This window comes from Halopseudomonas sabulinigri, assembly GCF_900105255.1.
Taxonomy (GTDB): domain Bacteria; phylum Pseudomonadota; class Gammaproteobacteria; order Pseudomonadales; family Pseudomonadaceae; genus Halopseudomonas; species Halopseudomonas sabulinigri.
In genome coordinates, this window is record NZ_LT629763.1 from 3,641,182 (window position 1) to 3,698,291 (window position 57,110).

The following is a 57,110-nucleotide window of genomic DNA, read 5'->3' on the forward strand; positions in this document are numbered from 1 at the left end:
CAAAACAGCTTTATACCGCCACCAAAAGCCTTTCTGCGCCCCCGCAGCAGCACATCCGCAATGGCCAGAAACTTGGGCAGAAACAGCAGGGTGAGGGTGATGCTGACCATCCACACCGCACGCTGCGGATGCCATTCCGGCCACAGTGGGAACAACTGGTTCTGCTCGGGAAAATAGTTGATCGGCCAGAGAATCAGACGGGCGACTTCAATGGTCGTCAGCACCAGAAAGGTGAACCACAGGGGTGAGGCTACATAGCCCATGATGCCGTTGAGGAAGGCCATGCGATGGGCCAGCTTCAGGCGGCGGCTGAACAGCATCAGCCACAGATGCTGCAGGTTGCCCTTGGCCCAGCGGCGGTCGCGGGTGAGTTCATCCGACAGGGTGGGGGGCGATTCTTCGTAGCTTTGCGCCAGCTCCGGTTCCAGCCAGACCTCAAGACCGGCGCGGCCCATGTAGGCAGCCTCGGCAAAGTCGTGGCTGAGCACCGGGCCCTTGAACAGACCCCAGCCGGGCAGCTTGCGCAAGCCGCAATGCTGCATGAACGGGCGCACGCGCAGTATCGCGTTGTGGCCCCAGAATGCGGCATGGCCCAGTTGTATGGCGGCCAAGCCGGTGGTAAATAGCGGGCCGTACAGCTGATTGGAGAACTGCTGCAGGCGGGCGAACAGCGAGCGCCCGTTGAGCAGGCTGGGGCTGGATTGCAAGATGCCTACCTGCGGGTGGCGCTGCATCAGTTGCACCATGCGTACCAGCGTCTCGCCGGCCATCAGGCTGTCGGCATCCAGCACCACCATGTAGTCGTAGGCTTTGCCCCAGCGGCGCAGAAAGTCGCCGATGTTGCCACTCTTGTAATTCAGGTTAAGCGGACGGCGACGGTAAAACAGCTGGTCCTCTAATCCCAGCTCCTCACGCAGCGCATGCCAGGCTGCCTGCTCGGCCAGCCAGACATCGGGGTCGCGGCTGTCGGATAGGATGAAAAAATCGAAATCGGCCAGTTTGCCGGTGCGTTGCAGGCTGAGAATCACGCTTTTCAGCCCCTGGAGGCTACGGCCAACCGGCTCGTGATAGATCGGCATGACCACGGCGGTGCGGCCCAGCGGCGTGCCGCGTAGCGTGGCTTCGTCCTGCTGGCGTAGCAAACTGCGGGGATCACCGCCGAAGCGACGCAGGCAGAAACCGATCAGGCCAATCCAGAAGCCGACGCTGATCCAGGCAAATAGCAGGGAGAACACCAGCGCCATGCTGGCCTCGACCAGATTGCCGCCGTGGTAGGGCAGCACGGACAGCATGAAGTAGGTTGCGATCAACGTTTGCGCCAAGACCGCCAGTGCCAGCAAGCCTCGACGCACGGTCGCGGCCAGCCGCCAGCGCGGACGCTGCTGCATTATTTCCGGGGGCAGTTCGGCCGGGTGGTTCATCAGTAGGCACCGTAGCGCATACTGCCACGGCGCAGTGGCGGGTAGGCGTTAGCGAGTTCAGGGCTCGGCGGCATGGCCGCCTGCAGCGTTCGCAGACAAAAGCTCAGACGCTCCTCGGCGGGTTCTTGCAGGGCCTGCGTGACGATGACCAGTGCTCGCTGCTGGGCGGCGGCGTCTATGGTCACGCCGCTCCAGGCCCAGTAGGCGAGAATGCGCTGTAACAGAAGTTCGCTGATCGGCTGGGTCATGGTCACACTTCTATTTGCCGCGGCCAAGCAGCCGGTTGTTGGCGGGCAACTCGTACTGCCAGGTTTCGGTCAGAGCCTGCTCCTCGTCTTTCAGAAAGGCGCGCAAGCTGAGCGGACGGTCGGGCGCAGGGCGTGCCAGAATCGACAAGCGCCAGCGCTTGAGCGGCTCCACGTATTCGACGAAATGCTCAATCAATTCGCCGTCCTGTTGCACGCTGACATCACCCAGCACCGGCGCGCCGGCTTTGAGCTTGTCCAGTGGGCCGCCGGCAAAGTCGATGATCAGGCGCACAGCGCCCTTTTCGCTGCCGCCGCCGATCCGCATGCCGTCACCGAGAAAGCTTTGCTGGGTGCGGCCCAACGGCGATCGGGTAATATCGGGGCCGCCGAAGTGCACGTTGTAATCGTATTTCAGTGCCTGACCTTGCTCGACCTGCGCTTCGGGTTTCCAGAAGGCGACAATGTTGTCATTGGTTTCATCCGGGGTGGGGATCTGCACCAACACTACATTGCCCTTGCCCCAGTCCCCCTTGGGCGCAACCCAGGCGCTGGGGCGGCCGTCGTAACGGGCTTCCAGATCCATGTAGTTGTGGAAATCGGTATCGCGTTGCAACAGGCCAAAGCCGCGCAGGTTCTGAGTTGCGAAGTAGTCCATCTGCAGTGCTTCGGGGTTGCGCAATGGGCGCCACAGCCACTCATCGGAGGGGCCATCGTGAATCAGCAGGCCATCGGAGTCATGCACCTGCGGGCGCCATTCGCCCTCCGGGCGGAACGTGTTCTCGCCGTAAAAGAACATGCTGGTCAGCGGTGCAACGCCCAGCAGTTCAACCGACTGCCGCGGGAACAGTATCGATTGCACCTCGAGCACGGTTTCATCGCCAGGGATGACGGTAAAGCGATACGCGCCGGCCAGGCTTTCGCCGTTGAGCAGGCCGTAAAAGGTCAGGCGGTCGGCGTCGGGTTTGGGGCGCTCCAGCCAGAACTCGACAAAGTCGGGAAACTCCTCGCCGCCGGGCAATCCGGTATTGAGCGCCAGGCCACGGCCGGAGATACCAAAGTTGTTATCGCGGCCCACGGCGCGGAAATAGCTCGCGCCGGCAAATACCAGAAACTGGTTTTGCACGTCATCGCCCTTCAGCGGAAAGGTCAGCTTGAAGCCGGCGTAGCCCAAATCAGCCGGCACCAGGCGTTCAACCTCGGTATTCGGATAGCTGAACTGACTTTTATCAAACTTGAGCGGGTGCACACCCTCGGCATCAATCACGTGCACCTGAACCGGGTGCTTGTAGAACAGCCCCGGGGGAACCGGCATGACCTGGAAGGCGGAATTGCTTTCATGCCACAGGCTGTTCTCCGGCTTGAAGCGGATGCCCTGATAATCGTCGAAGCTGAGTTCCTGAAGAAACTGCGGAACCGGTTTGGGAGCCTGGTAAGGTTCAGCGGCGAGCGCTTTGGCCTTATCAACAACATCGGAAAATTCGAAGTTTGCAGCACTGGCGTGCAGGGGTAACCACAAGCCGAGCAAGCCGGCAAATAGTGAAATCCCTTTGGTCATTATCGGGCTCCTTGCGAGGTGGGCGGGCCGACCGAGGGTTATCACGGTCTGCTATCAATGTCTGCCTGTTTAGGCCGCAAATCGCGGCGACAGTTCCCAGCGCGGAGCCCATATGGGCAGCGCCCCAGCCACTAGTAACGAAACCACCTACAGTGGCCGGGGCGAATGCGGTGCTTACTCGACCGTGATGGTGATTTTTTCAGAGGTGACCGAGGGTTGCAGTGGCACGTGGTTCTGGTCGCCCATGATCAGTTGCAGCGTGTGTTCGCCTGGCGGCAAGTCCAGGCTGACCTGGGTCTGGCCACCACCAAAATGTTTGTGATTGTCGTCGGTGGGAATCGGCTGGCCGGCAGCGGGCAGGCTCTTGGCGTCAACCAGCAGGTGGTGATGGCCGGTGCCAGCGCGCTCGACGCCGGCGGGGGCGACGCCCATGCCACTGAGGCCAAATTGCACGGTAACCGGGGAACTCACCGTCGCGCCGTCAGCTGGGCTGATGATAAAGGCGCTTGGGGTTTCAGCGTTACTGTCGGCCAGGGCCAGAGTGCTGAGCGAGCCTAGTAGCAGGGCGCTCAGGGTACGAGTGAGAGTCTTTGGCATGGAATACTCCTTGTGATTGAGGCGGCCTGAGGTCTGACGTGAGTCAGGGGCGCCGCCGATTCGCACGGGTTTGCTATGACCGTCGCTGCCTTGGCCATCCTGCATCTGACTGCGGAAAGTGTATTGGGTTCGCTGCCGTTTGGCGGTTTGCTTCCGTCGCCAAATCTGCCTAGTCTGGAAGGGTATCAAGTTCAGTTGTCCGCGTTGGCGGACCCGCTCTGCGCTGCTGTGATAGCGCCCTGTTGATCAATTTGGAGGCAAGCCCGTTTGCGTTGCGCTCTGGCCAGACGCTGCTCCTTGCCTCCTGCTAATGACTGTTTTGAGGAGTTCGTCCATGTCTGTATCTCGCCTGAAAACCGCACGTCTTTTCCGTCAGCAGTGTTACGTGGGAGGCCAGTGGGTAGGCGCCAGTGATGGCAGCAGCATTGACGTGGATAACCCGGCCAATGGCGAGATTCTGGGTACCGTGCCGGTGCTGAGTGAAGCCGAACTGCAAGATGCCATCAAGCAGGCCGATGCCGGTTACAAGCTATGGCGCAAAAAGACCGCGCAGGAGCGCGCCGACCTGCTGTTGCGCTGGCATGACCTGATGCTGGAGCACAAGGACGACATTGCCAGCCTGATGACCCTGGAGCAGGGCAAGCCGCTGACCGAATCGCGGGGCGAGGTTGATTACGCGGCCTCGTTCATTCGCTGGTTTGCCGAAGAGGCGCGCCGGGTGTATGGCGAAACCATTCCCGGCGCCAAGCCCGGCCAGCATATTGTGGTGACCAAGCAACCGATTGGCGTTACGGCCGCCATTACGCCCTGGAATTTCCCCGCCGCGATGATCACCCGCAAGGCGGGCGCCGCGCTGGCAGCCGGTTGTTCGATGATCGTCAAGCCGGCCAGTGCGACCCCTTACACCGCGCTGGCGCTCGCTGAACTGGCGGATGAAGCCGGCATCCCCGCCGGGGTGTTCAACGTGGTGACGGGCAAGGCGTCGGTCATCAGCGATGTGCTGACCGGTAGTTCAACGGTGCGCAAGCTGAGCTTTACCGGCTCCACCAGTGTCGGCAGTCAGCTGATGGCACAGTGCGCCGAGCACATTCAAAAGGTCTCGTTGGAGCTGGGCGGCAACGCGCCTTTTATCGTCTTTGATGATGCCGATGTCGAGCGTGCAGTTGAAGGCGCAATGATCTGCAAGTTCCGCAACACTGGGCAAACCTGCGTCTGTGCCAACCGCTTCCTGGTGCAGGCCGGCATTCACGACCGCTTTGTCGAGAAGCTGGCCGAGGCCATGGGCAAACTCAAGCTGGGCGACGGCTTTGAAGAGGGCGTTACCCAGTCGGCGCTGATCAATCGCGCGGCGGTGAAGAAGGTGCAGGAGCATTTCAACGACGCGCTGAGCAAGGGCGCCCAACATGTGGCTGGCGCGGCGCCGGAAGGTAACAATGGCAACTTCGTCGAGCCGGTGCTGATCACTGGCGTGACCCGCGACATGCAGCTGTGCGAAGACGAGACCTTTGGGCCCTTGGCTGCCGTGATCAAGTTCGAAACCGAAGAACAGGCCATCGAGATTGCCAACGACACGCCCTTCGGTTTGGCGGCTTACTTCTACAGCACCAACATCCACCGCGTCTGGCGCGTAGCTGATGAATTGGAAGCCGGCATCATCGGCGTCAACGAAGGTGCCGTTTCCAACGCCGCAGCGCCCTTTGGCGGGGTCAAGGAGTCAGGTCTGGGGCGTGAGGGTTCCAGCCACGGCATCGAAGAATACATGGAGATCAAATATCTCTGCATGGGCGCGGAGTAAACCGATGGCTGAACAGGCCGCAATCAAGAAAATCGCGCTGATGCCCGGCGACGGCATTGGCCATGAAGTCATGGCGGCGGCGGAGGCGGTGCTACTGGCGCTGCACGCAAGCGAGCCGTTGCCGCTGGAATGGGAAACCCTGGCATGGCCGAGCACCGGCTGGCATCAGCAACACGCTGAAATGATGCCAGCCGATGCGCTCGAGCAGGTGCAGCGTTACGACGCGCTGCTGCTCGGTGCACTAGGCGATCCGGGCCCTGCCAGCGACCCGCAGCGTTACCGGCTGCCCGACAGTATCTCGCTGGCGCCGCTGCTGACCTTCCGCAAGGGCCTGCAACTCTGGGCTTGTGAGCGCCCGGCGCGCTTGCTGCCGGGGGCGCCGCAGTATCTGGCCGACCCGCGCGCGGCGGAGGTCGACATGCTGGTGATTCGCGAGAACAGCGAGGGTGAGTACGTCAATCAGGGAGGGCGGCTGAACCGCGGTACGCCGCAGGAGGTTGCCACCCAGTTGGAAGTGTTTACCCGCCACGGCACCGAACGGCTGATTCGCCATGCTTTCCGCCGCGCCCAAGCCCGACTGGATGCTCGCCCGCGAGGCAGCAAAGCGTTTTTCTGCGCCGAGAAGGGCACTGCTGGTGCACAGGTTTGCTTGATCACCAAACGCAACGCGCAGCCTTTCTGGGGTGATATGTACACCGAAGTCTTTGCCGAGGTGGCCAGCGAGTTCCCTGAAATTGGCGTGCACCATGAACTGGTCGATGCCGCCTGTATGAAATTTGTACAGTCGCCCTGGGCCTTCGACGTGGTGGTGGCGAGCAACTTGCATGGTGACATATTGACGGATCTAGCCGCGGTACTCTCGGGTGGGCTTGGGCTGGCGCCGTCTTGCAATATCAATCCAGACAGCCGGGATATGCCCGCACTGTTTGAACCGACACATGGCAGCGCACCGGATATCGCCGGTCAGGGGAAAGCCAATCCTGCTGCCATGCTGCTCACCACAGCCATGATGTTGGACTGGGTGGGCTGCGCACAAGCCGCCGAGCGCCTGCGCATGGCCGTTGCCAAGGATCTGGTGACGGCTGCAGGGGCCCAGCGAACTTGTCAGGAAGTTACCGCTGGCGTGATTGCCGGGCTGTAACGTCCTTCCAGAGTGTCAGGGCTCGCGCATGTGGTTTTGACGAGTAGCGAGCCACTGACCTATCACATTTTTCCGCACGGACGGGCGCGACGCTCGCTGAAAAGGAAAGGAGACAGGTTATGAGTCATTTGTCACCGCTGCTGAAACAGGCCAGCAAGGTATTGGTAGAACGCGGCGAAGGCAGCTGGTTGTTTGATGTCGACGGCAAGCGTTATCTGGACTTCACCTCGGGTATTGGTGTCACCAGTACCGGTCACTGTCACCCCACTGTGGTTGCAGCGGCGCGCGAGCAGGTCGGCAAGATCGTGCATGCGCAGTACACCACCGTTGCCCACCAACCGATGCTGGATCTGTCGGATCAACTCGCCGAGCGCATGCCCGGCCCCATCGACTCCGTGGCCTTTGCCAACTCCGGCTCAGAAGCAGTAGAAACGGCGCTGCGCCTGGCCCGGCATGCGACCAGCCGTGCCAATATCATCGTCTTCGATGGTGGCTTTCATGGCCGCACCATGGCGGCCGCCTCGCTTACCACCTCGGGCACCAAGGTGCGCACCGGCTTTCATCCGATGATGGCCGGGGTGGTGGTGTCGCCGTTCCCGCACGCCTACCGCTATGGCTGGTCGGAAGAACAGGCGACTGACTTTGCCCTGCGCGAACTGGACCATATCTTCAAAACCCAATCTGCCCCCAGCGATACCGCGGCGATGATCATCGAGCCAGTGCAGGGCGAATTTGGCTATTACCCGGCCAACACCGCTTTCATGCAGGGGTTGGCCGAGCGCTGCAAGCAGCACGGCATTCTGCTCATTTGTGACGAGATTCAGGCCGGTTACGGGCGCACCGGCAAGTTCTGGGCGCACGACCATTTTGCCGTGCAGCCCGATGTAGTGATTACCGCCAAGGGCCTGGCCAGCGGTTTCCCGCTCTCGGCCATTGCCGCCTCGGCTGACCTCATGAGCAAGGGTATGCCGGGTTCGCAGGGCGGCACCTACGGCGCCAACGCCGTGGCCTGCGCTGCGGCACTGGCAACGCTCAAGGTGATTGATGACGAGCAATTGGTTGCCAATGCGGCGCGGCAGGGTGAGCGCCTGCTCAGCCAGTTGACCGAGCTGCAGCAGCGTTACAGCTGCATCGACACCCTTCGCGGCAAGGGCCTGATGCTGGGTATGGAGATCGCCGATGACTACCGCACCCCGCGCGCCGACCTCGCCGGTGATCTGAGCGCAGCTGCCGAAGCGCAGGGTCTGTTGCTGCTGCGCTGCGGTACCGATGGCCAGATTGTGCGCTGGCTGCCGCCGCTCACCGTCTCTGCCGAGGAGGTCGACGACGCGGTTGCCCGTTTCGCCAAGGCGCTACAGCAGGTGGCCGCATGACGCGTGTGCTGGTGCTGGTGGCACCTGGCGAGCCACCGCTGCCGGGGTTGGAGCCTCTGCCAGACCGCGTCGAGCTGACCACTGTCAGCGCCGAAACCGAGTTGCGTGAGCAGTTGCCGAACACCGACATTCTGGTGGTGACCGATTTTCGTACCGGTTTGCTGGAACGCTGCTGGCCGGCAAAGCACCGCATCAAGTGGGTCCACGCCACCAGCGCTGGCGTGGATGCATTGCTGTTTCCGGCACTGGCAAACAGCAACGTGTTGCTGACCAACGCCCGCGGCGTATTCGATCTGGGCATTGCCGAGTATGTGCTCGGCGCAGTGCTGCTGTTTGCCAAGGATACCCTCGGCAACCTGCGGCACCAGCGTGCGCACCAATGGCAACACCGCGAGACCGAACTGATCAGGGGCAAGCAGGCGTTGATTATCGGCGCTGGCTCAATCGGCGGTGAGGTTGCGCGCTTGCTTGGCGCTTTGGGGCTGGAGGTGACCGGGGTTGCCCGCAGCGCGCGTGAAGCGCCGAATTTCCAGCAGGTGGTTGCCAACGATGACCTCGACATGTACCTGCCGAGAGCCGATTACGTGGTGATAACCGCGCCGCTGACAGCGGCCACCGAAGGGCTGATCAACCGCCGCAGACTGGCGCTGTTGCAGCCCCACGCGGTGCTGATCAATGTTGGGCGTGGGGCTGTGGTGGTGACCGAGGACCTGGTCGAGGCGCTACAGCAGCAAACCATTGCCGGCGCTGCGCTGGATGTAGTCGAGCCCGAACCCCTGCCGGAGCAGCACGCACTGTGGGAGATGCCCAACGTGATGCTGTCGGCGCACATGTCCGGTGATTTCGTTGGCTGGCGCCGCGCACTGGGCGAGCAGTTCAAGGCCAATCTTGCGCGTTGGCTGGCTGGAGAAGACCTGTTCAATCAGGTTGATAAAGGCAAGGCCTGAGCGCGCAGTAGCAGAAGGCGCTCGGTTTATACGATTTGTTTTCCACCTGAGGAGGCGGATATGTCCCAGGACATTCTTAAGATGACAGCAGTACAACTTCGGGAACAGTTTGCCGACAAGCAGTTGTCCCCGGTTGAAGTCGCCAGTGCGATGCTGGATCAGATTGAAAAGGTGGATAAACAAACCAACGGCTTCTGTCTGGTCGACCGGGAAACTTCTTTGGATTTTGCCCGTGAGTCAGAGCAGCGCTATCAACGTGGTGAGGCCAATGGCCTGCTGGATGGCGTGCCCGTGGCGGTCAAGGATGTATTTCTGACCCCCATGTGGCCCACCATCAAGGGCTCGCACACGGTCGACCCGCAAAGCACAATGGGTAAGTCCGCGCCCTGTACCGCCGCGCTGGCGCGCCACGGTTATGTGCCGATCGGCAAAACCACCACGCCGGAACTGGGCTGGAAAGGCGTGACCGACAACCCGGTAACCGGGGTGACTAATAACCCCTGGAACCCCGATACCACCTCCGGTGGCTCCAGCGGGGGCAGTGGCGTGGCGGTTGCCTTGGGCATGGCGCCCATCGCGCTGGGTACCGATGCCGGTGGTTCAATCCGCATTCCGGCGGCCTTCTGCGGCATTGTTGGCCTCAAGCCATCGTTTGGTGAAGTGCCGCACTGGCCCTCCAGCCCCTTCGGCACTTTGGCTCACGCCGGGCCGATGACCTGGACGGTGGAAGACTGCGCGCTGATGATGAACGTGCTGTGTGAGGCCGACCACCGCGACACCAACGCCGTGCCGCGGCGCAACATCGATTATCTGGCGAAGCTGAAAAACGGCGTGAAAGGCCTGAAGATCGCCTACAGCCCCAACCTGGGTTACGTCGACGTGGATAAGGAAGTAGAGGCGGCGGTAGCGGAGGCAGCGCGGGTATTCGAGTCGCTGGGAGCCGAAGTAGTGCGCGTCGATCCCGGTTTCAGTGATCCGCTGGCTGCGTTCGGCCATCTGTTCTACGGCGGCGCGGCCAATGCCATCCGCGATCTGGGCGCCAAGAAGCGCGCGGTCATGGATCCCGAGTTGGTCAAGGTCGCTGAGAAGGCGTCACGCTTGAGCATGCTCGATTACATGGGCGCGGTGAACGAGTCGATGGCGCTGCGCGAGCGCATGGCCGGCTTTCACCAGAAGTACGATCTGCTGCTCACGCCCACGTTGCCGATCACTGCCTTCAAGACCGGCCGCGAGGTGCCGGAAGACTGGCCCAGCACGCGCTGGCCTACGTGGACGCCCTTCACCTACCCCTTCAACATGACCGGCCAGCCGGGCCTCTCGGTGCCCTGCGGTTTCGACAGCAAGGGCCTGCCAATTGGCTTGCAGCTGGTTGGCGCGCGCTTCAACGATGCCCTGGTGTTACAGGCCGGTTATGCCTACCAGCAGGCCGCTCCTTTGACCGACCGTCGTCCACAGCTGTTTGGCGCCTGAGCAGGGGAGATTGTTATGGCACTTGGCACAAGCGATGTTGATCTGTACGAATCCGAGGACCCGATCTGGAACCCGGCGCTGCTGACCATCCCGATCCCCGGTATCCGCAAGATGGTCAACCTGGCCTCCAGCCTGGAGGATGTAATTCATCTGTCGATCGGGCAGCCTGACCTGCCGGCCCCGAAGAATGTGGTGGATGCGGCGGTAGAGGCGCTGCAGGCAGGGCAAACCGGTTACACCATGGATGCCGGGCTGCCGGAGCTGCTGGAATCGCTGGCGACCTATTACGGTGATCGTTATCAGCGCACTTTGACGGCGGATAATATTCTGATTACCACCGGCGCGACCGAGGCGATTTATTTGGCGCTCACCGCCGTGGCGGCGCCAGGCCGGCACTTCATCGTACCGGACCCGGCGTTCATGCTGTATGCGCCGCTGATTCGCATGAACGGCGGCGAGGTGACCGAGATTGCGACGCGGGCGGAAAATAACCACCAGCTCGACCCGCAGGAAGTGATAGACGCGATCGAGCCGCACACCCACGCCATCGTCCTCAACTCACCCAGTAACCCGACCGGGACGTTGTATCCCAAGGAAACCCTGGAGGCGATTCTGGAGGAGGCGGCCTATCGCGGCATTCACGTGATCAGCGATGAGGTCTACGACCACCTGATCTACGACGGTAAGGAATATCCTTCGGTGCTGTCGTGCTGCAGCGATCTGGATCACGTGATGGTAGTCAGTAGCTTCTCCAAGACCTACAGCATGGCGGGCATGCGCATCGGTTGGCTGATCGCCAGTCAGGCGGCGATCAAGAAGCTGCGGCGTTATCACATGTTCACCACCACGGTAGCCAATACCCCGTTTCAGTGGGCCGGGGTCGCTGCGCTGCGGGGCGGTACCGAGTTTACCGATCATATGCTGGCCGAATACACGCGGCGCCGCGATCGCCTGGTGGAGCTGGTAGAGCAGACGCCGCACCTCACCGGGTATAAGCCCGAAGGCGCCTTCTACCTGTTCCCGTCGCTACCCGAAGGCGTCAATGGTACCAATGTGGCGCTGCGTCTGCTGAAGGAGACCGGGGTGTGCACCATACCCGGCGAGACCTTCGGCAATAGCTGTAACAATGCGCTGCGCCTGAGTTATTCAACGTCGCTGGCGAATATCGAGGAGGCGTTCGAACGCATTATTCCGTGGATGGCTAAGCAGGACTTTGGCTAATGGTGTCGGTATTTATATTCGATTTGTGAGCTGGTTAACAAAAGGGCGGATGCAAACCAATCTTTTGCTCTGATGGGTGTCTTTCAAGATAGGCCGCTGTGGTTAACGCCATGGCGGTTCTATACACCCAAAGGAGAAAACCTGATGAATAGGATTATTTATATCGTTGGTGCCGTTGTGATCGTGTTGGCTATCCTGTCATTTCTCGGCTTTCGTTAGTACCTCGTCCCGCCGGGTATTAACTATCCCGGGATAGATGGAACAAGCGGTTCGTCGTGCTTTGTCGGCGTGACCGCTTTGCCAATCAAAAATTTGCCCAATGGCAGTGGTATCTACGCCCTCCTCGCTGCCCCCCCGGTTCAACGTTTAACCTGCGATTGCCAAAATATCTAGCTTGCAGCTTGCAGCTTGCAGCTTGCAGCTGGAGCCTCATATCACCCCTTCTTTGCGCAAACGCTGCACATCCTCACGGCTATAACCCAGCTGCTTCAGCAGCGCGTCGGTATGCTCGCCCAACGCCGGGCCAGTCCACTGCACGCTGCCAGGCGTCGCGGTCAGCTTGGGGATGATGCCCGGCATCTTGAACGCCTTGCCGTCAGGCAGGGTGGCGTTTAGAAACATCTCGCGGGCCAGATACTGCGGGTCGGCGAACATATCGGCGGCCGAGTAGATCTTGCTGGCCGGTACCTCGGCGCGATTCAGTATCTCCAGCACCTCGGCCTGGGTGCGCCGTGCGGCCCAGCTGTCGATCAAGGCGTAGAGTTCGTCGCGCCGCGCATCGCGTCCGGCGTTATCCGCCAGGCTGGGGTCCTCGGCCAGGTCATCGCGGCCCATGGCGCGCATGCAGCGCTGAAAGATGGCGTCGCCGTTAGCGCCAATCTGTACGGCCTTGCCGTCGTTACAGGTGTGAATAGAGGAGGGCGTGATGCCCGGCATGATGTTGCCACTGCGCTCACGCACAAACCCCATCACGTCAAACTCGGGCACCATGCTCTCCATCATGGCGAAAACGGCTTCGTACAGTGCAACATCCACCACTTGTCCCTTGCCCTGATTGACTTCGCGGTGACGCAGCGCCATGAGGGCGCCTATCACACCCCAAAGCGCAGCAATGGAATCGCCGATGGATATGCCGGTACGGACCGGTGGGCGGTCAGTAAAACCGGTGATGTATCGCAGGCCGCCGACCGATTCGCCCACGGCGCCAAAGCCGGGCTGATCCTTATAGGGGCCGGTCTGACCAAAGCCGGACAGCCGCACCATGACCAGACCCGGATTCAACGCGTGTAGCACGTCCCAGCCCAGGCCGAGCTTTTCCAGAGTGCCAGGGCGAAAGTTCTCGATCAGGATGTCGGCATCGCGCAGCAGTTGCTTGAGTATCGCCAGGCCTTCGGGCGCTTTCAGGTTAAGCGTCAGCGACTGCTTGTTGCGCGCCTGAACAAACCACCACAATGAGGTGCCTTCATACAGCTTGCGCCATTTGCGCAGCGGATCGCCGCCGTTGGGGGACTCAACCTTGATGACTTCCGCACCGAACTCGGCGCAGATGCGCGCGGCAAAGGGGCCGGCGATCAGAGTGCCCAGCTCAACGACCTTGAGTCCAGCCAGTGGTTTGGCGGCGTCCATGCAATCTCCTGTTCATTAGCGTGCGGGCTGAACAGTGTAGGTGATTGCAGGCAGCGGGAAAATCCGCTTCAGGCCGCTTTCTGCAGGGCTTTTACCAGCTCGGCCTTGCGCATGCTGGAACGACCGGAAATAGCCTTGGCGCGTGCCATGCGCCGCAGCTCGGCGACGGTTTCTTCCTGCAGTGACTGCTTGCGCGGCACACCACGCCGGCTGGCGGCAGCGCGGCGGGCGGAGCCTTCGCGCGACTGCTGCTTTGCCTTTGCGCTTTTTTGCTTGCCGGAACCGCCGCTGCGGTTGCCGCCGCCAGACTGCTTGTTGACGGTAGCCCAGGCGCGGGCCTCGGCCTCATGTTCCGGAACGCCAGCCTCACGGTAGCTGTCTTCAATGTGTTCGGCCTTGCGTTTCTGCTTGTCGGTGTACTTGTCTTTGCTGCCTCGGCTCATGGGGGCCTCCACTCGTTACTCGTTCGGGACCGCGGATTTGCCAGTCCGAAGTGTCAACACGTTGGATGCCGCGTGACCAGAGGGGTTCCGCACTTTCTATCGCTGGCACAGGCGGGCTGGGTGCGTCAGGGTCTCAATCCTGAATGGCGTCGGCGAACTGGCCGATGGCATCGACTACGCGCTGGGCCTCGTCGCGAATATCGAGCATGACTTCACCAGCCTTGTTGGCAGACGCGACGCCTTGTTCAGCCTTTTCCTGGCTGCCACTCATGCCGTTGACCGCTTGCTGGGCCAGGTCCATGTTCTGCTGCACCACATCATTGATTTCTACCGTCGCCTGGCTGGTGCGGGCGGCCAAATTGCGCACCTCGTCCGCCACTACGGCGAAGCCGCGGCCCTGCTCGCCGGCGCGAGCGGCCTCGATGGCGGCGTTCAATGCCAGCAGGTTGGTCTGCTCTGCGATGCCACGAATGACCTGCACGATGCTATTGATGCGCTCGGATTGAGTGCTGAGTGCGCTGATGTGCGTGGCTACCGAGTCGAGATCGCTGGCAATGCCACGGACCACCTCGACCGTCTGCTCGACCGCGCCGGCGCCCTTGCGCGCGCTCTCGTCGGTTTCGGCGGCGATTTCAAACGCCAGCTTGGCCGCGGCCGATTCGGCAAGCCGGCTTTCTACCTGGGCAGTGATGTCGCTGGCGAACTTGACCACGCCGTAGAGTTTGCCGGTCGCGTCGTAGAGGGGGTTGTAGGTGGCGCGTAACCAGACTTCCTGTCCATCCTTGCTGATGCGTTTGAAGCGATCGGAAATGAACTCGCCGCTATTCAGACGTTGCCAGAAGCGTCGATAGGCCTCGCTGCCGGCCTCAACCGGATCGCAGAACAGGCGGTGGTGCTTGCCGCGAATCTCTTCCAGACGGTAACCCATGGTGTGCAAAAAATTGCCGTTGGCGGTGACGATTTCACCGTCGGCGTTGAACTCGATGACCGCCATGGAGCGATCAATCGCGTTGAGCAAGCTTTGGTGTTCCTGCTCGGCCTCAACCTGCTTGGTTATGTCGGTGGCCAGTTTGATCACCCGAACCACCTGTCCGTCAACATCCTTTACCGGCAGATAACTGGCTTCAAGCCAGACGTGTCTGCCGCCTTTGGCCAGCCGCATGAAACGGTCGCTGAAACTGTCGCCGTTGGCCAGCCGCTGCCAGAAACGACTGTATTCGGCGCTGGCCAGTAGATCGGGTGGGCAGAACAGGCGGTGGTGCTGGCCGCGTATTTCGTCCAGTTGATAGCCCATGCAGCTGAGGAAAGATGGGTTGGCGTCGAGCACCTCGCCGGTGGGAGTGAACTCGATCATTGCAAGGTTCTGCCGGATCGCGGCGAGGATCTGCTCATGCATGTGCAGCGCCGATTTGCATTCATCCAGTTCGTGACGCAGACCTGATCCGAACATACGTGACCTCATACGCAGCTTGTTGGAATAACGAGCGCAATCCTGTGCTCTTAAGGAGTAGATCGGCGTTACAGATTGTTTCTTGAGTGAACAATTGCTCAGTTTAGCAGGGCGCGGCGGATGCGCGCGGCGCGCAAACTGCGCATACTGTCGGGCGAACCGGCTTGACCGACTTTGCCCATGTGAACAAGGAGTGCCCCCGTGGCTACCAGTCTGCTCGTACTGATTGACGATATTGCGTCGCTACTGGATGACGTGTCGCTGATGACCAAAGTAGCGGCTAAAAAAACCGCCGGTGTGCTCGGTGATGACCTGGCCCTGAATGCCCAGCAGGTCACTGGGGTCAAGGCCGACCGTGAGTTGCCGGTAGTCTGGGCGGTGGCCAAGGGCTCGTTTCGCAACAAGCTGATTCTGGTGCCAGCGGCCTTGCTGATCAGCGCGGTGGCGCCCTGGCTGATTACCCCTATTCTCATGTTGGGCGGCGCCTTCCTCTGCTACGAAGGCGCCGAGAAGCTGGCCCACAAGTTTCTGCATGACACCAAGGCTGAGCATGCGCAAACGGTGCAGAACCTGTCGCACGAGCCCAAGGATGTGGTGGCCAGAGAAAAGGCCAAGATTGCCGGCGCCGTGCGCACCGACCTCATACTCTCTGCTGAAATTATTGCCATCACGCTGGGCACCGTGGCGCAAGCCGAGTTCATGCAGCAGGTCATCGTGGTGTCGGGCATTGCGCTGGTGATGACGGCAGGAGTGTATGGGCTGGTCGCGGGTATCGTCAAACTGGACGATGCCGGGCTGGCGCTGGCGCAGAAAAGCAGCGCCGCGGCGCAGAAATTGGGCGCCGGGATTCTCTGGTTCGCACCCTGGCTGATGCGCACGCTCTCGGTTGTGGGAACGGCGGCCATGTTCATGGTCGGCGGTGGCATTCTGACCCACGGCGTGGGTGTGGTACATCATTGGATTGAGCACAGTGCGGCCTCGGCCACCGAACTGCCCTTTGTCGGGACTGTGCTGGGCGGCTTGTTGCCGACCCTGTTGAACGCCGGGATCGGCATTGTCGCCGGGGCGGTGATTCTGGGCGTGATTACTCTGATTGGCCGCCTGCGGCGCGGCTGACCTCGGGCGTGGGGGCATGGGCGTGGGTGGTCAGGTCGCTAGCCAGGCGGTACTGGTTGTTGCCACTGCGCTTGGCAGCGTACATGGCCAGATCGGCCGCATGAATCAGTTTGTCCAGGGTCAGCGCGTGATCCGGGAACACCGCAACGCCCAGACTGGCGCCGATGCGGTGCTGTCTGCCGTCGAGTAATACGGGTGTGGCCAGCTCGGTAAACAGTTTTTCGCAGATGGCATGGGCTTCGTCATTGAGGCGATGCTGCTGCGACAGGCCCTCCATCAGCACCACAAACTCGTCGCCGCCCAGGCGTGCCACCATATCACTGGTGCGCAGTGCATTGCGCAGGCGCTCGGCAACGGCAACCAGCACCTGATCGCCGGTAGCATGGCCATGCTGGTCATTGATGTACTTGAAGTTGTTCAGGTCGATGAAGACCAAGGCGACGCGGCTGTCTTGCCGGCGCGCCAAGGTGAGGGCCTGCTGCAATTGCTGCTCCAGCACCACACGGTTGGGCAGGCCGGTCAGGGCATCGTGATGCGCCAGTTGTTCCAGGGCGCGGGTTGAGCGTTTGTCTTCGGTGATATCGCGCACCACGCCCATCATCTTGAACGGCTGGCCCTGCGCGTTGCTGATGACGTTGCCGGTCTCGCGCAGCCAGTGCACGCTGCCATCGGGCCAGACCACGCGGTATTCCTCGTCATGGTTTTGCCCGGTTTCGATGCAGCGTCGCTCGCCTTCACGCACCCGCTCCTGATCGTCCGGGTGCACGCTGTCACAAAACAGCTGATAGCTCGGAGTGATCTCGCCGGGCTGGTAGCCGAACATACCGTAGATGGCTTCCGACCAGTACAGCCGATCGGTGCCGATGTCCCAATCCCAAGTGCCGATCTGGGCAAAGTACTGGCTGCGCTTGAGCCGCTCCATCGCTTCATTGCTGGATTGGTGCGCCGGGTCAGGGTGAATGAGCACTACAGCGGTGCGCCGGGCAACGTCCGGCAGGCGTGTTATGTCTACCTGCTGGCGCTCGCCCTTGGCGTTCTGCGCCAAGGTTTCCTGACGCTGCAGTGGCTCAGGCATGGCGTTCAGCATTGGCAGCCAGCGGCTGAGTGGGCTGCCGGTCAGCTGTTTGCGCGGGCAGTTCAGCAGTTTGGCTGCCGCTGGGTTATGCCAGATGATGTTGCGCTTCGCATCGAGCATCAACATGCCATTGGGGGACATGTCGAGTAGCGTGCGGTAGCGCTTGAGCTGCCGTCGGGCGTGCAGCAGCCAACCCGCCGATACGAGGGCGGCCAGTATAGCGGCGGCAATCAAAAACAGATCCATTGGGAGGCATCGTTTCACTGTGCTTTACCGCAGTATACCCATGAACCGGGGCATTGCGACCGAATACTGGCGATCTGGAATCGTGCGTATGGCAGGTGAACCATGAATGCTAAGGTGACTCTGATTAGCAAAGTGCAATGGCAACAGTGAGATGAACATGTCCTGGACCCAGGAAACGCTGAATGTGATTGGCAGTACGCTGCTGGATGAGTTCTCCGACCTATCGGATATCGAGCAGGGTACGCGCATAACCTTGCGCCTGGTACTTGCCGTGCTGCTGGGTGGCCTGCTTGGCCTGGAGCGCGAGCAGCAGGGTAAGGAGGCGGGTGTGCGCACTCACATGCTGGTCTCGCTTGGCGCTGCGCTGTTTGTGCTGGTACCGGACATCGCCGGTGCCATGGACGATGCCATGAGCCGCGTAATACAGGGGGTGGTCGCCGGGGTCGGCTTTCTCGGTGCGGGCACTATTCTGAAGCGCAACGCCAACGATGAGGTCAAGGGGCTGACTACCGCCGCGGGTATCTGGCTCACTGCCGCGATCGGCGTCACTATCGGCCTGGGCCATGAGTCGACCGCATTACTGGCTGCGGGCATGGCATTCATCATTCTTCATCTGGTGCCTTTGTTGATTAAACGCATGCCGGCCTCGGGTGATGAGTAGCTGATTTCTGTCGGATCTGGCGCGGGCTGAGGGGGCAGTTGGGTTACACTGCAGCCCTATTCGAATCAGGATGCTTACCCCATGGCGTTGCAGGCTACACCCTATAAAGTCCAGCTGAACATCACCGACACCGATCTGGGTGTGTACGAAAATGTGCGCATGACGGTAGCGCGGCATCCGTCGGAAACCGAGCAACGGCTGGCGGCGCGGATTCTGGCTTATGCGATCTGGTATCAGGAGCGACTGGCTTTCGGTCGCGGCCTGTCGGATGTGGATGAGGCCGCGTTGTGGCACAAGAGCCTCGACGACCGTATCGAGCACTGGATCGAAGTCGGTCAGCCAGACTCGGATCGTCTGATCTGGTGTTCTCGTCGCGCTGAGAAGGTCTCGCTGCTGGCCTACGGCAACACCAAGGTGTGGGTTACCAAGCAGCTGCCAGCGGTAGCTGGGCTGAAGAACCTGCACATTGCCGCGCTGCCGGTCGAAGAGCTGGACGCGCTAGCCGACAACATGGGCCGCACCATTGATTGGGGGGTGATGATCAGTGATGGCGTGCTTTACGTCAGTGATGGCGAGGCGCAGCACGAGCTGGCGCTTGAGTGGCTGCAGGGCGAGCGTTGAGGTTTTATGCTGATCGAGTCGCGTCAAACACCTGAGCAACTGCCCGATCTGGGTGATATTTCCCCGCTGTTGACCCGCCTTTACGCCGCCCGTGGCGTGCAAAGCAGCGCCGAGCTGGATCGCGGGCTGCGCGCGCTCCTGCCCTACCAGCAACTGGCTGGCATTGACGCCGCGGTTGCCGTGCTCTGCGCGGCGCTGGAGCAGCAGCAGTCGATCCTGATAGTCGGTGATTTTGATGCCGATGGTGCCACTGCCAGTAGTGTGGCAGTACTGGCGCTGCGCATGCTGGGCGCGGCGCAGGTTGATTATCTGGTGCCCAATCGTTTCGAGTACGGCTATGGCCTCACGCCGGAAATTGTCGCGGTTGCGTTGCAGCGCCAGCCGGATCTGCTGGTGACCGTGGATAACGGCATTTCCAGCATCGAAGGTGTAGCGGCCGCTAAGGCAGCGGGTTTGCGCGTGCTGGTGACCGATCACCATCTGCCTGGCGAACAGCTGCCGCAGGCCGATGCAATCGTCAATCCGAGCCAGCCCGGCTGCGCTTTTCCAAGCAAGGCGATGGCCGGCGTCGGGGTTATTTTCTATGTGATGCTGGCGCTGCGCGCGGCGTTGCGTGAGCGTGGCTGGTTTGCCGGCCGGGGTGAGCCGAGTCTGGCCGAACCGAATCTGGCTGAGCTGCTCGATCTGGTCGCGCTCGGCACTGTGGCTGATGTAGTGCCGCTGGATGCCAATAATCGAATTCTGGTGCATCAGGGGCTGGCCCGCATTCGTGCCGGGCGCTGCCGGCCGGGTATCCGAGCCTTGCTTGAGGTCGCCGGGCGCGCTGCGGATAAACTGGTTTCCAGCGATCTTGGTTTCATTGTCGGCCCGCGTTTGAATGCGGCCGGACGGCTGGATGATATGAGCCTGGGCATTGAGTGCCTGCTGACAGAGGACGAGGGGCTGGCGCTGGATATGGCGCGCGAGCTAGACGGCCTCAATCGGGATCGCAAGAGCATCGAGCGCGACATGCAGCAGCAGGCGCTGAAAACGCTCGATGCCATGCAGCTGGATGAGGCTGATCTGCCCTTTGGGTTGTGCCTGTTTGACGCTGAGTGGCACCAGGGGGTTATTGGTATTCTGGCTTCGCGGCTGAAGGATCGTTTTCACCGCCCGGTCATCGCGTTCGCCGATGCGGGCGGCGGCCAGATCAAGGGTTCTGCGCGCTCGGTCGCCGGTCTGCATATTCGCGATGCGTTGGATGCGGTTGCTGCGCAGCATCCCCAGCTCATCAGCAAGTTTGGCGGTCACGCGATGGCGGCCGGTCTGTCGCTGGCGGTGGAGCATTTCGATGCTTTTCGCCAAGCCTTTGATGCCGAGGTGCGACGCCAGCTGAGTGCGGCCGACCTGACCGGGCGCTTGCTGTCTGACGGCGATTTGCAGAGCCATGAGCTTTGCATGCAGACCGCAGGGCAACTGCGGGAGGCTGGACCCTGGGGCCAGCATTTCCCGGAGCCGCTGTTTCACGGCGACTTCAAGCTGGTGCAGCAGCGTCTTGTCGGTGAGCGGCATCTCAAAATGCTATTACAGTTGCCGGCTGGCAACGAACTGTACGATGCTATCGCCTTCAATATAGATCCGCAGTGCTGGCCGAACCCGCAGGCTACCCTGGTTCGCGTGGCTTATACCCTGGATATCAATGAGTTCCGCGGGCGCCAGAGCTTGCAACTGATGGTGCGTCACGTGGAAGCTTTACCTCTAGGCTGAATGGGTACGTTTCTCAATAGGGGGATTGACGGCCTGACCGCTTTCCGCTTTTATGACGGTACAAAAACGCCAAGTGCGTCACAGTTTGGTACCTAAACAGACTGTGGCTCATGAATAAACGCATGCTCAAGGAAGTCGCGGGTGCCGGACCTTAAACAACAACTGGTTACGATGCAGCGCAGTCTTGGGCTGGGCCCCGACGATATTCGTCAGCGCCTGCGAATGCTGCTGATAACCGAGGCAGGTTTGCCAGCGCTACACGCCAATCTGCAGCAGCTGGATGCCCTGCATTGCGACTGTATTCAGGCACTGTTTTCTCACCTTGATGGTTTCGAGCAACCTGCGCAGCTACTCCGCGACCCGCAGCGTCTGCAGTACCTCAAAGCCCAGCAGCAACGCTATTTCAGCCAGCTGCTGCGCGGCCCCTACGATCTGCAATATGCCCGTCTGCGACTATTGGTTGGCCTGACCCATCAGCGCCATGGCCTGGATCTGAAGTGGTATCTCGGCGCCTTCCACTTTTACCTCGACTATATGCACTTGGCCATCCGCCGCACCTGGGCTGAACAGCCAGAACTGGCCGAGCAGCTGTACGCCAGCTTGCTGAAGGCGGCGTTTTTTGACATCGCACTGACCGTAGACAGCTACGCCAGTGCCGATAAGATGGCGCTGCAGGCCAGCCAGGATCGCTACTCCAGGGCGTTGCACGGGGCCAATGACGGGATCTGGGAATGGCATGTTGATGAGGATCGTCTGCATCTCTCCGAACGCTGGCTGGCGATGCTGGGGCTCGATAGCCAGCGTGCTCCAGTGACGCTTGAGCAATGGGCCATGCTCATGCCGGAGGCGCAGCGGCTGACCTTTCGAGCTGCGGTCCAGGCCCATTTGGAGGGGCGTCAGGCCTTTCTGCACCTGGAGTGTCAGCTACGTGACAGCTGGGGGCAACTGGTCTGGGTACTGATACGCGGGGTGGTGAGTACCGATCTGTATGGTCAGCGGTTGCTGGCGGGTTCGCAGACAGATATCGGTCAGCGCAAGCAGGCCGAGCAGGAGCTGGCGCATGCCACGCTGCACGACAGTCTCACCGGTCTGCCCAACCGGCAAAGTGCCGGCCAGCTGATTGCTCAGGCCTTGCAGCGTCAGGTCAAGCCGGGTGCACGGCACGCCGCTGTACTCTTTATTGATCTGGACCGTTTCAAGTTGATCAATGACAGCCTGGGCCACCAGACGGGTGATCAGGTGCTCATTCAGGTCGCCAAGCGTATTGAGCGTTGCCTGCGTCCTGGTGACCATCTGTGCCGGTTTGGCGGTGATGAATTTGTGGTGCTGCTGGATGACATGGCCTTGGCACATGATGCTGAGCTGGTCGCCAAGCGCATCATGCACGCGTTGCATTATCCGATTATTGCCGGCTCACGCCGCCTCAGTGTCAGCGTCAGCATCGGCGTGGCGCCGCTCAAGGGTGAGGGCGAGCAGCAGGATGCGCTACGTGAAGCCGATCTTGCTCTGTATCGGGCCAAGGCCTTTGGAAAAGCGCAGCTGGCGCTCTACAACGACAGCCTGCAGGAAGAGGTGCATCAGCGCCTGAACCTGGAGAATGCATTGAGTGAGGCGCTGGCCCGCAAGCAGTTTGAGCTTTATTACCAGCCGATTGTGCAGGTGTCTGCCGGTCGCTCCCATGTGGTGGGCGTCGAAGCCCTGCTGCGCTGGTGGCAGGGTGAGCGCCTGGTGCCGCCGGATGAGTTTATCCCGGCGCTGGAAGAAACCGGCGAGATTGTCGAGGTTGGTGATTGGGTGCTGCAGCAGGCTTGCGCTCAGGTTCAGCAGTGGCAACAGGATGGGCTGGCCGGGTTGCGGTGTTCGGTGAACCTGTCCAGTCGTCAACTGCAGGAAGACGGGTTTGCCCAGCGCGTCGCGACCATCCTGAAGGAAACGGGTTTGCCGGCTGCTAGCCTGGTGCTGGAAATTACCGAGAGCCTGCTGATGCGTGATGTCCCTGATACCCTGGCCACCCTGCGTGAGCTGGAAAGCATGGGCGTGCGCATTGCGCTGGATGATTTCGGCACCGGCTTCTCGTCGCTGGGTTACCTGCATCGTTATCCGCTGCACATCATCAAGGTGGATAAAAGCTTCATCACCAAGGCGCCGGATGACGACCGTCTGAAGGCGATCAGTCGGGCCATCATCGGTCTGGGTCGTGGTCTGGAAATGGACGTTATCGCCGAGGGTATTGAAACCCCCGAGCAGATGGACTTTCTGCATACCGAGGGCTGCAACTTCGTGCAGGGATACTGGTTCAGTCGTCCGCAGTCGGCCAGCATGATTCACCCCATCCTGGTAAAACTCTCAGCAGTGGCCTACGACGCCTCGCCGGCTGAAGAAGTGCTGCTTGGCTGAACGCTGCTATAGTCAGTAGTCATTGATCAGAGGTGATTTATGCGACATTGGCTACTGGCGTTCACGGCGGGTTTTCTGGCGGTTCTGTGTTTTCATCAGGTGGCATTGGGCTTGCTGCATGCGGCAGGCATTGTGCCCTTTGCGCCTTTCTCGCTGGCGGCCACCGCACCGCTTGGCGTGCCTGCGGTGCTTTCTGCCTGCTTCTGGGGTGGCCTCTGGGGGCTGGTGCTGGTTTGGGTCCTGGCACGGCTGGGCAACCAGTTGGTCTGGTTAAAGGCGGCACTCTTCGGTGGTGTCGCTCTGACCGTAGTGGCGCTGCTGGTGGTGTTTCCGCTCAAGGGCTACGGCTTCGATCCGGCGCAGCTGCCCGCGCGCTTCATTATCGGCTTTATTCTCAACGCCTTCTGGGGCGTCGGCACCCTGGTGTTTTTGCGCTGCTTCGGACGCTAATGCCGTTACCGAGGCACTCCATCAGGCTGCGTTAGCCGCCGCAGTTGCCGGTGGTTGTCCCCGCTTTTCTGGACTGATTTGTCTGCGTTGCCGCCCGGCCGCGGTCGCCTCGATGACGGTGCCCAGCGTCGCCCGCTAATCGGCCAAGCAACGTGGGATATTTGTGGTATAACGCCGCTGCCGCGTAGCGTGGCGTTGTTGTCGCCCTTTTCCGCAGGCGACTTAGCCGCTGCTGTCAGCAGTACGCCGGCGCCGATCGGTAGTGAAAAATCAGTGGAGGGGAGATGTTGATCAGACGTGCCAATATTGGACTCAGAGCCGCCGCGTGCTTCGCCGCGCTGGCGTTGTTGATGGTCATGCTCGGTGCCATGTCGCTGGTTCAGATGCAGCGTATGGATCATATGGCCAAGCAGGTTGATGAAAACTGGCTGCCGGCGATCCTGGAAACCAATGATATGGGCATCGCCATTGCCCGCGTTCGCGCTCTGACCTTGCGCTCCATCACGCTCAGTAACGGCGCTGAGCTTACCGATACCCTGCAGCGTATGCAGGGCGCTGAAACCGATATGCTGGCTGCTGAAAAGCGCTATGAAGCACTTATTGCATCTGAGCAGGAGCGCGCCGCCTTCAACGAATTCAAGACGGCGTCAGATCGCTATTTAGCGCAGCAGCATCTGGTGGTGGAACTGGTCAAGGCGGGGCGGACGGAGGAGGCCGAGGCGGCGGTTTCCAGCGGGCTGAACCAGTATGCCGATGAGATGATGCTGCGGCTAAGACGGCTGACCGAGCTGAACCAGCAGGGCGCCACAGCGGCTGCCAAGGCGGCAGATGCCAGCTATCAGAATGGCTTTACGGTGGTGGTGGGGCTACTGGTGGTCACTCTGCTGTTGACTGTTGGGCTGGCCGTGCTGCTCACCCGCAGCATTGTCCGCCCGTTGGCTGAGGCGCTGGGCGTGGCCAAAGTGATCGCCGCGGGCGACCTGACCCAAAGGTTTACCATCGAGGGTCGCGACGAACCTGCGCAATTACTGGTCGCGCTGCGCGACATGCAACGCAGCTTGAGCGACACCATTCAAGGCATCAGTAACTCCTCCACCCAGCTGGCCTCGGCGGCGGAAGAGTTGAACGCTGTCACTGAGGACGCGACCCGAGGCTTGCGGCAGCAGAACAATGAAATGGAGCAGGCGGCTACCGCCGTCAACGAGATGACCGCGGCGGTGGAAGAGGTCGCGCGTAATGCGGTGAGCACCTCTGAGGCCTCCCGCGAGACCGATAACAATGCCCGCGACGGCGGCGAAAAGGTACGTCAGACGGTGGCCTCCATCAATACCCTGGCTGGCGATGTAACCGCGACGGCTGACAGCGTTGAAGATCTGGCCAAGGATGTGCACAACATATCCCAGGTGCTGGATGTTATCCGCGCGGTGGCTGAGCAGACTAACCTGCTGGCGCTGAACGCCGCAATTGAAGCGGCCCGTGCCGGCGAGCAGGGGCGTGGTTTTGCTGTGGTCGCGGACGAAGTGCGCGCACTGGCACACCGTACGCAGCAGTCGACGGAGGAAATCGAACGCATGATTTCCGCGGTGCAGCAGGGCGCCGCCGGCGCGGTTACGGCGATGCAGAAGAGCATGGGGCAGGCCAGCCATACCTTGGGGCTGGCGCAAGCGGCCGGTGAGGCGCTGGAAGACATAACCCGCGCCGTCGGCTCGATCAACGAGCGCAATATGGTGATCGCCAGCGCCTCCGAAGAGCAGGCGCAAGTCGCTCGGGAAGTGGATCGCAACCTGATCAATATCCGGGATCTGTCGATGCAGACGGCTGCCGGTGCCGAGCAGACCAATGCCGCCAGCCAGGAGCTGTCGCGCCTGGCCGTGACCTTGAACCAGCTGGTTGCACGCTTCAAGCTGCAGTGAGGTTGGAGGGCGGGTCCCCGGGCTGGCAATTGCCGGCCTGGGCACCGCCTGACGCGGTCACCGTGGACGCTCGCTTGCCAGGCAAGCAGGCCCTGCACTCTGCGCCTTAATTCCGCTACAATGGCGGCTTTTTCCTGCCGGGACGAGTCAACATGGAAATCAATCCGATTCTGAACACCATCAAAGATCTGCGTAGTCGCTCCGAAACCATTCGGGGGTATCTTTGACTACGATCAAAAGCACGAACGGCTGATCGAAGTAGAGCGCGAACTGGAAGATCCCAGCGTCTGGAACGAGCCCGAACGGGCACAGAACCTGGGGCGTGAGCGCGCGCAGCTGGCGCAGATTGTAGAAACCCTGGATCAGATGAGCAGCGGCCTGGCCGACGCCTCCGACCTGCTGGAAATGGCAGCGGAAGAAGAAGATCAGGGCGCCGTGGATGACGTGGTGGTCGAGCTGGAGCGCCTGCAGGCGGCGCTGGAAAAGCTGGAGTTCCGCCGCATGTTCAGCGGCGAGATGGACGCCAGCAACTGCTATCTGGATATTCAGGCCGGCTCTGGCGGTACCGAGGCGCAGGACTGGGCCAATATGCTGCTGCGCATGTACCTGCGCTGGGCCGACCAGCGCGGCTTTGAAACCGAGATCGTGGAGCTGTCCGAAGGCGAGGTGGCCGGTATCAAGAGTGCCACCGTGCACATCAAGGGCGAATACGCTTTTGGCTGGTTGCGCACCGAGATTGGTGTACATCGCCTGGTGCGCAAGAGCCCTTATGACTCGGGCAACCGCCGGCACACCTCGTTTTCCGCTGTGTTCGCCGCGCCGGAAATCGATGACGATATCGAAATCGACATCAACCCGGCTGACCTGCGCGTCGATACCTACCGCTCCTCAGGCGCCGGCGGTCAGCACGTAAACACCACCGACTCGGCAGTACGTATTACCCACGTGCCGACCAATACCGTGGTGAGCTGCCAGAACCAGCGTTCCCAGCACGCCAACCGTGACACCGCCATGAAAATGCTGCGGGCCAAGTTGTACGAGCTGGAAATGATGAAGCGCAACGAAGCGGCGCAGGCGCTGGAGGATACCAAATCCGACATCGGCTGGGGTCACCAGATTCGCTCCTACGTACTGGATCAGTCGCGCATCAAGGATTTGCGCACCGGTATCGAGAACAGCAACTGCAACGCGGTGCTGGACGGTGATCTGGACGAGTTTATCGAGGCCAGTCTGAAGCAGGGGCTCTAAGCCCCGCGCGTTTTGTCCGCAGCCAACCTATATTGAATTGATTTTCCGGGATTTCACCGACATGACCGATCAGCAGCAAGACCCGCAAGCGCAACACGAGGAAGAAAACCAGCTCATCGCACTGCGCAAGGCCAAACTGGCCGCCGCGCGTGAAAAGGGTGCGGTCTTCCCCAACGATTTTCGTCCCGACAGCTATTGCGGCGAGCTGCAGCAGGCCTATGCCGACAAGAGCAAGGAAGAGCTGGCCGAAAGCGCCATCCCGGTAAAAATCGCTGGCCGCATCATGCTCAACCGTGGAGCCTTCATGGTGCTGCAGGATATGAGCGGTCGTCTGCAGGTCTATGTTGATCGCAAGGGTTTGCCGGCGCAGACGCTGGAAGAGATCAAACACTGGGACCTGGGCGACATTATTGCTGCCGAAGGTACCCTGGCGCGTTCCGGCAAGGGTGATCTGTACGTGCACATGACGGCGGTCACGCTGCTGACCAAGTCACTGCGCCCGCTGCCCGACAAGCACCACGGTCTCACCGACACCGAGCAGCGCTATCGTCAGCGCTACGTTGACTTGATCGTCAACGAAGACACCCGCAATACCTTCATGGTGCGCTCCAAGGTCATCGGCCATATCCGCAAATTCCTCAACGAGCGCAACTTCCTCGAAGTGGAAACGCCCATGCTGCAGACCATTCCCGGTGGCGCTGCAGCCAAGCCGTTCGAGACCCATCACAACGCGCTGGATTTGCCGATGTTCCTGCGGATTGCGCCCGAGCTGTATCTCAAGCGTCTGGTGGTCGGGGGCTTCGAGCGCGTGTTCGAGATCAACCGCAACTTCCGGAACGAGGGCGTTTCAACGCGCCACAATCCGGAATTCACCATGTTGGAGTTCTATCAGGCCTACGCCGATTACGAAGACAACATGGACCTGACCGAAGAGCTGTTCCGCGAGCTCGCACAACTGGTGCTGGGCAGCACCGATGTGCCCTACCAGGGCAAGGTGTTCCACTTTGGCGAACCCTTTGCGCGGTTGTCGGTGTTCGACTCCATCCTCAAGTACAACGACGATATCAGCGCTGACGACCTGCGTGATCTGGAGAAGGCGCGCGCGATTGCCAAGAAGGCCGGCGCCGATGTGAAAGGCTTTGAGGGCCTGGGCAAGCTGCAGACCATGATTTTTGAAGAGCTGGTTGAGCACCGGTTGGAGCAGCCGACTTTCATTACGCGCTACCCGTTCGAAGTCTCGCCGCTGGCGCGCCGCAGTGATGACGATCCGAGCGTCACCGATCGCTTTGAGCTGTTCATCGGTGGCCGGGAGATCGCCAACGCCTACTCGGAGCTTAACGACGCCGAAGATCAGGCGGAGCGCTTCCATGCGCAGGTCAAGGACAAGGATGCCGGCGACGATGAAGCCATGCATTTCGATGCCGACTTCGTGCGTGCGCTAGAGTTTGGCATGCCGCCAACGGCAGGTGAGGGCATTGGCATCGACCGTCTGGTGATGCTGCTGACCGACGCGCCTTCGATTCGTGACGTCATCCTGTTTCCGCACATGCGGCCCGAAACGGCATAGCCATTTCAGCGGCAAGCGACTACAAGCTTCAAGCTGCACGTTATAAGCTACAAGCAGCACCTGCTCTCCGGACGCTACCGTGATTTATATTTGCTGTTCTCGGTAGCGGGCAAGACAGTCAGAATGCAGGGACTGCTTGCCGCTTGAAGCTGCGACCAAAGGGAGCCCTCGTGAAACAGAACGAACAGTATCAGTTGGTTATCCGCAGCTTGTCGGACCGCATAGTCGAGGCGCAGGCGCCGATTCGGGTGCTGGATGCGATCAAGTGGGACGACAGCGTACGCGACGCTTTCTTCCAGAAGCGCTGCAAAGCCTTGCCCGATGTGACGGCCGATTATTATGCCCAGCGCCCGCTGGGCTATAACCCCGGCGAACTGCGTCAGGCATTTCAGGATATCGAGCGCGACATTACTCGGCAGTTGGGGACCTTCAACCCGGTTGGTCAGATCATGCGCCGTATGTGCCGTGAGTACCGCATGGTCATTCGCATGCTCGAAGCGCGCGGCAACCCTGACTTTGGCCTGATTTCGCAAGAGCTGTACGGTGCTGCCTCCGATGCCTTCCACGCGGGAGACCCGACACTGACCGATCTGGGTATAGCGCTGAGCGAGTCGCTGAGCAACATAGCGCGTACCGAGATTGCCCGCGAACCCAAGACCATTGCTGCCCCGGAAGCGGTAGAGATTCTGCAGGCGCGGATGAACGATGCCTTTCCGGACGATCAGGCGGTTCGCGTTTTCGAGTCAGATGGCATTGTGGCGGATGCCGCTGCCGGTGCCGATTACATCAAGATTCGCAGCGACGCCAAGTTCAACCAGCGCGACCTGAATATTCTTGCCGTGCACGAGGGTATGGTGCACGTGGCTACCAGTCTCAACGGCCAGCATCAGCCGATTTGTACCTTCCTGGCCAAGGGGCCCCCGTCCTCAACCGTGACGCAGGAAGGCCTGGCAATTCTGATGGAGGTGCTGACCTTCGCCTCCTATCCTGCGCGCCTGCGCAAGCTGACTGATCGCACCCGCGCGATTCAGATAGCCGAGACCGGCGGTGACTTCATGGATGTGTTCCAGTTCTATCGTGATGAGGGTTACTCGCGCGAGGACGGCTACAACAATGCCAGCCGGGTGTTCCGTGGCTCCAGCAGCAGCGGTTTACCCTTCACCAAGGATCTGGTCTATCTCAAGGGCTTTATCCTGACCTACAACTATATCCAGCTGGCGGTCCGCAAGGGCAAGCTGCAGCAGATTCCATTGCTGTTCTGCGGCAAAACCACGCTGGAGGATATGCGTACCTTGAACCAGTTGGTCGAAGAGGGCTTGGTGGTGCCGCCGCGTTATCTGCCGGCGCCTTTTGCCGATTTGAACGCCTTGAGCGCCTGGATGTGTTTTTCCGGGTTCCTGAATAACCTGAGTCTGGAGCGGGTCGAAGCTGACTACGCGAATATTCTGTAACTGGAGCTGTTGATGTCGGAGTCCCGTGAAGTAAACAAGTTACCGCTGATCCTGACCGCGATGGCCAGCATCTTTTTCACCGTGGTGGTGCTGCATTTGTACGGCTATCTGAATTTTGCCAAGCCGGAAGAAGGGCTGGAGCTGGAGGACTATCGACTGGTCACCGTGGGTTCTGAAGAGGCTGGCCAGCTGCGCAGCAATCCTGCCAAGCACGAGGCCGAGTGCGTAGACGGCATTCTGGTACTGCATGCCAGCCACATGAACGGGTTGGCCGGTGTGCTCAAGGATAGCCGTGATCGCGTGGTGCGTTGTATCGAGCAGACTGTTCCGGCGGCGCCCTGAGTATGGCCGAGCGACGCGTAGAGCTGGAGCCGGGGTGGCTGGCGGCGCTGGGTGGGGAGTTTGAGCAGCCCTATATGCAGTCGCTGCGCAGTTTCCTGCAGGCGGAAAAGGCTGCGGGCAAGCAGATTTTCCCGCCGGGCCCGTTGATTTTCAATGCGCTGAACAGCACGCCGCTGGATCACGTCAAGGTGGTAATTCTCGGTCAGGACCCTTACCACGGGCCGGGGCAGGCCCACGGCCTCAGTTTTTCAGTGCCGCCGGGCGTGCGTCAGCCGCCGTCGTTGAAGAATATGCTGAAAGAGCTGGAGCGCGACCTGGGGCTCCCCATACCGGCGCACGGTTGTCTGCAGTCCTGGGCTGAACAGGGTGTGTTGCTGCTCAATTCGGTGCTGACGGTCGAACAGGCCAACGCCGGCTCCCATTCGAACCGCGGCTGGGAGGTCTTCACTACGAAGGTGATCGAGGCGGTTAATCGTCATCACCAGCACTGCGTGTTCATGCTCTGGGGCAGTTATGCGCAGCGTAAGGGCCAGCAGATCGACGCTGAGCGTCATTGCATTCTCAAATCGGTGCATCCATCGCCGCTCTCGGCGCACCGCGGTTTTATCGGCAACGGTCACTTTTCTGCCGCCAACGACTATCTTGTAAAACATGGCATGACGCCTGTGGACTGGCGCTTGCCTGCTGTCGAATAACCTGCCTGATTCATTCCGGAGGTGTTATGGAGCACGCGCTGCAACCCTACACGGCATTGGTCCCGCGCACCGATAAGCTGGTGGTGCAAAAGGTCGGTCATACCGCGCTGGTGACCATCGACAACCCGCCCGCCAATACCTGGGATTCCGATACGCTTCACGGCTTGCCCGAGCTGGTCAGACACCTGACCCGTGACAGCGATATCTATGCGTTGATCATTACCGGCCGTGGGGAACGCTTCTTTTCCGCTGGCGCCGATCTCAAACTCTTTGCCGACGGCGATGCTGGTCGTGCCCGCGAGCTCTCGCGCCTCTTCGGTGAGGCCTTTGAAGCGCTACGCGACTTCTCCGGGGTATCCATAGCCGCTATCAACGGTTACGCCATGGGTGGTGGCCTCGAGTGCGCGCTGGCCTGTGATGTGCGCATTGCCGAACGCCAGGCGGTGCTCGGCTTGCCAGAGGCGGGTGTTGGTCTGTTGCCCTGTGCGGGCGGTACTCAAGCGCTTGCCTGGCTGGTAGGGGAGGGTTGGGCCAAGCGGATGATCCTGTGCGGCGAGCGGGTAGACGGTGTGCGTGCCGAGCGAATTGGCTTGGTGGAAGAGTGCGTTGAACAAGGGCAGGCGTTGGGCGCCGCCTTGCGCCTGGCGGCGCAGGTGAGTCGGCAGAGCCCGACAGCGGTGCGCTACTGCAAGGAGCTGATTCAGGGGGCCAGACAGCAGCCGATGAACAGCATGCTGCCGCGCGAGCGTGAGCGTTTTGTGGATTTGTTCGCGCTGGAGGATACCCGCGAAGGGGTAGATGCTTTTCTCAACAAGCGCCCGCCGCAGTGGGCGGGCAAGTAGTGATAACGCTGGGCGCTTAGCCCAGCAACTGCATGGCGGCTTCCATTTCGGCTGAGAGATCTTCGTCTTCCTGTTCTTCCGCCGGGTTGAGGCCCAGTTTGGCGAAGGAGGAGATGTTGCTCCAGTCCATCTGCGCATAGGGGTGCGCGCTGCCAGCCAGCGATTGCAATACCGCGACCTGAACGACGTCAGCGTAATCCACTGCGCTGGAATCTCGCGTGAAGTTCAGATGCTCCGTCGGTACGTGCCGCAGCGGCTCGGGGAAGTCCCAGGCTTGCAGGATTCGATCGCCCAATACAGGGTGGATTTTCTCGATTACCAGATTGAGGCTGATGGAGTCGCGCAACAGTTGGCTGTGCTCTTCGGCGTAACTCAGAATCGGCAGTACGCCGATCTGATGCACCAGGCCGGCCAGGGTGGCCTGGTCGGGCTTGAGGCGAGTGTAATGGCGGCAGAGTACGTGGCTGATGCCGGCGACCTCGGTACTGCGATTCCATACCTCGCGCATCTTGCGGTCGATCACGTCGGAGGTTGCCTGGAACATCTGCGACATGGCCAGCCCGGTGGCCAGGTTGGCGGTGTAGGTGATGCCCATGCGATTGACGGCCATCGACAGATCGGTGATTTCCTGTCGGCTGCGCAGCAGCGGACTATTCACCACCTTGATCAAACGAGCGCTAAGTGCCGCGTCGGTGCTGATTTCTTTTACCAGGTGCGGGATGCTGACATCCGGATCTTCCGCGGCTTCGCGCACGCGCAGTGCGACTTCGGGGAGGGTGGGCAGTACCAGTTGGTCTTTTTCAATCGCCTGGATCAGCTCTTCTTGTACGCGTTGTGCCAGATCTGTCATGGGTAGTCCCTTGGTGATTGCTACTGCGCAGCCGCTTCAGTGGCTGCCATTTCCGAGTCGTAGGGCAGGTCGCCCAAGGTGAGTAGTGGCCCCTGGCCATTTCCCGCGCTCAATGTCGCCAATTGTGCCGCATCCTTCTGCAGCACGGCCAGTATTTCTAACGATTTCCGCCCATTGGCGGCGAGTACCACCTCTCCCACGCTTTTGCCGCTATCACGGTCAAAAATCGGGGTGCCGGGTTCGGGGGCAGCATTGCCTGCCAACAGCAGCCGGTACATGCGGCGTTTCAACTTGCCCAGGTACTGCATGCGGGCAACGATTTCCTGGCCGGTGTAGCAACCCTTCTTGAAGCTGACACCACCGAGTTGCTGCAAATTCAGCATCTGCGGAATGAACAGCTCGAGCGTTGGCCCGGTCACCTGACCTATCCCGGCCTGGATCTGGCGTAACAGCCAGCCGTTTGTATCGTCGGCACGGCAATGTTTGAGTAACTGGTCGGCCAGCTCCAGCGCGTTGTCGACTGGCGACCAGATTTCGACCGCGCCGTCGGGCAAACCGAGCAGGCGCGCATGGTTCTTGGTCAGCAGTTGGTTGATGGCAGGCTGGGGCAGATCAGCTGCGGCAAGTGCCGGCGCCACTGATTCGCCCCATAAGCCCAGGCGAACCCACTGATCCGTTTGGTCTGTCAGGCTGGCTTTGAAAAATGCCGCGTACTTGCCCAGGTCGGCGAGCTGCGGCGCGGTCAATTCGCGTGCCATACTCAATAGAAAGCCGCCTTCGCTGCGCTGCAGTCGAAAACTCGACTGCATGCGGCCCTTGGGGTTGCAACGCGCACCCAGGGTCGTCTGATCTGCGCCCAGGCGAGCAACATCGCAGGTCAGCTGACCCTGCAGAAAGCGCTCTGCATCCGGGCCGTCCACCGCAATGACGCCCTCATGGCTCAGCCAGCACAGGCTGGTAGCGGAGTTTTCGGTGGACGCTGTACTGAAGCGGGCAGTCAGTTCGGTGGCGATAGTGGAAAGTGCTGTCATGCCGAAGATTGTTCCCTTGGGGTCAGTGTTACATCATAGGGGCTATGCTGGGTACTTGTCAGGCACCCCTGCCGTTATAATGGTGCTTTTGTCCCGCAGTTCAATCCTCAGTGTGGAGTTGCCGATGTCGGCCGATATAGAAGTGAAGCGTTTATACTGGCACAGCCGTCGCGGCATGCTGGAACTTGATGTGTTGCTGGTGCCTTTTTTGCAGGAGGCTTATCCAGCGCTGGACGACGCAGACAAGGAGCGCTATCGGCTGTTACTGGAGTCCGAAGATCAGGACATGTTTGGTTGGTTCATGCAGCGCAACGAGCCTGATGATCCGGACCTGAAGCGAATCGTGAGGATGATACTGAACCGTGTACAGCCAGACTGATTATCTCGTCATGCAGCGCCAGCCTTCTCGCTGGCTGGCGTTATTGTTGCTGTGCAGCAGCCTGCTGGCCTGCCTGGCGGTGTATCACAGCGCTCTGGGTCTGCTGCCCAGTGTGCTGTGCATGCTGCTGGTTTGCAGTTACGGCTTATGGATATGGCCGCGACAGATCAGCTTGCAGCATCCTCATTCAGTGACCGGCCTGCGATTTGATAGTGAGGGTTGGCATATTCTGCGCCGTGATGGCTCCGAGGCGGCCGCCAAGCTACTTGCCGACACCTACGTAAGTGCCATGCTGACGGTGGTGCGGCTGCGTGAGCAGGGGCGCTGGCGTGCAGTGTCGGTGGTGCTGGCCAGTGACGCGGCCTCGGAAGAGAGCCTGCGTCGTCTGCGCCTGCGGTTGCGTTTCAGTCGTCAGCGCTGGGCGGCTGCAGAATAGTATCCAGGGCCTCGTCCAGTTGGGCGGGGTAGTCCAGGGTGTAATGCAAGCCACGACTTTCCTGTCGCTGCATGGCTGAGGTGATAATCAGGTCCGCTACCTGTGCCAGGTTGCGCAGTTCCAGCAGGTCACGGCTTACCCGGTAGTTGCTGTAGAACTCGTGAATCTCCCCGCGCAACATATCCACTCGATGCTTGGCACGCTGCAGGCGCTTCGAGGTGCGAACAATGCCGACGTAATCCCACATGAAGCGCCGCAACTCATCCCAGTTGTGCGAGATGATGACGTCTTCGTCGGAGTCGGTTACCTGGCTTTCATCCCAGTGCGGCAGGTCCTTCGGCATGCTCACCTGGTCCAGCTGGGCGAGTATGTCGCGACTGGCTGACCGGCCATAGACGATGCATTCGAGCAGTGAGTTGCTGGCCATGCGGTTGGCGCCATGCAGGCCGGTGAAACTGGTTTCGCCGATGGCGTAGAGCTGTTGCACGTCGGTACGGCCGCTTGCCTCGACCATGACCCCACCGCAGGTGTAGTGCGCCGCCGGTACCACCGGGATGGGCTCGCGGGTGATGTCGATGCCGAACGCCAGGCAGCGTTCGTGCACCGTCGGAAAGTGGCTGCGGATGAAGTCGGCCGGCTTGTGGGTGATGTCCAGATACACGCAGTCCAGGCCAAGGCGCTTCATCTCGTGGTCAATCGCGCGCGCCACAATATCGCGTGGGGCCAGTTCGGCCCGCGCGTCAAAACGCGGCATGAAACGATCACCGTTGGGCAGGCGCAGTAGTGCCCCCTCGCCACGCAAGGCTTCGGTGATCAAAAAGCTCTTTGCCTTGGGGTGGTACAGGCACGTGGGGTGAAACTGATTGAATTCCAGGTTTGCCACGCGGCAGCCGGCGCGCCAGGCCATGGCAATGCCGTCGCCGGAGGCGCTGTCCGGATTGCTGGTATACAGGTAAACCTTGCTGGCGCCGCCGGTGGCCAGCACGGTAAAACGGGCGGCGACGGTTTCGACGTGGCCGCTGGAGCGATTCAATATGTAGGCGCCCAGACACTGTTGGCCAGGCCTGCCCAGCTTCTGTGACGTAATCAGGTCGACGGCAACGCGGTTGTCCAGCAATTCGATATTGTCATGCGCTTCCGCGCGCTTGAGCAGCGTATTGAAAATCGCGGCCCCGGTGGCATCGGCGGCGTGAATGATGCGACGATGACTGTGCCCGCCCTCACGTGTCAGGTGAAAGTCATCTGTCTCGCTGCCATCCTCGCGCCGTTCGCGAGTGAAGGGTACACCTTGTTCGACCAGCCAGCCGATGGCTTCACGGCTATCGCCGACAATCTGCCTGACGGCCTCTTCGTGGCATAATCCGCCGCCGGCAATCAGGGTATCCTGGACATGGGCATCGACGGTGTCGCTGTCATCCAGTACCGCAGCCACACCACCCTGCGCCCAGAATGTCGAGCCCTCGGAAAGCTGGCCCTTGCTCAGTACAGCTACCCGCAGATCGCTTGCCAGATGCAGTGCCAGGGTCAGACCGGCGGCGCCACTGCCGATTACCAGTACGTCATATTCGTGTTGCTGGGTCATAGTTTCTCGTCTTGCTGTTGGGTAGCGCTGAACAGGCGGGTACGGCGACCTAGTATATAGAAGCCGTCTGTCTCACAATACTGCCTGCTGCTGGCCTCAGCGTCATGCTCCGGAATAGCGCTTGTGCAATGATGGCAATTTGTACACTTTTGCATACTATAGTGCGGAACTTTTCGTGACGAGCCGGCTCCTATTTCTGTACCTGAGTGAGGGGAGAACTTTTGGTTACATCTTGGGTCTATCATAACAACGCTGTCTGGCTGGCCTGTAGCGTGCAGGAGCCTGGACATGACTGAGCACAGCGACCAGCAGTTGGTCGAACGTGTTCAGAAAGGTGATAAGCGAGCATTTGATCTGCTGGTGCTGAAGTATCAGCACAAGATTCTGGCCTTGGTCACGCGCTTTGTGCACGACAGTCATGAAGCGCAGGATGTTGCCCAGGAAGCCTTTATCAAGGCGTACCGGGCGTTGCCGAACTTTCGCGGTGACAGCGCGTTTTACACCTGGCTGTACCGGATCGCGATCAATACCGCCAAGAACTATCTGGTGGCGCGTAACCGGCGGCCGCCGGATTCTGACATTGCCGCCGATGAGGCTGAGTTTTACGAGGGTGACAGCATCCTCAAAGACAATCAGTCACCCGAGCGAGAAATGTTGCGAGATGAGATTGAACAAGTTGTCAATCGAACGCTCCAACAATTGCCGGATGATTTAAGAACGGCTTTGACCCTGCGAGAGTTTGAGGGTCTGAGTTATGAAGACATTGCCAACGTAATGGATTGCCCTGTCGGTACCGTAAGGTCGCGTATCTTCAGGGCTCGAGAGGCAATAGATAAAGCGCTGAAACCCTTGCTGGAAGCATGATGGGTATGTCAGCCGCGCAACGCAGCGAGCCCTTTGGGCCATTAGCAGAGGTACAGCAATGAGAAGCGAAGTCTTGCAGGAGTCTCTTTCCGCACTCATGGATAATGAGGCTGATGATCTGGAAGTGCGCCGTGTTCTCCAGGCCGCCGACCAGGATCCCGCTCTGCGTGGTACGTGGGAGCGCTATCAAATTGCGCGCTCGGTATTGCACAAAGAGCACTGGCAAGGTTCGGTAGACCTGTCTGCCGGCATTGCTGCAGCCTTGCGTGATGAGCCCGAATTGAACATGCAGCCGGAAACCGTTGCACCCGCGCGGTCAGGTTTGTGGCGCAACATGTCACGTGTGGCTGTGGCTGCCTCCGTTACCATGGCGGTTTTGGTGGGCGTGCGCATGGTTAATCAAGGCGATATGCCCACCCAGCCTAGTCTGGCGGCAGACACCCCGGTAGTGGCGCCGAGTTTTGCGACCAGTGCAGCGCGTTCTGGCGCCGTGCTGGCCGGCTACTCCGATTCTTCCAGCGCGGGCGCTGAGCCAATTGCGACTGCCCAGGCGCCATCTGCCTGGCATGAGCAGCGCATCGGCCGCTACCTGCGTGAGCACGCCGAGAACAGTGCTCAGTTCTCTTCACCTCAACTGGTTCCCTACGCGCGTGCGGCCAGTATAGAAGGACGATAGTGGTGATACTGAAGCGCGGTTGGGGCTGCTGCTATCTAGCAGCCCTTCTGGTCTCGCCGGCAGCGCTGGCGAATGACGCAGCAAGCTGGTTACAGCGGATGTCCGAGGCGACCAGCCAAGTCAGCTATAAGGGAGCGTTCGTTTACGAACGCTCTGGCAGTTTTTCTACCCACCAGGTTTGGCATCGGTCGACTGATCAGGTAGTTACCGAACGTTTGCTGCAGGCCGATGGTGAGCCGCATGAATGGGTTCGCCGTGACGGGCACGTGCAGTGCGCAAGCTCCTATTCGGCGGGTCCGGTATGGGATGCTGCTTCCCAGTCTCCGCAGGATGTCGAAACCCTCAGTCAGTGGTATTCCCTCGAAGTGCTCGGCGCTACGCGCGTCGCCAACCACGCGGCAACCGTGGTCTCCGTTAAGCCCCGTGACAATCTCCGCTACGCCTACGAGCTCTATCTGGACAGTGAAACCGGTTTGTTGCTCAAGTCGCTGTTGATCAACGAACGCGGCACCCTGTTGGAACGTTTTCAATTTACCGACCTTACCTATACCGATATTGCTGATGCCAATCTTGAGCCAGGTGCTGCCTGTCTGCAGCTTGGTGTGACCTTGAAGGGCGAGCAAGAGCAGCCTGACTGGCAGCCGGGTTGGTTGCCGCCAGGCTTCACCGGCGGCCCGACTGATGTGCGTGCTTTCTCGGTTGACGAGCCAGCGGTATCCAGCCGCGTCTACAGTGATGGCATGGCGCGCTTTACGGTGTTCGTTGAGCCGCTGGGTGAGGATCGTTTGGCGAATGATTTGCGTGCCCAGCTTGGGCCAACGGTGGCGGTCAGCCGCAAGCTCAACGCCGCTGACGGCGTCTTCCTAGCGACCGTAGTGGGTGAGATTCCGCCCGAAGCGGCTGAGCGTATAGCCGCTTCATTCGAGCCTGGCCTGGAGTCAGTGCAGTGATTGAGGAGCGCGGCCGGGTTCTAAGCACCGAGCCGGGTGCTGTCTGGGTGGCGACCATTCGTTCCAGCACCTGCGGTAGCTGCCAGGCAAAGGCAGGTTGTGGTCAGGCGCTGCTGCAGAAGCTGGGTTCCGGATCAGCCCAGGGCTTTGTTCGCGCGTTGACCGAGCAGCAATGGCAGGTTGGTGATGAGGTGCTGATTGGCGTTCCCGAAGACGCTGTGGTGCGCAGCGCGCTCTGGATGTATCTCGTTCCCCTGGCTGGGTTGTTTGGCGCAGCGCTCGTGACGCAGTGGTTGGGCTTCTCCGAGCCGGGCGTAATATTCGCTGCGGCGGCGGGCTTGCTGCTCGGCTTTGCGCTGGTGCGTTGGCATGATCGTCATTCGCAAGGCGACCTGAGCCTGCAGCCGCAGGTGATTGCCCGTGCTGGTGCGTCTGTGGCATGGGAGACGCGCGCCCAGGAAGGGTATTAACACTTCAGTTTCTCTCGTTTGATCAATAGGAGAAGACACGCATATGTTGTCAGTGCGACGTTGGGTTGTAGCAACCGCAGGTGCCGCCCTGCTGGGTTGGCAGTCAATGGTTCTGGCGGTTGACTTGCCGGACTTTACCGAGTTGGTTGAGGAGGCCTCTCCGGCCATCGTCAACATCAGCACCAAGCAGAACGCCTCTGCTACGCCTACTGCCGGGGCGCAAGGCATGCCGGATCTGGAGGGCATGCCACCGCTGTTCCGCGAGTTTTTTGAGCGCAGTTTTCCGCAGTCTCCTTCGCCGCGAGAGCATTCAGCGCCGCAATCGCTCGGCTCCGGTTTTATCATTTCCAAAGATGGTTATGTGTTGACCAATAATCACGTGATCGCTGATGCCGATGAGATTTATGTGCGTCTATCCGATCGTCGCGAAATGGAAGCCAAGCTGATAGGTGCCGACCCGCGCTCTGACCTGGCGCTGCTGAAAATCGAGGCCGGTGACGACCTGCCGGTAGTCAAGATCGGCAAGTCTGCCGACCTCAAGCCCGGCGAATGGGTGCTCGCTATCGGTTCGCCATTCGGTTTCGACTACTCGGTTACTCAAGGTATCGTCAGTGCCAAGGGGCGCAGTTTGCCGAACGAAAATTATGTGCCTTTCATCCAGACCGATGTAGCGATCAATCCAGGTAATTCTGGTGGACCGCTGTTCAATCTGGATGGCGAGGTAGTCGGTATCAACTCGCAGATCTTCACCCGGTCCGGCGGTTTCATGGGCTTGTCGTTTGCCATTCCCATGGACGTCGCGATGGATGTGGTTGAGCAGATCAAAGCCACTGGCAGCGTGCAACGGGGCTGGCTCGGTGTGGTAATTCAGGAGGTCAACAAGGACCTTGCCGAATCGTTTGAGCTACCCAAGCCTGCCGGCGCGCTGGTTGCCCAGATTATGCCCAGTGGCCCAGCTGACAAGGGTGGCTTGAAGGTCGGTGACGTGATCATGGAGTTCAATGGCCAGGAAATCAGCCGCTCATCCGATTTGCCGCACGCCGTTGGCCGGGTTCGCCCTGGTAGCGAGGCCAGCATGGTGGTCATGCGCGACAAGTCGCGCAAGACGCTGACCATGACCATCGGCAGCCTGCCCGAGGACGACAGCGTGGCCGCATTGGGTGACGCCGAGTCGGCAGCGCCAGCTACCACCGATAATCGGTTGGGCGTGAGCGTGGTCGAGCTGAGTGCAGAGCAGAAAAAGAATCTGGATATTCACACCGGTGTTGTGGTGCGGGAAGTCACCAAAGGACCGGGTGCCATGGTGGGCCTGCGCGCAGGCGACATCATCACCAATCTGGATAACCAGTCCGTCGATTCTGTCAGTAGCTTCGAGAGCATCGCCAAGAAGCTGCCGAGCAATCGTTCGGTCTCCATGCGCGTGATTCGTCAGGGTCGCGCCAGCTACATTACCTTCCGTCTGTCGGAGTAATTCCGCACTCCCTCGGTTATCCGCTGCGCGGCGCTCTGGGCGTCGCCGGCGGCTAGCGCTGCGATAGCACCGCCTCCTGTAATCAGGTACACTCGCCGGCTGTTTTCGGGGATATTTCCCGTCCACCGCCATGTCTGGCAACCACGTCTGGATGAACCGCGCTGTGAGTGATCTGAGCCTAATACGTAATTTTTCCATCATTGCCCATATCGACCATGGCAAGTCGACTCTGGCAGACCGCTTTATTCAGCTGTGTGGCGGACTGACCGAGCGCGAGATGGCGGCTCAGGTGCTCGACTCGATGGATCTGGAGCGCGAGCGCGGCATTACCATCAAGGCACACAGCGTGACGCTGTACTACACCGCCAACGATGGCAAAACCTACCAGCTGAACTTTATCGACACCCCCGGCCACGTTGACTTTCACTACGAGGTGAGTCGTTCGCTGGCGGCGTGCGAGGGCGCGCTACTGGTGGTTGACGCGGCGCAGGGCGTAGAGGCGCAGTCCGTAGCCAATTGTTACACCGCGATCGAGCAGGGCCTGGAGGTGATGCCGGTGCTCAACAAGATCGATCTGCCTCAAGCTGAGCCGGAACGGGTCAAGGCCGAGATCGAAAGTGTGATCGGTATTGATGCGACCGATGCCGTGGCCTGTAGCGCCAAGAGCGGCATGGGCGTCGAAGATGTGCTGGAAAGCCTGATCAAGACTATTCCCTGTCCTGAGGGCGAGATCGAAGCACCTTTGCAGGCGCTGATCATCGACTCCTGGTTCGACAACTATCTGGGTGTTGTCTCGCTGGTGCGGGTGAAGCACGGCCGCATCAAGAAGGGCGATAAGGTACTGGTCAAATCGACCGGCAAGCTGCATCAAGTCGATAGCGTGGGGGTGTTCAATCCCAAGCACTCGGAAACCCCCGATCTCAAGGCGGGCGAAGTGGGCTTTATAATCGCCGGCATCAAGGACATTCACGGCGCGCCTGTAGGCGACACCCTGACCTTGGCAGCAACGCCCGATGTGGCCATGTTGCCAGGTTTTCAGAAGGTTAAGCCGCAGGTGTATGCCGGCCTGTTTCCTGTCAGTTCCGATGACTTCGAAGATTTTCGCGAAGCCTTGCAGAAACTGACGTTGAACGATGCTGCTCTGCAGTTTGAACCGGAAAGCTCCGAAGCGCTGGGTTTTGGTTTCCGCATCGGTTTCCTTGGCATGTTGCACATGGAGATCATCCAGGAACGCCTCGAGCGTGAGTACGATCTGGACTTGATCACCACCGCGCCCACTGTGGTATTCGAGGTGGTGAAGAAGGATGGCGAGATCATCTATGTAGATAACCCCTCGCACCTGCCCGACCCCTCGATTATCGAGGAAATGCGCGAGCCTATCGTGCGAGCCAATATCCTGGTACCCCAGGACCACCTGGGTAGTGTTATCACCCTGTGTATCGACAAGCGTGGCGTGCAGCACGATATGGTGTTTCTCGGCACCCAGGTTCAGGTTACCTACGATCTGCCGATGAATGAGGTGGTGCTCGACTTTTTTGATCGCTTGAAGTCGGTCAGCCGCGGTTACGCCTCATTGGACTACAGCTTTGATCGCTTTCAGCCGGCCAAGCTTGTGCGGCTGGATGTGTTGATCAATGGCGAGAAGGTCGACGCCCTGGCGCTGATCGTGCACCGTGACAACGCTGCTTTCAAAGGGCGCCAACTGGTCGAGAAAATGCGGGAGCTGATCCCGCGCCAGATGTTCGATGTGGCGATCCAGGCGGCCATGGGCGGTCAGATTGTTGCGCGTTCGACGGTCAAGGCACTGCGCAAGAACGTACTTGCCAAGTGTTACGGTGGCGATGCCAGCCGGAAGAAGAAGCTGCTGGAAAAGCAGAAAGCGGGTAAAAAGCGCATGAAGCAGGTTGGCAGTGTAGAAATTCCGCAGGATGCGTTCCTCGCGGTGCTGAAAGTAGACAACTAGGAGCGTGACGCGCACACAATGACGCATATTAATTTCCCGCTGGTATTGGTGCTGGCTGTTGCCATTAGCGGTTTTCTTGCTCTGATCGATCTCTTGCTGCTTGCGCCTCGTCGTCGTCGCGCCATTGCGGCTTATGAATCCCAGGTAGACGTCGCAGATCCGCAAACCGTTGAGCGCCTGAACAAGGAACCGCTGCTGGTCGAGTACGGCAAATCCTTCTTTCCGGTGCTGGCGGTGGTGCTGGTATTGCGTTCTTTCCTGGTTGAGCCCTTTCAGATTCCCTCTGGCTCGATGAAGCCAACGCTGGAGGTGGGTGACTTTATCCTGGTCAACAAGTTTGCCTATGGCATTCGCTTGCCAGTAGCCGACACCAAGATCATCCCCATAGGCGACCCGCAGCGCGGCGATGTCATGGTGTTTCGTTACCCCAATGACCCGACCATCAACTACATCAAGCGGGTCATCGGTTTGCCGGGTGATCATATTCGCTATGCTGACAAACAGCTGTACGTGAATGGCAATAAGGTTGAGCACGAACTGGTTGAGATCATTCCCGATGACGAGGTGCCAGCGGGTCACCCGTTGCAGGCTTTGGCGAATGCGGCTATATATCGTGAGCAACTGGGTCAGGTGAGCCATCTGATTCGTCAGAAACAGTTGTCACAGACACCTCCGGACAAAGAATGGGTAGTGCCGCAGGGTTATTACTTCATGATGGGCGATAACCGTGACAACTCGAACGACAGTCGTTACTGGCATGCCGACGATATGCCCAGAGAGTTGTGGGGAATGGTTCCGGACAACTATATTGTGGGCAAGGCCTTCGCAGTCTGGATGCATTGGCCTGAACCCAAGCTGAGCAATCTGCCGAGCTTTTCGAGTGTTGCCTTGATTCACTGAGGCGCGGGTGGCAGTTGTCAACATAACATCAACAACGGACGTACGAGGTTATTATGCGCCACTCTCAGAAAGGGGCATCGTTTTTTGGCTGGCTGGCGGTTATTGCGCTGCTGATATTTGCCATGGTCATCGCAATGAAGTTGGTCCCCATTTATATGGATCACTTCGCTCTGCGTAACATCATCACCTCTATCAATGAAGACCCGAGCATCAAGATTCGTTCACTGCGTGATCTGAACTCGCATATTGACAAAGGTCTGCAGATCAACAGCATTCGCGACATCAATCCCAAGGAAGCGATCAAGGTGACGGCCAGCGGTAATGATGCCTACACCGTCGTGATCAAGTACGAGCAGCGGGCGCCGATGCTCAACACAGTGGATCTATTGGTCCATTTTGATGAAACCCATATTGTCAGACCCTTAAAGTGAGCAATAAGCTAGACCGACTGGAACGTAAGATAGGCTATCAGTTCAAGGACCAGGACCTGCTGGTGCTGGCCTTGACCCACCGCAGCCTCGGTGGTCGCAACAACGAGCGTCTGGAGTTTCTGGGCGACTCGATTCTGAATTTTGTCGCTGCCGAGATGCTCTTTCAACATTTCCCTCAGGCCCGCGAAGGGCAGCTATCGCGCCTGCGCGCACGTCTGGTGAAGGGCGTTACCTTGGCTGAACTGGCCAAGGGCTTCGATCTGGGGGAATACCTGCGCTTGGGCTCGGGTGAGCTGAAGAGCGGCGGCTTCCGGCGTGAATCCATTCTCGCTGATGCGACCGAAGCCATTATCGGCGCCATTTACCTGGATAGCGGTCTGGAAGCAGTGCGCGAGCGCGTGCTGCATTGGCTCGGCGGGCATATTGCCACGCTGACGCTGGTGGACAACAACAAGGATCCGAAAACCCGATTGCAGGAGTTTTTGCAATCGCGGCAAAGTGACTTGCCCCGGTATGAGGTGATTGAGAGCAGCGGCGAAGCCCACTGCCGCACCTTCAAAGTAGATTGTCAGGTGGACCTGCTGTCTGAGCGAACCTTCGGTGAAGGCAATAGCCGCCGCTTGGCCGAGCAGCAGGCCGCGCAGCTCGCCCTGATTGCCCTGGGTGTGGAGAAAGCAGATGACTGATGCCATCAGCCGCTGTGGCTATGTCGCCATTGTCGGCCGTCCCAATGTGGGCAAGTCGACCTTGCTCAATCACATTCTTGGCCAGAAGCTGGCGATAACCTCGCGCAAGCCGCAAACCACACGCCATACCATGCTCGGGATCAAAACCGAGGATGAGATACAGGCGATCTACGTGGATACCCCCGGCCTGCACAAGGAAAACGAGAAAGCGCTCAACCGCTTCATGAACAAGAGCGCCAGTCAGGCGCTGCGCGATGTTGACGTGGTGCTCTTTGTGGTTGACCGCACGCGCTGGACCGACGAAGACCAGATGGTGTTCGAGCGAGTGCAGTACGTCACTTGCCCGATATTGCTGGTGGTCAACAAGGTTGACCGCATGGACGACAAGAGCGATATCCTGCCGCACCTGGAGTGGCTGGCAACGCAGCTACCGAATGCCGAGGTGGTGCCGGTGTCGGCGCTGCATGGCCGCAACATCGACGTGCTTGAGCAATTGATCGCCGAGCGCCTGCCGGAAAGTGAACACTTCTATCCCGAAGACCAGCTGACTGATCGCAGCTCGCGTTTCCTGGCGGCTGAACTGGTCCGTGAGAAAGTCATGCGCCAGCTGGGGGCTGAAATACCGTACCAGGTGGCAGTCGAGATCGAGCAATTCAAGCAGGAAGGCAAGATCCTGCATATTCACGCGCTGATTCTGGTCGAGCGTGATGGCCAGAAAAAGATCATCATTGGTGATAGTGGCGAGCGATTGAAGAAAATCGGTCAGGAAGCGCGTCTGGACATGCAAAAGTTGTTCGGCAGCAAAGTGATGCTGCATCTGTGGGTCAAGGTGCGTCGTGGCTGGTCTGACGATGAGCGTGCCCTGGGATCCTTAGGCTACCGATTCGACGACTAAGGCGAACTTGACGCCATGTCTCTCGACCTGCAGCCGGCTTATGTGTTGCACAGCCGTCCTTACCGTGACAGCAGTGCACTGGTTGATCTGCTGACGTTGCGTGAGGGCATGCAGCGGGTGGTCTGGCGCGGTGCCAGGCGGGGGCGTGGGGTCAAGCCGCAGCCCTTTACGCCGCTATTGTTGAACCTCTATGGTCGTAGTGAGCTGAAAACCCTGCAGCAAGCTGAAGTGGCTGGCAGTCATGTTCGGCTGCAGGGTGAAGCGCTGTTCAGTGGCCTCTACCTCAATGAACTGCTGGTACGCCTGCTCTCCACCGGCGATCCACAGACCCTCCTGTTCGCCGCCTATCAGACTGCGCTTGAGCAACTGGCATCGGAGCGCGCGGTTGAACCGGTGTTGCGTGAGTTCGAATGGCAACTGCTCGAGTTGCTGGGATACGGTTTCAGTCTTGAGGTCGATGCCGAAGGCGCGCCGTTACAACCCCAGGGCCTTTATCATTGGGATGCCGAGCAGGGTCTGCGCCGAACCGAGCAGAGCCAACCCGGCCTGTTGCCAGGCTCCGGCCTGTTAGCCATGGCCAGTGGTGACTGGCAGCACGCTGCGGCCCTGCACACGGCCAAGCGATTGATGCGCAAGGCGCTCGCGGTACACCTTGGCGATCGCCCGCTGGTTAGCCGGCAGCTGTTTGCTGCCAAACCCTGATTTGCGGTGGCCCTTAACTACCACCGGTGAAAGGAGTGCAAACATGAGTCAGAGCAGTCGAGTGTTGCTTGGAGTGAATATTGACCACGTCGCGACCCTGCGCCAGGCGCGCGGCACGCGCTACCCTGACCCGGTACAAGCGGCTATCGAGGCTGAGCAGGCGGGGGCCGACGGCATCACCGTGCACCTGCGTGAGGACCGCCGCCACATCCAGGAGCGTGATATAGCGTTGCTGGCTGCGGTGCTGCAGACCCGAATGAACTTCGAGATGGCGGTGACCGACGAAATGGTGGCCTACGCCGAACAGCTCAAACCGGCGCATGTATGCCTGGTGCCGGAGCGGCGCGAAGAGTTGACTACTGAAGGTGGGCTGGACGTTTGTGGCAACGAGGCGCGGGTGCAGGCGGCGGTGGAGCGCCTGGCGGCCGTGGGCTCCGAGGTCTCTTTGTTCATTGACCCGGATGCGCGACAAATTGAGGCGGCCAAGCGGGTGGGGGCGCCGGTGATTGAGCTGCACACCGGGCACTACGCCGATACCGAAGGTGATGAGCAGGCGCAAGCGCTGAAGCGCATCGAGGTCGCCGTCAACTACGCACGCAAACTGGGGCTGGTGGTCAATGCCGGGCACGGGTTGCATTACCATAATGTCGAGCCCATCGCGGCAATTCCCGGCATCAATGAGCTGAATATTGGTCACGCCATTATTGCCCGTGCGCTGTTCTCCGGTCTGGCGCAGGCGGTCAAGGATATGCGTGCGCTGATCCTGGGTGCTGCGAGCCGCGCATGATTCGCGGTATCGGAACCGACCTTGTGCTGGTGTCGCGGATAGAAGCGGTGCTGGAGCGCCAGGGCGAGCGTTTCGCGCGGCGCATTCTCACGCCTGCGGAGTTCCAGCGTTTTGCGTCGCATCGTCAGCCGGCACGCTTCTTGGCCAAGCGTTTTGCCGCCAAGGAAGCCATTTTGAAGGCGTTGGGTACCGGGCTGGCGAGCGGACTGTCGTGGCAACACATGCAGATTGATAACGACGCCGCTGGTGCGCCGCTGGTGCGTTTGACCGCGGTGGCCGCCCTGCGACTGAAAGAGGGCGGCGGCGGTCGCATGTTGCTGTCGCTAAGCGACGAGCGTGAGCAGGCGCTGGCGTTCGCGGTCTGGTCACTCGACTGAGGCGGTTTCCAGCAGGCGCTCAATCGCCTGCATCAGCGAGGCAATTTCCGAATTGGCACTGTCGCCTTCCTTCAGTCTGGTTTCAGCCCGCAGACAGCATTGCCGCAGCTCCGGTACGCCGCAGTAGCGCGTGGCGCCATGCAGCTTGTGCACGGCTTCCAGCAGCTCATTCAGGTCCTGATGCTCCGCTGCCTGAGCTATGCGCGTGCGCACCGATGGCAGGTCGGCCAGCAGCATATCCAGCATGTCAGCGGCGAGGTCTTCCTTGCCGGCCGCCAGGCGCAGGCTTTCCTCGGGATCCAGTACCAATGGCATAGGGGCGGGCTTGCTGGATGCCGCCGACTCGCCACCGGTGACTCGGCCGAGCGGCTGTCCGGTCCATTTGTGTATGCACTCGCGCAGCTGATCTGGGCTGATAGGTTTGCTCAGGTAGTCGTTCATGCCGCATTTGAGCAGGCGTCGTCGTTCATCGGCCAGCGCGTGGGCGGTGAGCGCGATGATTGGCGTGGGACTCTGGCCGCTGACTGACTCGCCAAGGCGAATTTCTTCGGTGGTCTGGCGACCATCCATGCCGGGCATCTGCACATCCATGAAAATCAGATCGAAGCGCTGTTCTCGCAGCACCTCAAGCGCGTGCTCGCCGCTACTTACGGTCAGTACCCGAGTGCCTATCTCACGCAGGAAAGTTTCTACCAATTTGAGATTGGCGGCATTGTCATCAACGCAGAGCACGCTCAGGGAGTCAGGGTTTGCGCGACGTTCGACCCCGGCATCCGCCAGTAGGCTGATAGCTTCGTTGCGCGGTTGCAGCAGGTGCAGGGCCGCGCGAAACAGTTTGCGGGTGCATAACGGCTTGGAGAGCACCATGCAATGAGCGCTAGGCAGGTTATCCAGTTGTTCGTTCTGCTCGGTGGTGCTGGTCATGAGAATGCTCTGGCAGCGGCCGCTGTCGGCCCACTCGCGCATGCAGGCGATGACAGGTGACAGTGGGGTGCCGGCCGGCGGACTGCCCAGTACGACCAGTTTGATGTTTTCTCCATCGGCCCTAGCCAGTGCGGTATTGAGGGCGTGCAGGCTGGGGAACAGACTGATCTCCAGGCCAAGGTCCTGCAGACAGTGGATAAGTGCCTGCTGGCTGAGCGGCTGCGGCTCACAGACCCCGACCCGGAAGCCTTGCAGTGGCTTGCTCGGCAGGTCATCACTGGCCTGGCTGGATTTGTTCAAGCGCAGAGTCAGCCAGAACTCAGAGCCTTCGCCCGCCACACTGTTGAGGCCGATATCGCCCTGCATCTGCTCGACCAGACGCTTGGTAATCACCAGGCCCAGACCGGTGCCGCCTGGCTGGCGCGACAGTGAGTTATCTACCTGGCTGAACGCCTTGAAGAGCGACTTCTGCTGTGAGGGGGTAAGGCCCACACCGGTATCGGTAACGCTTAACCGCAGGGTGACCTGATCGTCGTCCTCGTCTTCCAGCATGGTGCGCAGGCACACCGAACCCTCGTGGGTAAACTTGATGGCATTGCTGATCAGGTTCGAGAGTATCTGCTTCAAGCGCAACTGGTCGCCACTCAGGCTGAGTGGCGTATCGCGGTAGATCAGGCTGACCAGCTCGACGCCCTTGAGGTGGGCTGCGGGGGCGAGCATGGTCAGGGTGTCCTGGATCAGGTCACGCAGATTGAATGGCATGTTCTCCAGCACCAGTTTGCCGGCCTCGATTTTGGAAAAATCCAGAATCTCGTTGATGATCGCCAGCAGGTTGTCGGCCGACTTGCTGATGGTGCCCAGATACTCTTGCTGACGGGGGCTCATTTCGGTGCGTTCCAGCAGATTGCTGAAGCCGAGAATGCCATTCAGCGGGGTGCGTAGCTCGTGGCTCATGTTGGCCAGAAACTCGGACTTGATGCGATTGGCTTCCTGCGCCGTCTTGCGCGCCATATCCAGTTCGATGTTTTGCACCTCAATGGTTTCCAGCGTCTGCTGCAGGTCTTCGATCGCCTGGTCAACGTTCTGCTGCATCTCGCCCTGCGCGCTTTGCAGTGCTTGCGCCATGGTGTTGATACCACTGGCCAGGTCGTCCAGTTCGCGGCTGCCTTGCTCTGCCAGCCGCACGTCAAGTTGACCCTTGCTGATGCGGGCGATGGCTTGGTTGATCTGCGCGACCGGGCCAATGATACGGCGCCCCATAGCGCTCACCAGCAGGCCGGTTACCACCAGTCCAATCAGGATCAGCACCAGGGTTGCCAACAGGCTCTGGTAACTGCGCAGCAGGGTATTGCCGTGGCTTAGCTCTACTTCCAGCCAGCCGAGCAGGGCGTCGGCTTCAAGATCTGGACGGTTGGCTTTTTCCAGTAGACCGGGGCTGGCCAACAGGGGCAGGGTGAAACGGGTGCTGTGCTTGCTGGCCTGGATTTGCAGGCCGGTGCCCGCCGCCAGGCTGCTTTCCGGGAGCGTGCGCTCGGTGGGCTGCATCTGCGGTCCGCTGTGCTCCAACAGCCGGCGCTCGCTGTCGTAGAGCGCGACGGCGCGCACATCCTGGTAGTTCAGGGTGCGGCCGAGCTGGCTGCGCAAGCGCTCGGGCTGCCGTGCCAGCAGGGCCTCGGTGGCTGGGCCTTGCAGGTGTTCGGCGGTCATCTGCCCGCGCTCAAGCAACTGCTGCTCCAGATCCTGCAACTGCTGCCAGCTGAAGTAACCGCCCAGCGCCAGCGCCAGCAGGCCACTAGGGACCAGTGTCATCAGCAGGATACGGGTCTTGATGCCGATCTCGTTCATTGTGTATATCCGCCACGCCGTTGCCGGTATCATAGGCCGCCTGAACAGAAAGCGCAGCCTTGGCGTCCGAATTGCTCCGCGCCCAGGCTCCCAGGGTGAACAATGACGATCGAATATCCAACCATTGCCGAATGCATCGGCAATACTCCGATGGTGCGCCTGCAGCGGCTGCCCGGCGCCACCAGCAATACCATCCTGGTCAAGCTGGAGGGCAATAACCCGGCTGGCTCGGTGAAAGACCGCCCGGCGTTGTCGATGATCGAGCGTGCCGAGCAGCGCGGCGACATAGTGCCGGGCGATACGCTGATTGAAGCCACCTCCGGCAACACCGGGATTGCGCTGGCCATGGTCGCTGCCATGAAGGGCTACCGCATGGTACTGATCATGCCGGACAACATGAGTGCCGAACGCAAGTCAGCCATGACGGCCTACGGTGCGCAGTTGATCGAAGTGACTCAGGCCCAGGGCATGGAAGGTGCACGTGATTTGGCGTTGCAGATGCAGGCTGAGGGCAAAGGCAAGGTGCTCGATCAGTTCGGTAATCAGGACAACCCCGAAGCGCACTATCAAGGCACCGGGCCAGAAATCTGGCGGGATACCGGTGGCAGTATCACGCATTTCGTTAGCTCCATGGGCACCACGGGCACCATCATGGGTACCTCGCGTTATCTCAAGGAGCAGAATTCAGCAATTCAGATCGTCGGCCTGCAGCCAATTGAAGGCGCCTCTATTCCCGGCATTCGCCGCTGGCCCAAGGAATATCTGCCGACCATTTTCGACCAGAGCCGCGTCGATCGGGTGATCGATATGGGACAGGCCGAAGCGGAAGTGACCATGCGGCGCCTGGCCCGGGAAGAGGGTATTTTCTGTGGCGTCTCCTCGGGTGGCTCGGTGGCAGCTGCGCTGCGCTTGAGCGCCGAGGTGGAAAATGCGGTTATTGTCGCGATCATCTGCGATCGTGGTGACCGTTATCTGTCGACCGGCATCTATGACGGCGACGCATGAACCGGCCACGTCAGCGTAAGCCGCGGCGCCCCAGTGCGGATGCGCCAGCGGCCATTGGTCAGCGTATCGAGCTCAGCCTGGAGCGCCTGACCCACGATGGCCGGGGTGTCGGCCGTTGGCAGGGGCGCACCGTGTTTGTCGAAGGCGGCTTACCGGATGAGCAGGTGCAGGCGCGCGTCGTGCGGGCGCGCAGCAAGCTGATTGAGGCGCGCCAGGAGCAGGTAGTGCGTGCCAGCGCCGAGCGCCTGCAACCGGTTTGCCGTCACGCTGAGCTGTGCGGTGGTTGCAGCGTGCAGCACATGCCTTCCAGCCGGCAGCTGGAGTTCAAGCAGCAGGCGCTGAATCAGCAGCTGACGCATTTTGCCGGTGTCCAGCCCGAGCATTGGCAGCCTCCGCTGGAAGGCCCTGCCTATGGTTATCGCCAGCGCACACGGGTGTCGGTGCGCTGGCAGCCCAAGGCCGAACAGCTGGAGGTTGGTTTTCGCCAGCGTGCCAGCAGTGATCTGGTGCAGGTGCAGGAGTGCCCGGTGCTGGTGCCGACGTTGCAGCCGGTGATCGCACACTTGCCAGCGTTATTGAAGACACTCACTGCTGCCCGCGAGATCGGCCACGTTGAGCTGATCGGCGGCGAGCAGCCGGCCATGGTGGTGCGCCACCTGCGGGTGCTGGACGCGGCTGAGCGTGCGGAGCTCATCCGCTTTGCCGAGCAGTACGGCCTGGTCTGTTGGCTGCAGGGCGACAACAACGCCCTGCAAGCCATAACGCAGAACGCAGAAGAACCCGCGTACCGGCTGGCCGACCAGAACTTGCATCTGAGCTTCGCCCCTGGCGACTTCACCCAGGTCAATGCCGAAGTAAATCAGGCGATGGTCAATCAGGCGCTGGACTGGCTGGCGCTGCAAGCTGGCGAGCAGGTGCTTGACCTGTTCTGCGGGGTCGGCAACTTTGCCCTCGCAATGGCGCGCCATGGCGCGCGGGTGACCGGCATTGAAGGCAGTGAGGTGATGGTGGCGCGGGCCCGGGCCAATGCCTCAGCCAATGGTCTGGCAGGGTTGCACTTTTTCTCTGCCGACTTGTCGAAGCCCCTTGAACTGCCGGCGGATGCCCCGAGCTATACGGCTGCTTTGCTCGATCCGCCGCGCGATGGCGCGCAGCAGTCGGTCGTGGACCTGGCGGCCCTGGGGATCGAGCGCATACTTTACATTTCCTGCAACCCGGCAACGCTCGCACGGGATGCAGGCATACTGGCGACCAAAGGCTACAGCCTGGTCAGAGCGGGGGTGATGGATATGTTCCCGCAAACCTCGCACGTGGAAGCCATGGCATTGTTCCGGAAGCACTAGCGCGCTGGTGCGCCGGACGAGGACAACAAGATGGTACAGGTCAGAGCGGAACATCCGACCAATCGTGACGGCAGCATCAATATCGACGCCTGGATCGAGCGTATCGATCGTCGTCTGCACCTGACGGCACCCCAGGTGCTGCGCGAGGCCTGCGAGTGGTCGCGCGACCTTGAGCGCGCTGCAATAGCGGCCGAGAACATCTGGGCGGATGGCGCCAGCAGCTATTTGACCGGTCTGGAAATGGCCGAGATTCTTGCCGACCTCAAACTCGATCAGGACTCGCTGGTCGCGGCCGTAGTGTATCGCGCGGTACGTGAACGCAAGACCGATCTGGCTGAGGTAGAGCACCGCTTCGGCGAAGTGGTGGCACGGCTGGTGGATGGCGTGCAGCGCATGGCGGCCATCAGCGTGTCGCAGAATACCGGCAAAAATACCGTGTTCAGCCCCCATGCTCAGGTCGAAAACCTGCGCAAGATGCTGGTCACCATGGTAGATGACGTGCGCGTCGCACTGATCAAACTGGCGGAGCGTACCTGCGCCATTCGGTCGGTCAAGGATGCGCCCGAAGAAAAACGCTACCGGGTCGCCCGCGAGGTATTCGATATCTACGCGCCGCTGGCGCACCGGCTGGGTATTGGCCACATCAAGTGGGAACTGGAAGATCTGTCTTTCCGTTATCTCGAGCCCAACCAGTACAAGCAGATCGCCAAGCTGCTGGACGAGCGTCGTCTGGATCGGCAGGAATACATCGACACCGTCATGGGGCAGTTGCGCGCCGCACTGGAAGAGGCCTCGATCTTTGGCGACATCACCGGCCGAGCGAAGCACATTTATTCGATCTGGCGGAAGATGCAGCGCAAGGGCATCGACTTCAGCCAGGTCTATGACGTGCGTGCAGTGCGCATTCTGGTACCCCAGGTACGCGACTGTTATACCGCGCTGGGCATAGTGCACAGCCTGTGGCGGCACATCCCCAACGAATTCGACGATTACATCGCCAATCCCAAGGAAAACGGCTACCGCTCGCTGCATACCGCTGTGGTCGGGCCGCACGGCAAGGTGCTGGAGGTGCAGATTCGTACCCAGGCCATGCACGAAGAAGCCGAGCTGGGTGTCTGCGCGCACTGGCGTTACAAGGGCACCGATACCGATACCTCCTCCAATGCCTACGAAGACAAGATCGCCTGGCTGCGGCAGGTGCTGGAATGGCACGAGGAAATGGGCGATATCGGCGGGCTGGCGGATCAGCTGCGGGTCGATTTCGAGCCCGATCGCATCTACCTGTTTACCCCGGATGGTCACGTGCTGGATGTACCAAAAGGCGCTACGCCGCTGGATTTTGCCTACCGGGTACACACCGAGATTGGCCATAGCTGCCGTGGCGCCAAGGTCAATGGCCGCATCGTGCCGCTGAACTACGTGCTGCAGACCGGCGAGCAGGTGGAAATCATCACCGGCAAGCACAGCAACCCGAGCCGTGACTGGCTCAACTCCAACCTGGGCTACGTCAATACATCGCGCGCGCGGGCCAAGGTGCAGCACTGGTTCAAGCAGCAGGCGCGCGAGCAGAACGTGCAGGCCGGCAAATTGATGCTGGAGCGTGAACTGACTCGTCTGGCGCTCAACGGCGCAGACTACGCGCAACTGATCGACCGTCTGGGCATCAAGGGCCAGGAGGATTTGTTTGCCGCCGTGGGCTCGGGCGACATGCGTCTTGCGCACGTAGTGGGCGTGGCCCACCAACTGGTTGAACCGGATCGCCACAGTGAGCAACTCGAGCTGATTCCGAAGAAGCCGAGCAAGGTCGGGCGGCGCGGCGATGTGTACATTCAAGGCGTCGGCAACCTGATGACCCAACTGGCCGGCTGCTGTCAGCCGGTACCGGGTGATCCCATTATCGGCTACATCACCCTGGGGCGCGGCGTGACCGTGCACCGCGCCGATTGCGCCAACGCCATGCAGCTGCAGGACCGTGACTCCGAACGGCTGATCGAGGTCAGCTGGGGCGGTGCGCCGGTGCAGACGTACCCAGTGGAAATCTACATCAAGGCCTATGACCGTTCCGGGCTACTGCGCGACGTCTCGCTGATGCTGGCCAACGAGAAGATCAACGTGCTCGAAGTCAGCACTCGTACCAACAAGGACGACAACTACGCGGCCATGCTGTTGACCATTGAGATTCCCAATCTCAACCTGCTGGGCCGCTTGCTCGGGCGTATCAGCCAGTTACCGAACGTGATCGAGGCGCGCCGCAACCGGCAGGAGAATCGTACGTGAGTTATCAGCTCGACGACCTGCTATATCTGATGGCGCGGCTGCGCGACCCTGAGCACGGCTGTCCGTGGGATCTTGAGCAAAGTTTTGCCAGCATAGTGCCGCATACCCTGGAAGAAGCCTACGAGGTGGCGGATGCGATTGAGCAGCAGGACTTTGCTCAGTTGCCCGGCGAGTTGGGTGATCTGCTTTTTCAGGTGGTGTATTACGCTCAGTTGGCGCAGGAAGAAGGGCGTTTCGATTGGGCGACGATAGTGGATGGCATCACGCGCAAGCTGGTTCGCCGCCATCCGCATGTGTTTCCCGACGGCAAGCTGCGTACGCCGCCGGGCAGTCTGACGCTGGCCCCGGAGCAGATTAAACAGCGTTGGGAGCAGATCAAGGCCGAAGAGCGGGCAGAAAAGGCCGAGCGCCCGGAGCAGCTGTCTTTGCTGGATGACGTGCCGCAGGCACTGCCATCACTGAGTCGTGCGCAGAAACTGCAGAAGCGTGCCGCCGCTGCTGGTTTTGATTGGCCAGAGGCTGCCCCGGTGGTCGACAAGGTTGCCGAAGAGCTGGACGAAGTGCGTGAAGCCCTGCAAAAAGGCGACGCGGCGGCAGTAGCGGAAGAAATGGGCGACTTGCTGTTTTGCGTGGTGAATCTGGCGCGCCACCTGGGCGTGGATGCGGAAAACGCCTTGCGCCAGGGCAATAACAAGTTCGAGCGCCGGTTTCGCTACATTGAAAAGGTGCTGCACGAACAGGGCGCCACGGTCGAGCAAAGCGATTTGGCCTTGCTTGATACCTTATGGGATCAGGCCAAGGCGCGAGGTCTCTGACTGTTCGCCTTGGCTACGGCGTACAGCCTTGCCCCCGCCCAAAGCACGCACGGTGACTGCTGCGAGCGGCTGCCCGCAGCGGCGCCAGCGTTTCAGTGCTGCGTTTCCTGTTGTTGCTCGATCAGCTGCTGCAAGTGCTTGCGGCTGAGTGCCAGGTAACGCGGCGTCGGGCCTTCATCCTTATACAGCGGATCACCCAGTTCATCGCGTGAGATGACCTCGCTGCCCGCTTGATAGGGCAGGCTGGCCTCCAGCTCCTCCAGTGCGGAGCTGAGCAGGTCGGTAATCAGGTCCTCGACCCTGCGTTTTGGGTACATTTCGTGCAACGCAGCGAGCCTGGCTGCATCTTCAAGGCACAATTTGACCTCATAACTGTTGCGGGTCACACGGCCTTTGGCGGTCTTTTCCCACGTCTGGGTGAGCTCACGGATCTTCATGTTTCCCCCTGGTCACTTTGGTTCGCTTGTGGCGACACTGTCAGCATAGACCATATGCGACAGCTGTCTGCGGCAGCAGCGGTTGGCTGCATTATTCACCGTACCCAGTACTCTTGACCCCTTGTCAGCGTCTTTGTTGCATCGCATGCTGTGGGTCCACACGGCTGGAGGTTCCTGTATGACTGAAATCGATGCTCGCCTGCGTGAGGATGTACACCATCTAGGCACTTTGCTCGGGCAAACCATTCAGGCCCATCTGGGCGCCGACTTTCTGCAACGCATTGAACGCATACGCTTGGGTGCCAAGCAGGGCCGCAAGCAGGACGCGGCCGCGCACGACGAGCTGCTCGCCGCGCTGCAGGACCTGCCCGACCAGCAGTTGCTGCCGGTTTGCCGAGCGTTCAATCAGTTCCTCAATCTGGCCAACATCGCCGAGCAGCATCACCGTATTCGTCGGCGCCGGGCCGACGAGCCGCTGGCGTTCGAGATGCGCTGTGTCAGCGAGTTGTTGAGCCGCTTGCTAAGTGAAGGCTTCAGCGCCGGGCAGATCATGCAGCAGATCAATACGCTGGATATCGAGCTGGTGCTGACCGCGCATCCGACCGAGGTGACTCGCCGTACCCTGATTCAGAAGTACGACGCCATTGCCGAGGCCTTGGCACGTGGCGATCACGATGACCTGACCGAGGCTGAGCGAGAAGCGGTGCGTCAGGACCTGGCGCGGCTGATCAGCGAGGCCTGGCATACCGATGAAATCCGGCGCCAACGGCCGACCCCGGTAGACGAGGCCAAGTGGGGCTTTGCGGTCATCGAGCATTCCCTTTGGCAGGCGCTGCCGCAATTTCTGCGCAGTTTTGACGCTGATACCTTTGCCGCCACCGGCGAACACCTCGACCTGCGCGCGGCGCCGGTACGTATCGCTTCCTGGATGGGCGGGGATCGTGACGGCAACCCCAATGTCACCGCTCCCATCACCCGGGAGGTGCTGTTGCTGGGCCGCTGGATGGCGGCGGACCTGTATCTGCGTGATGTCGATTCACTGGCGAACCAGCTCTCCATGCACGCCGCAACGGACGCGTTGCTGGCATTGGCCGGAGACGCCGCCGAACCCTATCGCGCTGTGCTCAAGCAGCTCAAGTTACGCTTGTTGGCAACGCGCGATTGGGCCAAGGCCGCACTAAGCGAAGAGGTGGCCCCCGATGAGGCCGTGTTGCAGTCGCTTGAGGATCTACGTGATCCCCTGGAGGCCTGCTATCACTCACTGGTAAAACTGGGTATGCGGCGGATCGCCCATGGCCCCTTGCTGGATACCCTGCGGCGCGTCAATGCCTTCGGGCTCGGCCTGGTCAAACTGGAC

Annotated in this window: 52 protein-coding genes and 1 pseudogene (2 of these 53 only partly in view); 39 read left to right on the plus strand and 14 right to left on the minus strand. The window is 60.4% G+C overall.

All coding sequences use genetic code 11. From position 1 onward, the window contains the following. The 4 genes from mdoH to BLU26_RS16675 all read right to left on the minus strand — a co-directional run. Positions 1-1,421: the 5' portion of a glucans biosynthesis glucosyltransferase MdoH gene (mdoH, locus tag BLU26_RS16660; protein WP_197674504.1), read on the minus strand. It extends 682 nt beyond the left edge of the window; the window shows 1,421 of its 2,103 coding nt (coding positions 1-1,421); it begins with the start codon at positions 1,419-1,421; its stop codon lies beyond the left edge, outside the window. Further along, on the minus strand, positions 1,421-1,669 hold the full coding sequence (locus BLU26_RS16665; protein WP_092287972.1) for a hypothetical protein: 249 nt from the start codon (positions 1,667-1,669) through the stop codon (positions 1,421-1,423). Before BLU26_RS16665 ends, mdoH begins: the two co-directional genes overlap by 1 nt. Positions 1,670-1,679: 10 nt before the next feature. Beyond that, positions 1,680-3,224 (minus strand): glucan biosynthesis protein, encoded by a 1,545-nt coding sequence (locus tag BLU26_RS16670; protein ID WP_092287973.1) that lies wholly within the window; start codon positions 3,222-3,224, stop codon positions 1,680-1,682. A 174-nt stretch (positions 3,225-3,398) separates the two neighbouring features. Beyond that, entirely contained in the window at positions 3,399-3,821 is a 423-nt protein-coding gene (locus tag BLU26_RS16675) for a DUF4399 domain-containing protein (RefSeq protein WP_092287974.1), read from the minus strand. Between the two features lie 334 nt (positions 3,822-4,155). On the opposite strand from BLU26_RS16675, the gene BLU26_RS16680 reads away from it, so the two are divergent. The 6 genes from BLU26_RS16680 to BLU26_RS16705 all read left to right on the plus strand — a co-directional run bounded on the left by BLU26_RS16680 (position 4,156) and on the right by BLU26_RS16705 (position 11,768). Continuing rightward, complete coding sequence (locus BLU26_RS16680) at positions 4,156-5,616, plus strand: NAD-dependent succinate-semialdehyde dehydrogenase (RefSeq protein WP_092287975.1); 1,461 nt, start codon at positions 4,156-4,158, stop codon at positions 5,614-5,616. A gap of 4 nt (positions 5,617-5,620) precedes the next feature. Continuing rightward, positions 5,621-6,757, plus strand: a complete 1,137-nt coding sequence (locus BLU26_RS16685) for an isocitrate/isopropylmalate dehydrogenase family protein (RefSeq protein ID WP_092287976.1) — start codon at positions 5,621-5,623, stop codon at positions 6,755-6,757. A 119-nt stretch (positions 6,758-6,876) separates the two neighbouring features. Continuing rightward, positions 6,877-8,130, plus strand: a complete 1,254-nt coding sequence (locus tag BLU26_RS16690; protein WP_092287977.1) for an aspartate aminotransferase family protein — start codon at positions 6,877-6,879, stop codon at positions 8,128-8,130. After that, positions 8,127-9,077, plus strand: coding sequence for a D-2-hydroxyacid dehydrogenase (locus BLU26_RS16695; RefSeq protein WP_092287978.1), 951 nt, complete (start codon positions 8,127-8,129; stop codon positions 9,075-9,077). Before BLU26_RS16690 ends, BLU26_RS16695 begins: the two co-directional genes overlap by 4 nt. Positions 9,078-9,137: 60 nt before the next feature. Next, positions 9,138-10,547, plus strand: coding sequence for an amidase (locus BLU26_RS16700; protein ID WP_092287979.1), 1,410 nt, complete (start codon positions 9,138-9,140; stop codon positions 10,545-10,547). Positions 10,548-10,562: 15 nt separating this feature from the next. Further along, complete coding sequence (locus BLU26_RS16705; protein WP_092287980.1) at positions 10,563-11,768, plus strand: pyridoxal phosphate-dependent aminotransferase; 1,206 nt, start codon at positions 10,563-10,565, stop codon at positions 11,766-11,768. 429 nt (positions 11,769-12,197) lie between these two features. On the opposite strand, the gene BLU26_RS16710 is transcribed toward BLU26_RS16705, so the two are convergent. From BLU26_RS16710 to BLU26_RS18890, 4 genes and pseudogenes are all read right to left on the minus strand, one after another. Beyond that, entirely contained in the window at positions 12,198-13,394 is a 1,197-nt protein-coding gene (locus BLU26_RS16710) for a CaiB/BaiF CoA transferase family protein (RefSeq protein WP_092287981.1), read from the minus strand. Between the two features lie 68 nt (positions 13,395-13,462). Next, the gene (locus BLU26_RS16715; protein WP_092287982.1) at positions 13,463-13,837 is read right to left on the minus strand and encodes a Rho termination factor N-terminal domain-containing protein; all 375 of its coding nucleotides are present in this window, start codon (positions 13,835-13,837) and stop codon (positions 13,463-13,465) included. Between the two features lie 133 nt (positions 13,838-13,970). Then, positions 13,971-14,549 carry a methyl-accepting chemotaxis protein gene (locus BLU26_RS18885; RefSeq protein ID WP_231702082.1) on the minus strand — a complete coding sequence of 193 codons (579 nt, stop codon included), beginning with the start codon at positions 14,547-14,549 and terminating at the stop codon, positions 13,971-13,973. Between the two features lie 18 nt (positions 14,550-14,567). Next, positions 14,568-15,299, minus strand: a pseudogene (locus BLU26_RS18890) (PAS domain-containing protein); the annotation flags it as partial. A 189-nt stretch (positions 15,300-15,488) separates the two neighbouring features. On the opposite strand from BLU26_RS18890, the gene BLU26_RS16725 reads away from it, so the two are divergent. Continuing rightward, complete coding sequence (locus BLU26_RS16725) at positions 15,489-16,403, plus strand: DUF808 domain-containing protein (protein WP_092287984.1); 915 nt, start codon at positions 15,489-15,491, stop codon at positions 16,401-16,403. Here the strand turns inward: BLU26_RS16725 and BLU26_RS16730 are convergent. Further along, entirely contained in the window at positions 16,372-17,724 is a 1,353-nt protein-coding gene (locus tag BLU26_RS16730; RefSeq protein WP_092287985.1) for a diguanylate cyclase domain-containing protein, read from the minus strand. The genes BLU26_RS16725 and BLU26_RS16730 overlap by 32 nt on opposite strands. 151 nt (positions 17,725-17,875) lie before the next feature. On the opposite strand from BLU26_RS16730, the gene BLU26_RS16735 reads away from it, so the two are divergent. From BLU26_RS16735 to BLU26_RS16790, 12 genes are all read left to right on the plus strand, one after another. Continuing rightward, positions 17,876-18,385, plus strand: a complete 510-nt coding sequence (locus BLU26_RS16735) for an MgtC/SapB family protein (RefSeq protein WP_092287986.1) — start codon at positions 17,876-17,878, stop codon at positions 18,383-18,385. Positions 18,386-18,466: 81 nt separating this feature from the next. Then, complete coding sequence (locus BLU26_RS16740; protein WP_092287987.1) at positions 18,467-19,006, plus strand: YaeQ family protein; 540 nt, start codon at positions 18,467-18,469, stop codon at positions 19,004-19,006. A gap of 6 nt (positions 19,007-19,012) precedes the next feature. Then, the gene (gene recJ / locus BLU26_RS16745) at positions 19,013-20,752 is read left to right on the plus strand and encodes a single-stranded-DNA-specific exonuclease RecJ (protein WP_092287988.1); all 1,740 of its coding nucleotides are present in this window, start codon (positions 19,013-19,015) and stop codon (positions 20,750-20,752) included. 141 nt (positions 20,753-20,893) lie between these two features. Further along, positions 20,894-23,149 (plus strand): putative bifunctional diguanylate cyclase/phosphodiesterase, encoded by a 2,256-nt coding sequence (locus tag BLU26_RS16750; RefSeq protein ID WP_231701969.1) that lies wholly within the window; start codon positions 20,894-20,896, stop codon positions 23,147-23,149. Positions 23,150-23,188: 39 nt separating this feature from the next. Next, complete coding sequence (locus tag BLU26_RS16755; RefSeq protein ID WP_092287989.1) at positions 23,189-23,599, plus strand: hypothetical protein; 411 nt, start codon at positions 23,189-23,191, stop codon at positions 23,597-23,599. A gap of 284 nt (positions 23,600-23,883) precedes the next feature. Further along, positions 23,884-25,512: a methyl-accepting chemotaxis protein gene (locus BLU26_RS16760; RefSeq protein WP_092287990.1), complete on the plus strand. Its 1,629-nt coding sequence runs from the start codon at positions 23,884-23,886 to the stop codon at positions 25,510-25,512. Between the two features lie 152 nt (positions 25,513-25,664). Then, positions 25,665-26,760 (plus strand): peptide chain release factor 2 gene (gene prfB / locus BLU26_RS16765; protein WP_157719394.1). Its coding sequence is split into 2 segments (ribosomal slippage): positions 25,665-25,736 and positions 25,738-26,760, totalling 1,095 coding nucleotides; the frame shifts between segments, so codons are not numbered across the junction. 61 nt (positions 26,761-26,821) lie between these two features. Continuing rightward, positions 26,822-28,327: a lysine--tRNA ligase gene (gene lysS, locus BLU26_RS16770; RefSeq protein ID WP_092287991.1), complete on the plus strand. Its 1,506-nt coding sequence runs from the start codon at positions 26,822-26,824 to the stop codon at positions 28,325-28,327. A 170-nt stretch (positions 28,328-28,497) separates the two neighbouring features. Further along, positions 28,498-29,778, plus strand: coding sequence for a flavohemoglobin expression-modulating QEGLA motif protein (locus BLU26_RS16775; RefSeq protein ID WP_092287992.1), 1,281 nt, complete (start codon positions 28,498-28,500; stop codon positions 29,776-29,778). Between the two features lie 12 nt (positions 29,779-29,790). Continuing rightward, a complete protein-coding gene (locus BLU26_RS16780) occupies positions 29,791-30,120 on the plus strand; it encodes a hypothetical protein (RefSeq protein WP_092287993.1) in 330 nt (109 codons plus the stop codon). Between the two features lie 2 nt (positions 30,121-30,122). Continuing rightward, the gene (gene ung, locus BLU26_RS16785) at positions 30,123-30,815 is read left to right on the plus strand and encodes a uracil-DNA glycosylase (protein WP_092287994.1); all 693 of its coding nucleotides are present in this window, start codon (positions 30,123-30,125) and stop codon (positions 30,813-30,815) included. A gap of 26 nt (positions 30,816-30,841) precedes the next feature. Then, positions 30,842-31,657, plus strand: a complete 816-nt coding sequence (locus tag BLU26_RS16790) for an enoyl-CoA hydratase (protein ID WP_092287995.1) — start codon at positions 30,842-30,844, stop codon at positions 31,655-31,657. 16 nt (positions 31,658-31,673) lie between these two features. Here BLU26_RS16790 and BLU26_RS16795 read toward each other — a convergent pair whose 3' ends face one another. Together BLU26_RS16795 and ygfZ are read right to left on the minus strand one after the other, a co-directional pair. Beyond that, positions 31,674-32,507, minus strand: coding sequence for an HDOD domain-containing protein (locus BLU26_RS16795; RefSeq protein WP_092287996.1), 834 nt, complete (start codon positions 32,505-32,507; stop codon positions 31,674-31,676). A gap of 20 nt (positions 32,508-32,527) precedes the next feature. Further along, complete coding sequence (ygfZ, locus tag BLU26_RS16800) at positions 32,528-33,538, minus strand: CAF17-like 4Fe-4S cluster assembly/insertion protein YgfZ (protein ID WP_092287997.1); 1,011 nt, start codon at positions 33,536-33,538, stop codon at positions 32,528-32,530. Between the two features lie 124 nt (positions 33,539-33,662). Between ygfZ and BLU26_RS16805 the strand changes: the two genes are divergently transcribed. Next, complete coding sequence (locus tag BLU26_RS16805) at positions 33,663-33,917, plus strand: FAD assembly factor SdhE (RefSeq protein WP_092287998.1); 255 nt, start codon at positions 33,663-33,665, stop codon at positions 33,915-33,917. Further along, positions 33,901-34,353 (plus strand): hypothetical protein, encoded by a 453-nt coding sequence (locus BLU26_RS16810; RefSeq protein ID WP_092287999.1) that lies wholly within the window; start codon positions 33,901-33,903, stop codon positions 34,351-34,353. The genes BLU26_RS16805 and BLU26_RS16810 overlap by 17 nt, the downstream gene beginning before the upstream one ends. On the opposite strand, the gene nadB is transcribed toward BLU26_RS16810, so the two are convergent. Next, positions 34,322-35,935, minus strand: a complete 1,614-nt coding sequence (nadB, locus tag BLU26_RS16815) for an L-aspartate oxidase (RefSeq protein WP_092288000.1) — start codon at positions 35,933-35,935, stop codon at positions 34,322-34,324. The two genes, BLU26_RS16810 and nadB, sit on opposite strands and share 32 nt — an antisense overlap. A 288-nt stretch (positions 35,936-36,223) precedes the next feature. On the opposite strand from nadB, the gene rpoE reads away from it, so the two are divergent. The 13 genes from rpoE to acpS all read left to right on the plus strand — a co-directional run bounded on the left by rpoE (position 36,224) and on the right by acpS (position 47,107). Next, positions 36,224-36,799: an RNA polymerase sigma factor RpoE gene (gene rpoE / locus BLU26_RS16820; protein ID WP_092288001.1), complete on the plus strand. Its 576-nt coding sequence runs from the start codon at positions 36,224-36,226 to the stop codon at positions 36,797-36,799. A gap of 58 nt (positions 36,800-36,857) precedes the next feature. Then, entirely contained in the window at positions 36,858-37,475 is a 618-nt protein-coding gene (locus tag BLU26_RS16825; protein ID WP_092288002.1) for a sigma-E factor negative regulatory protein, read from the plus strand. Positions 37,476-37,573: 98 nt separating this feature from the next. Then, positions 37,574-38,425 carry a MucB/RseB C-terminal domain-containing protein gene (locus BLU26_RS16830; protein ID WP_092288541.1) on the plus strand — a complete coding sequence of 284 codons (852 nt, stop codon included), beginning with the start codon at positions 37,574-37,576 and terminating at the stop codon, positions 38,423-38,425. Beyond that, complete coding sequence (locus BLU26_RS16835; RefSeq protein ID WP_092288003.1) at positions 38,422-38,895, plus strand: SoxR reducing system RseC family protein; 474 nt, start codon at positions 38,422-38,424, stop codon at positions 38,893-38,895. The genes BLU26_RS16830 and BLU26_RS16835 overlap by 4 nt, the downstream gene beginning before the upstream one ends. A 43-nt stretch (positions 38,896-38,938) precedes the next feature. After that, on the plus strand, positions 38,939-40,366 hold the full coding sequence (locus BLU26_RS16840; protein ID WP_092288004.1) for a DegQ family serine endoprotease: 1,428 nt from the start codon (positions 38,939-38,941) through the stop codon (positions 40,364-40,366). A 163-nt stretch (positions 40,367-40,529) separates the two neighbouring features. After that, positions 40,530-42,329 carry a translation elongation factor 4 gene (gene lepA, locus BLU26_RS16845; protein WP_092288542.1) on the plus strand — a complete coding sequence of 600 codons (1,800 nt, stop codon included), beginning with the start codon at positions 40,530-40,532 and terminating at the stop codon, positions 42,327-42,329. Between the two features lie 18 nt (positions 42,330-42,347). Beyond that, a complete protein-coding gene (lepB, locus tag BLU26_RS16850) occupies positions 42,348-43,229 on the plus strand; it encodes a signal peptidase I (protein WP_092288005.1) in 882 nt (293 codons plus the stop codon). Between the two features lie 53 nt (positions 43,230-43,282). Beyond that, positions 43,283-43,660 (plus strand): DUF4845 domain-containing protein, encoded by a 378-nt coding sequence (locus tag BLU26_RS16855; RefSeq protein WP_092288006.1) that lies wholly within the window; start codon positions 43,283-43,285, stop codon positions 43,658-43,660. Next, the gene (gene rnc / locus BLU26_RS16860; protein WP_092288007.1) at positions 43,657-44,346 is read left to right on the plus strand and encodes a ribonuclease III; all 690 of its coding nucleotides are present in this window, start codon (positions 43,657-43,659) and stop codon (positions 44,344-44,346) included. The genes BLU26_RS16855 and rnc overlap by 4 nt, the downstream gene beginning before the upstream one ends. After that, on the plus strand, positions 44,339-45,241 hold the full coding sequence (era, locus tag BLU26_RS16865) for a GTPase Era (protein ID WP_092288008.1): 903 nt from the start codon (positions 44,339-44,341) through the stop codon (positions 45,239-45,241). Before rnc ends, era begins: the two co-directional genes overlap by 8 nt. Positions 45,242-45,256: 15 nt before the next feature. Further along, positions 45,257-45,943: a DNA repair protein RecO gene (gene recO, locus BLU26_RS16870; protein ID WP_092288009.1), complete on the plus strand. Its 687-nt coding sequence runs from the start codon at positions 45,257-45,259 to the stop codon at positions 45,941-45,943. Positions 45,944-45,986: 43 nt separating this feature from the next. Beyond that, a complete protein-coding gene (gene pdxJ, locus BLU26_RS16875) occupies positions 45,987-46,730 on the plus strand; it encodes a pyridoxine 5'-phosphate synthase (protein WP_092288010.1) in 744 nt (247 codons plus the stop codon). Further along, complete coding sequence (gene acpS / locus BLU26_RS16880) at positions 46,727-47,107, plus strand: holo-ACP synthase (RefSeq protein ID WP_092288011.1); 381 nt, start codon at positions 46,727-46,729, stop codon at positions 47,105-47,107. Before pdxJ ends, acpS begins: the two co-directional genes overlap by 4 nt. Here the strand turns inward: acpS and BLU26_RS16885 are convergent. Next, positions 47,096-49,876: a response regulator gene (locus tag BLU26_RS16885; RefSeq protein ID WP_092288012.1), complete on the minus strand. Its 2,781-nt coding sequence runs from the start codon at positions 49,874-49,876 to the stop codon at positions 47,096-47,098. The two genes, acpS and BLU26_RS16885, sit on opposite strands and share 12 nt — an antisense overlap. A 102-nt stretch (positions 49,877-49,978) precedes the next feature. Here BLU26_RS16885 and cysM point away from each other — a divergent pair, with 102 nt between their 5' ends. From cysM to mazG, 4 genes are read left to right on the plus strand one after another with little or no spacing between them, the layout of a single operon-like run. Beyond that, the gene (cysM, locus tag BLU26_RS16890; RefSeq protein ID WP_092288013.1) at positions 49,979-50,881 is read left to right on the plus strand and encodes a cysteine synthase CysM; all 903 of its coding nucleotides are present in this window, start codon (positions 49,979-49,981) and stop codon (positions 50,879-50,881) included. Then, positions 50,878-52,224 carry a 23S rRNA (uracil(1939)-C(5))-methyltransferase RlmD gene (gene rlmD / locus BLU26_RS16895; protein WP_092288014.1) on the plus strand — a complete coding sequence of 449 codons (1,347 nt, stop codon included), beginning with the start codon at positions 50,878-50,880 and terminating at the stop codon, positions 52,222-52,224. The genes cysM and rlmD overlap by 4 nt, the downstream gene beginning before the upstream one ends. 30 nt (positions 52,225-52,254) lie before the next feature. Beyond that, positions 52,255-54,501 carry a GTP diphosphokinase gene (relA, locus tag BLU26_RS16900; protein ID WP_092288015.1) on the plus strand — a complete coding sequence of 749 codons (2,247 nt, stop codon included), beginning with the start codon at positions 52,255-52,257 and terminating at the stop codon, positions 54,499-54,501. 29 nt (positions 54,502-54,530) lie between these two features. After that, entirely contained in the window at positions 54,531-55,316 is a 786-nt protein-coding gene (mazG, locus tag BLU26_RS16905; RefSeq protein ID WP_092288543.1) for a nucleoside triphosphate pyrophosphohydrolase, read from the plus strand. Positions 55,317-55,408: 92 nt separating this feature from the next. On the opposite strand, the gene BLU26_RS16910 is transcribed toward mazG, so the two are convergent. After that, complete coding sequence (locus BLU26_RS16910; RefSeq protein WP_092288016.1) at positions 55,409-55,753, minus strand: pilin assembly protein; 345 nt, start codon at positions 55,751-55,753, stop codon at positions 55,409-55,411. A gap of 178 nt (positions 55,754-55,931) precedes the next feature. Between BLU26_RS16910 and ppc the strand changes: the two genes are divergently transcribed. Next, a protein-coding gene (ppc, locus tag BLU26_RS16915) for a phosphoenolpyruvate carboxylase (RefSeq protein WP_092288017.1) crosses the window boundary here: on the plus strand, positions 55,932-57,110 show its 5' portion. 1,461 nt of this gene lie beyond the right edge of the window; 1,179 of the gene's 2,640 nt are visible here — the first part of the coding sequence; its start codon is at positions 55,932-55,934; the stop codon falls past the right edge of the window.

Excerpts from the sequence above, each read along its gene's own strand:
- ygfZ (WP_092287997.1), bottom strand. The coding sequence starts at position 33,538 with ATGACAGCACTTTCCACTATCGCCACCGAACTGACTGCCCGCTTCAGT.
- BLU26_RS16705 (WP_092287980.1), top strand. The coding sequence starts at position 10,563 with ATGGCACTTGGCACAAGCGATGTTGATCTGTACGAATCCGAGGACCCG.
- BLU26_RS16690 (WP_092287977.1), top strand. The coding sequence starts at position 6,877 with ATGAGTCATTTGTCACCGCTGCTGAAACAGGCCAGCAAGGTATTGGTA.
- BLU26_RS16730 (WP_092287985.1), bottom strand. The coding sequence starts at position 17,724 with ATGGATCTGTTTTTGATTGCCGCCGCTATACTGGCCGCCCTCGTATCG.
- BLU26_RS16825 (WP_092288002.1), top strand. The coding sequence starts at position 36,858 with ATGAGAAGCGAAGTCTTGCAGGAGTCTCTTTCCGCACTCATGGATAAT.
- rlmD (WP_092288014.1), top strand. The coding sequence starts at position 50,878 with ATGAACCGGCCACGTCAGCGTAAGCCGCGGCGCCCCAGTGCGGATGCG.
- ung (WP_092287994.1), top strand. The coding sequence starts at position 30,123 with ATGGCCGAGCGACGCGTAGAGCTGGAGCCGGGGTGGCTGGCGGCGCTG.
- BLU26_RS16795 (WP_092287996.1), bottom strand. The coding sequence starts at position 32,507 with ATGACAGATCTGGCACAACGCGTACAAGAAGAGCTGATCCAGGCGATT.
- BLU26_RS16780 (WP_092287993.1), top strand. The coding sequence starts at position 29,791 with ATGTCGGAGTCCCGTGAAGTAAACAAGTTACCGCTGATCCTGACCGCG.
- BLU26_RS16830 (WP_092288541.1), top strand. The coding sequence starts at position 37,574 with ATGTCCGAGGCGACCAGCCAAGTCAGCTATAAGGGAGCGTTCGTTTAC.
- lysS (WP_092287991.1), top strand. The coding sequence starts at position 26,822 with ATGACCGATCAGCAGCAAGACCCGCAAGCGCAACACGAGGAAGAAAAC.
- BLU26_RS16740 (WP_092287987.1), top strand. The coding sequence starts at position 18,467 with ATGGCGTTGCAGGCTACACCCTATAAAGTCCAGCTGAACATCACCGAC.
- mazG (WP_092288543.1), top strand. The coding sequence starts at position 54,531 with ATGGCGCGGCTGCGCGACCCTGAGCACGGCTGTCCGTGGGATCTTGAG.
- rpoE (WP_092288001.1), top strand. The coding sequence starts at position 36,224 with ATGACTGAGCACAGCGACCAGCAGTTGGTCGAACGTGTTCAGAAAGGT.
- era (WP_092288008.1), top strand. The coding sequence starts at position 44,339 with ATGACTGATGCCATCAGCCGCTGTGGCTATGTCGCCATTGTCGGCCGT.
- BLU26_RS16715 (WP_092287982.1), bottom strand. The coding sequence starts at position 13,837 with ATGAGCCGAGGCAGCAAAGACAAGTACACCGACAAGCAGAAACGCAAG.
- BLU26_RS16885 (WP_092288012.1), bottom strand. The coding sequence starts at position 49,876 with ATGAACGAGATCGGCATCAAGACCCGTATCCTGCTGATGACACTGGTC.
- BLU26_RS16910 (WP_092288016.1), bottom strand. The coding sequence starts at position 55,753 with ATGAAGATCCGTGAGCTCACCCAGACGTGGGAAAAGACCGCCAAAGGC.
- BLU26_RS16760 (WP_092287990.1), top strand. The coding sequence starts at position 23,884 with ATGTTGATCAGACGTGCCAATATTGGACTCAGAGCCGCCGCGTGCTTC.
- BLU26_RS16710 (WP_092287981.1), bottom strand. The coding sequence starts at position 13,394 with ATGGACGCCGCCAAACCACTGGCTGGACTCAAGGTCGTTGAGCTGGGC.
- BLU26_RS16840 (WP_092288004.1), top strand. The coding sequence starts at position 38,939 with ATGTTGTCAGTGCGACGTTGGGTTGTAGCAACCGCAGGTGCCGCCCTG.
- BLU26_RS16790 (WP_092287995.1), top strand. The coding sequence starts at position 30,842 with ATGGAGCACGCGCTGCAACCCTACACGGCATTGGTCCCGCGCACCGAT.
- lepB (WP_092288005.1), top strand. The coding sequence starts at position 42,348 with ATGACGCATATTAATTTCCCGCTGGTATTGGTGCTGGCTGTTGCCATT.
- nadB (WP_092288000.1), bottom strand. The coding sequence starts at position 35,935 with ATGACCCAGCAACACGAATATGACGTACTGGTAATCGGCAGTGGCGCC.
- recJ (WP_092287988.1), top strand. The coding sequence starts at position 19,013 with ATGCTGATCGAGTCGCGTCAAACACCTGAGCAACTGCCCGATCTGGGT.
- pdxJ (WP_092288010.1), top strand. The coding sequence starts at position 45,987 with ATGAGTCAGAGCAGTCGAGTGTTGCTTGGAGTGAATATTGACCACGTC.
- acpS (WP_092288011.1), top strand. The coding sequence starts at position 46,727 with ATGATTCGCGGTATCGGAACCGACCTTGTGCTGGTGTCGCGGATAGAA.
- BLU26_RS16755 (WP_092287989.1), top strand. The coding sequence starts at position 23,189 with ATGCGACATTGGCTACTGGCGTTCACGGCGGGTTTTCTGGCGGTTCTG.
- BLU26_RS16670 (WP_092287973.1), bottom strand. The coding sequence starts at position 3,224 with ATGACCAAAGGGATTTCACTATTTGCCGGCTTGCTCGGCTTGTGGTTA.
- BLU26_RS16735 (WP_092287986.1), top strand. The coding sequence starts at position 17,876 with ATGAACATGTCCTGGACCCAGGAAACGCTGAATGTGATTGGCAGTACG.
- relA (WP_092288015.1), top strand. The coding sequence starts at position 52,255 with ATGGTACAGGTCAGAGCGGAACATCCGACCAATCGTGACGGCAGCATC.
- BLU26_RS16665 (WP_092287972.1), bottom strand. The coding sequence starts at position 1,669 with ATGACCCAGCCGATCAGCGAACTTCTGTTACAGCGCATTCTCGCCTAC.
- BLU26_RS16675 (WP_092287974.1), bottom strand. The coding sequence starts at position 3,821 with ATGCCAAAGACTCTCACTCGTACCCTGAGCGCCCTGCTACTAGGCTCG.
- BLU26_RS16805 (WP_092287998.1), top strand. The coding sequence starts at position 33,663 with ATGTCGGCCGATATAGAAGTGAAGCGTTTATACTGGCACAGCCGTCGC.
- BLU26_RS16685 (WP_092287976.1), top strand. The coding sequence starts at position 5,621 with ATGGCTGAACAGGCCGCAATCAAGAAAATCGCGCTGATGCCCGGCGAC.
- cysM (WP_092288013.1), top strand. The coding sequence starts at position 49,979 with ATGACGATCGAATATCCAACCATTGCCGAATGCATCGGCAATACTCCG.
- BLU26_RS16680 (WP_092287975.1), top strand. The coding sequence starts at position 4,156 with ATGTCTGTATCTCGCCTGAAAACCGCACGTCTTTTCCGTCAGCAGTGT.
- BLU26_RS16695 (WP_092287978.1), top strand. The coding sequence starts at position 8,127 with ATGACGCGTGTGCTGGTGCTGGTGGCACCTGGCGAGCCACCGCTGCCG.
- recO (WP_092288009.1), top strand. The coding sequence starts at position 45,257 with ATGTCTCTCGACCTGCAGCCGGCTTATGTGTTGCACAGCCGTCCTTAC.
- BLU26_RS16700 (WP_092287979.1), top strand. The coding sequence starts at position 9,138 with ATGTCCCAGGACATTCTTAAGATGACAGCAGTACAACTTCGGGAACAG.
- BLU26_RS16855 (WP_092288006.1), top strand. The coding sequence starts at position 43,283 with ATGCGCCACTCTCAGAAAGGGGCATCGTTTTTTGGCTGGCTGGCGGTT.